48 protein-coding genes and 3 pseudogenes (1 of these 51 running past the window's edge) are annotated in these 57,671 nt (G+C 62.6%); 29 read left to right on the top strand and 22 right to left on the bottom strand.

Annotated elements, in window-relative coordinates; translation table 11 throughout:
* Positions 1–299 carry the 5' portion of a carboxymuconolactone decarboxylase family protein gene (locus PFU01S_RS05915; protein WP_023535132.1) on the bottom strand. It extends 265 nt beyond the left edge of the window, so 299 of the gene's 564 nt are visible here — the first part of the coding sequence; its start codon is at positions 297–299; its stop codon lies beyond the left edge, outside the window.
* A gap of 102 nt (positions 300–401) precedes the next feature.
* Between PFU01S_RS05915 and PFU01S_RS05910 the strand changes: the two genes are divergently transcribed.
* Together PFU01S_RS05910 and PFU01S_RS05905 are read left to right on the top strand one after the other, a co-directional pair.
* A complete protein-coding gene (locus PFU01S_RS05910) occupies positions 402–1,313 on the top strand; it encodes an AraC family transcriptional regulator (protein ID WP_027914832.1) in 912 nt (303 codons plus the stop codon).
* 211 nt (positions 1,314–1,524) lie between these two features.
* Positions 1,525–3,150: a methyl-accepting chemotaxis protein gene (locus PFU01S_RS05905; protein ID WP_028686369.1), complete on the top strand. Its 1,626-nt coding sequence runs from the start codon at positions 1,525–1,527 to the stop codon at positions 3,148–3,150.
* A 48-nt stretch (positions 3,151–3,198) separates the two neighbouring features.
* On the opposite strand, the gene PFU01S_RS05900 is transcribed toward PFU01S_RS05905, so the two are convergent.
* Entirely contained in the window at positions 3,199–4,605 is a 1,407-nt protein-coding gene (locus tag PFU01S_RS05900; RefSeq protein WP_027914830.1) for a purine-cytosine permease family protein, read from the bottom strand.
* Between the two features lie 316 nt (positions 4,606–4,921).
* Between PFU01S_RS05900 and PFU01S_RS05895 the strand changes: the two genes are divergently transcribed.
* The 10 genes from PFU01S_RS05895 (at position 4,922) to PFU01S_RS05850 (ending at position 14,044) form a co-directional block, all read left to right on the top strand.
* A complete protein-coding gene (locus PFU01S_RS05895) occupies positions 4,922–5,407 on the top strand; it encodes a flavin reductase family protein (protein ID WP_023535123.1) in 486 nt (161 codons plus the stop codon).
* Positions 5,408–5,506: 99 nt separating this feature from the next.
* Positions 5,507–6,547, top strand: coding sequence for an LLM class flavin-dependent oxidoreductase (locus tag PFU01S_RS05890; protein ID WP_027914828.1), 1,041 nt, complete (start codon positions 5,507–5,509; stop codon positions 6,545–6,547).
* A gap of 247 nt (positions 6,548–6,794) precedes the next feature.
* The gene (locus PFU01S_RS05885) at positions 6,795–7,391 is read left to right on the top strand and encodes an amino acid synthesis family protein (protein ID WP_028686370.1); all 597 of its coding nucleotides are present in this window, start codon (positions 6,795–6,797) and stop codon (positions 7,389–7,391) included.
* Positions 7,392–7,458: 67 nt separating this feature from the next.
* A complete protein-coding gene (locus PFU01S_RS05880; protein WP_027914827.1) occupies positions 7,459–8,292 on the top strand; it encodes an alpha/beta fold hydrolase in 834 nt (277 codons plus the stop codon).
* The gene (locus tag PFU01S_RS05875) at positions 8,289–9,770 is read left to right on the top strand and encodes an aldehyde dehydrogenase (RefSeq protein ID WP_028686371.1); all 1,482 of its coding nucleotides are present in this window, start codon (positions 8,289–8,291) and stop codon (positions 9,768–9,770) included. The genes PFU01S_RS05880 and PFU01S_RS05875 overlap by 4 nt, the downstream gene beginning before the upstream one ends.
* Positions 9,771–9,782: 12 nt before the next feature.
* Positions 9,783–10,268, top strand: coding sequence for a flavin reductase family protein (locus PFU01S_RS05870; RefSeq protein WP_027914825.1), 486 nt, complete (start codon positions 9,783–9,785; stop codon positions 10,266–10,268).
* Between the two features lie 75 nt (positions 10,269–10,343).
* Entirely contained in the window at positions 10,344–10,733 is a 390-nt protein-coding gene (locus PFU01S_RS05865) for a carboxymuconolactone decarboxylase family protein (RefSeq protein WP_028686372.1), read from the top strand.
* A gap of 91 nt (positions 10,734–10,824) precedes the next feature.
* Positions 10,825–11,577, top strand: a complete 753-nt coding sequence (locus PFU01S_RS05860; protein ID WP_023535134.1) for a GntR family transcriptional regulator — start codon at positions 10,825–10,827, stop codon at positions 11,575–11,577.
* Between the two features lie 2 nt (positions 11,578–11,579).
* Complete coding sequence (locus PFU01S_RS05855; protein ID WP_028686373.1) at positions 11,580–12,143, top strand: NUDIX hydrolase; 564 nt, start codon at positions 11,580–11,582, stop codon at positions 12,141–12,143.
* Between the two features lie 83 nt (positions 12,144–12,226).
* Positions 12,227–14,044: an ATP-binding protein gene (locus PFU01S_RS05850; protein ID WP_028686374.1), complete on the top strand. Its 1,818-nt coding sequence runs from the start codon at positions 12,227–12,229 to the stop codon at positions 14,042–14,044.
* 10 nt (positions 14,045–14,054) lie between these two features.
* Here PFU01S_RS05850 and PFU01S_RS05845 read toward each other — a convergent pair whose 3' ends face one another.
* Positions 14,055–16,238, bottom strand: coding sequence for a response regulator (locus PFU01S_RS05845; RefSeq protein ID WP_028686375.1), 2,184 nt, complete (start codon positions 16,236–16,238; stop codon positions 14,055–14,057).
* A gap of 136 nt (positions 16,239–16,374) precedes the next feature.
* The gene (locus PFU01S_RS05840) at positions 16,375–17,079 is read right to left on the bottom strand and encodes an NUDIX hydrolase (RefSeq protein WP_027914821.1); all 705 of its coding nucleotides are present in this window, start codon (positions 17,077–17,079) and stop codon (positions 16,375–16,377) included.
* A 138-nt stretch (positions 17,080–17,217) separates the two neighbouring features.
* Between PFU01S_RS05840 and PFU01S_RS05835 the strand changes: the two genes are divergently transcribed.
* The 3 genes from PFU01S_RS05835 (at position 17,218) to trbK (ending at position 19,409) form a co-directional block, all read left to right on the top strand.
* A complete protein-coding gene (locus PFU01S_RS05835) occupies positions 17,218–17,868 on the top strand; it encodes an isochorismatase family protein (RefSeq protein WP_027914820.1) in 651 nt (216 codons plus the stop codon).
* On the top strand, positions 17,865–19,067 hold the full coding sequence (gene pncB / locus PFU01S_RS05830; protein WP_028686376.1) for a nicotinate phosphoribosyltransferase: 1,203 nt from the start codon (positions 17,865–17,867) through the stop codon (positions 19,065–19,067). The genes PFU01S_RS05835 and pncB overlap by 4 nt, the downstream gene beginning before the upstream one ends.
* Before the next feature lie 96 nt (positions 19,068–19,163).
* The gene (gene trbK / locus PFU01S_RS05825; RefSeq protein WP_023535077.1) at positions 19,164–19,409 is read left to right on the top strand and encodes an entry exclusion lipoprotein TrbK; all 246 of its coding nucleotides are present in this window, start codon (positions 19,164–19,166) and stop codon (positions 19,407–19,409) included.
* Between the two features lie 152 nt (positions 19,410–19,561).
* Here the strand turns inward: trbK and PFU01S_RS05820 are convergent, their stop codons facing one another.
* Entirely contained in the window at positions 19,562–20,452 is an 891-nt protein-coding gene (locus tag PFU01S_RS05820) for a LysR family transcriptional regulator (RefSeq protein ID WP_027914818.1), read from the bottom strand.
* Positions 20,453–20,562: 110 nt separating this feature from the next.
* Here PFU01S_RS05820 and PFU01S_RS05815 point away from each other — a divergent pair, with 110 nt between their 5' ends.
* Together PFU01S_RS05815 and ppnN are read left to right on the top strand one after the other, a co-directional pair.
* Positions 20,563–21,624 (top strand): YeiH family protein, encoded by a 1,062-nt coding sequence (locus tag PFU01S_RS05815; protein WP_027914817.1) that lies wholly within the window; start codon positions 20,563–20,565, stop codon positions 21,622–21,624.
* Positions 21,625–21,756: 132 nt separating this feature from the next.
* The gene (gene ppnN / locus PFU01S_RS05810) at positions 21,757–23,130 is read left to right on the top strand and encodes a nucleotide 5'-monophosphate nucleosidase PpnN (protein WP_023535126.1); all 1,374 of its coding nucleotides are present in this window, start codon (positions 21,757–21,759) and stop codon (positions 23,128–23,130) included.
* A 151-nt stretch (positions 23,131–23,281) separates the two neighbouring features.
* Here ppnN and PFU01S_RS05805 read toward each other — a convergent pair whose 3' ends face one another.
* From PFU01S_RS05805 to pssA, 3 genes are all read right to left on the bottom strand, one after another.
* Positions 23,282–24,430 carry a GGDEF domain-containing protein gene (locus PFU01S_RS05805; RefSeq protein WP_028686377.1) on the bottom strand — a complete coding sequence of 383 codons (1,149 nt, stop codon included), beginning with the start codon at positions 24,428–24,430 and terminating at the stop codon, positions 23,282–23,284.
* A gap of 195 nt (positions 24,431–24,625) precedes the next feature.
* The gene (locus PFU01S_RS05800) at positions 24,626–27,172 is read right to left on the bottom strand and encodes a bifunctional diguanylate cyclase/phosphodiesterase (protein WP_028686378.1); all 2,547 of its coding nucleotides are present in this window, start codon (positions 27,170–27,172) and stop codon (positions 24,626–24,628) included.
* 101 nt (positions 27,173–27,273) lie between these two features.
* Positions 27,274–28,599, bottom strand: a complete 1,326-nt coding sequence (pssA, locus tag PFU01S_RS05795) for a CDP-diacylglycerol--serine O-phosphatidyltransferase (protein ID WP_028686379.1) — start codon at positions 28,597–28,599, stop codon at positions 27,274–27,276.
* Positions 28,600–28,651: 52 nt separating this feature from the next.
* On the opposite strand from pssA, the gene cahR reads away from it, so the two are divergent.
* Positions 28,652–29,644: a transcriptional regulator CahA gene (cahR, locus tag PFU01S_RS05790; protein ID WP_028686380.1), complete on the top strand. Its 993-nt coding sequence runs from the start codon at positions 28,652–28,654 to the stop codon at positions 29,642–29,644.
* 15 nt (positions 29,645–29,659) lie between these two features.
* Here the strand turns inward: cahR and PFU01S_RS05785 are convergent, their stop codons facing one another.
* From PFU01S_RS05785 to PFU01S_RS05755, 7 genes are all read right to left on the bottom strand, one after another.
* Complete coding sequence (locus PFU01S_RS05785) at positions 29,660–30,871, bottom strand: M24 family metallopeptidase (RefSeq protein ID WP_028686381.1); 1,212 nt, start codon at positions 30,869–30,871, stop codon at positions 29,660–29,662.
* Between the two features lie 149 nt (positions 30,872–31,020).
* Complete coding sequence (locus PFU01S_RS05780; protein ID WP_023535082.1) at positions 31,021–31,899, bottom strand: DMT family transporter; 879 nt, start codon at positions 31,897–31,899, stop codon at positions 31,021–31,023.
* Positions 31,900–32,066: 167 nt separating this feature from the next.
* A complete protein-coding gene (locus PFU01S_RS05775) occupies positions 32,067–33,479 on the bottom strand; it encodes a DOPA decarboxylase (RefSeq protein ID WP_028686382.1) in 1,413 nt (470 codons plus the stop codon).
* 119 nt (positions 33,480–33,598) lie between these two features.
* Positions 33,599–34,543: a LysR family transcriptional regulator gene (locus PFU01S_RS05770; RefSeq protein WP_028686383.1), complete on the bottom strand. Its 945-nt coding sequence runs from the start codon at positions 34,541–34,543 to the stop codon at positions 33,599–33,601.
* A 99-nt stretch (positions 34,544–34,642) separates the two neighbouring features.
* Positions 34,643–35,353, bottom strand: a complete 711-nt coding sequence (locus tag PFU01S_RS05765) for a YebC/PmpR family DNA-binding transcriptional regulator (RefSeq protein WP_028686384.1) — start codon at positions 35,351–35,353, stop codon at positions 34,643–34,645.
* A 123-nt stretch (positions 35,354–35,476) separates the two neighbouring features.
* Positions 35,477–36,253, bottom strand: coding sequence for a trans-aconitate 2-methyltransferase (tam, locus tag PFU01S_RS05760; protein ID WP_027914809.1), 777 nt, complete (start codon positions 36,251–36,253; stop codon positions 35,477–35,479).
* 110 nt (positions 36,254–36,363) lie between these two features.
* A complete protein-coding gene (locus PFU01S_RS05755) occupies positions 36,364–37,773 on the bottom strand; it encodes an amino acid permease (protein WP_028686385.1) in 1,410 nt (469 codons plus the stop codon).
* A 323-nt stretch (positions 37,774–38,096) separates the two neighbouring features.
* Here PFU01S_RS05755 and PFU01S_RS05750 point away from each other — a divergent pair, with 323 nt between their 5' ends.
* Positions 38,097–39,521 carry an aminotransferase-like domain-containing protein gene (locus PFU01S_RS05750; protein WP_027914807.1) on the top strand — a complete coding sequence of 475 codons (1,425 nt, stop codon included), beginning with the start codon at positions 38,097–38,099 and terminating at the stop codon, positions 39,519–39,521.
* A 182-nt stretch (positions 39,522–39,703) separates the two neighbouring features.
* Here PFU01S_RS05750 and PFU01S_RS05745 read toward each other — a convergent pair whose 3' ends face one another.
* A complete protein-coding gene (locus tag PFU01S_RS05745) occupies positions 39,704–40,681 on the bottom strand; it encodes a polyprenyl synthetase family protein (RefSeq protein WP_050437964.1) in 978 nt (325 codons plus the stop codon).
* Between the two features lie 186 nt (positions 40,682–40,867).
* Between PFU01S_RS05745 and fni the strand changes: the two genes are divergently transcribed.
* The 5 genes and pseudogenes from fni to PFU01S_RS05720 form a co-directional block, all read left to right on the top strand.
* Positions 40,868–41,914, top strand: coding sequence for a type 2 isopentenyl-diphosphate Delta-isomerase (gene fni / locus PFU01S_RS05740; protein WP_027914806.1), 1,047 nt, complete (start codon positions 40,868–40,870; stop codon positions 41,912–41,914).
* Positions 41,911–43,188 (top strand): glycosyltransferase, encoded by a 1,278-nt coding sequence (locus PFU01S_RS05735; RefSeq protein WP_028686610.1) that lies wholly within the window; start codon positions 41,911–41,913, stop codon positions 43,186–43,188. The genes fni and PFU01S_RS05735 overlap by 4 nt, the downstream gene beginning before the upstream one ends.
* Complete coding sequence (gene crtY, locus PFU01S_RS05730) at positions 43,173–44,339, top strand: lycopene beta-cyclase CrtY (protein ID WP_028686386.1); 1,167 nt, start codon at positions 43,173–43,175, stop codon at positions 44,337–44,339. Before PFU01S_RS05735 ends, crtY begins: the two co-directional genes overlap by 16 nt.
* Positions 44,336–45,826 (top strand): phytoene desaturase, encoded by a 1,491-nt coding sequence (locus tag PFU01S_RS05725; RefSeq protein WP_028686387.1) that lies wholly within the window; start codon positions 44,336–44,338, stop codon positions 45,824–45,826. The genes crtY and PFU01S_RS05725 overlap by 4 nt, the downstream gene beginning before the upstream one ends.
* A pseudogene (locus PFU01S_RS05720) lies at positions 45,823–46,755 on the top strand (phytoene/squalene synthase family protein); the annotation flags it as partial. The gene PFU01S_RS05725 and the pseudogene PFU01S_RS05720, both read left to right, overlap by 4 nt.
* Here the strand turns inward: PFU01S_RS05720 and PFU01S_RS21655 are convergent.
* Positions 46,679–47,230: a sterol desaturase family protein gene (locus tag PFU01S_RS21655; RefSeq protein WP_080992844.1), complete on the bottom strand. Its 552-nt coding sequence runs from the start codon at positions 47,228–47,230 to the stop codon at positions 46,679–46,681. The pseudogene PFU01S_RS05720 and the gene PFU01S_RS21655 overlap by 77 nt on opposite strands.
* A gap of 237 nt (positions 47,231–47,467) precedes the next feature.
* Here PFU01S_RS21655 and PFU01S_RS05715 point away from each other — a divergent pair, with 237 nt between their 5' ends.
* The gene (locus PFU01S_RS05715) at positions 47,468–48,403 is read left to right on the top strand and encodes a LysR family transcriptional regulator (protein WP_027914800.1); all 936 of its coding nucleotides are present in this window, start codon (positions 47,468–47,470) and stop codon (positions 48,401–48,403) included.
* Here the strand turns inward: PFU01S_RS05715 and PFU01S_RS05710 are convergent.
* Positions 48,373–49,584, bottom strand: coding sequence for an MFS transporter (locus PFU01S_RS05710; protein ID WP_028686390.1), 1,212 nt, complete (start codon positions 49,582–49,584; stop codon positions 48,373–48,375). The two genes, PFU01S_RS05715 and PFU01S_RS05710, sit on opposite strands and share 31 nt — an antisense overlap.
* Positions 49,585–49,776: 192 nt before the next feature.
* On the opposite strand from PFU01S_RS05710, the gene PFU01S_RS05705 reads away from it, so the two are divergent.
* Positions 49,777–51,147 carry an 8-oxoguanine deaminase gene (locus PFU01S_RS05705; protein WP_028686391.1) on the top strand — a complete coding sequence of 457 codons (1,371 nt, stop codon included), beginning with the start codon at positions 49,777–49,779 and terminating at the stop codon, positions 51,145–51,147.
* Positions 51,148–51,270: 123 nt separating this feature from the next.
* Here the strand turns inward: PFU01S_RS05705 and PFU01S_RS05700 are convergent.
* A pseudogene (locus PFU01S_RS05700) lies at positions 51,271–51,763 on the bottom strand (GNAT family N-acetyltransferase).
* A gap of 119 nt (positions 51,764–51,882) precedes the next feature.
* Between PFU01S_RS05700 and PFU01S_RS05695 the strand changes: the two are divergent.
* The 3 genes from PFU01S_RS05695 (at position 51,883) to PFU01S_RS05685 (ending at position 53,678) form a co-directional block, all read left to right on the top strand.
* A complete protein-coding gene (locus PFU01S_RS05695; RefSeq protein ID WP_028686392.1) occupies positions 51,883–52,503 on the top strand; it encodes a biliverdin-producing heme oxygenase in 621 nt (206 codons plus the stop codon).
* Between the two features lie 148 nt (positions 52,504–52,651).
* Positions 52,652–53,038: a VOC family protein gene (locus tag PFU01S_RS05690; protein WP_027914795.1), complete on the top strand. Its 387-nt coding sequence runs from the start codon at positions 52,652–52,654 to the stop codon at positions 53,036–53,038.
* Positions 53,039–53,108: 70 nt separating this feature from the next.
* Positions 53,109–53,678: a hypothetical protein gene (locus PFU01S_RS05685; RefSeq protein ID WP_027914794.1), complete on the top strand. Its 570-nt coding sequence runs from the start codon at positions 53,109–53,111 to the stop codon at positions 53,676–53,678.
* A gap of 41 nt (positions 53,679–53,719) precedes the next feature.
* Here the strand turns inward: PFU01S_RS05685 and PFU01S_RS05680 are convergent, their stop codons facing one another.
* The 3 genes and pseudogenes from PFU01S_RS05680 to PFU01S_RS22470 form a co-directional block, all read right to left on the bottom strand.
* On the bottom strand, positions 53,720–54,646 hold the full coding sequence (locus tag PFU01S_RS05680) for an alpha/beta fold hydrolase (RefSeq protein ID WP_027914793.1): 927 nt from the start codon (positions 54,644–54,646) through the stop codon (positions 53,720–53,722).
* A 176-nt stretch (positions 54,647–54,822) separates the two neighbouring features.
* Complete coding sequence (locus PFU01S_RS05675) at positions 54,823–57,375, bottom strand: UvrD-helicase domain-containing protein (RefSeq protein WP_104926295.1); 2,553 nt, start codon at positions 57,373–57,375, stop codon at positions 54,823–54,825.
* Positions 57,317–57,671: pseudogene (locus tag PFU01S_RS22470) on the bottom strand (hypothetical protein); the annotation flags it as partial. The gene PFU01S_RS05675 and the pseudogene PFU01S_RS22470, both read right to left, overlap by 59 nt.

The raw sequence follows: 57,671 nt of genomic DNA, 5'->3' as shown, positions 1-57,671 counted from the left end.
ACCACTTCATGGGGCAGCTTGGCTTTATTCAGGGCCACTGCGGTATGGCCCGCCACGCAGAAGTCGCAACCGTGCTGGGTGGCGGCGATCAACTGCACCACTTCGCGCTCGGCCAAGGTCAGCTCCGACTTACCGTTCAACGCCGAAACGGTGACATAGGTCTCCAGCGCTGCTGGCGCATTGGCCAAGACACGCAGCAGGTTGGGGATGAAGCCCGAGTTCTTCTGGGCGTTTTCAAGAAACGGCTTGGCCGCCTCTGGTGCGGTCTGCAGGTCGTGTAGGGTAATGCGCGAGGACATGGGGTAATCTCCTTTGCCGTGTATCAGTACAGTCTGTTGGTTATAAGAAGTACGCTCCATATTCATCAGTCGTTTTTACTTGCTTCTGAGTGTTTGCCTTAGATGATTTCGTCCAGCCATCTCGTCGAGCGGTTATTAGAAAACCTCGAGCTAGACGCCAGCCTGTTCCATGTCGGCCGTTACTGCGGGGGTTGGCACGCCAGCACTCACGGCATGGGTCACGCCAGTTTTCACCTGGTCGTGCAAGGCGGCTGCTGGCTGCACGCCGATACCCTCGAACAGCCAGTGCGCCTTGAGCGCGGCGACGCCGTGTTCCTGCTGCGTGACGTAAGTTATCGGCTTGCCAGCGAAGCCGATGCAGCGCAGGCCTGCGCCCAACCACGCCAAACCATGCAGCCCCTGGATACCCAAGCCAGCGATGGGGTGGGCCTGGTCTGTGGATTCTTCCATTTCAGCAGCGGCCTCTCGGCACTGATCATCGACGCAATGGCCGACCTGATCATCCTGCGCGCCGAGGATCCCGCTGGCAGCGCTGCACGGGCGTTGTTCGATCTGATCCTGGAAGAATGCCGGCGCGCCAACGGGCCGTCTCAAGTCTTGCTGGAGCGGCTGACGCACCTGCTGTTCCTTTATGCCTTGCGCCAACAGGTGCATGGCGCTCAGCCGCTGGGAGGGCTGATCGCCCTTGCCCGCCAGCCGGCGTTTGCCGACTTGCTCGAACAGCTGATCAAGGCCCCTGGGGCCATCTGGACGCTGGAGCGCATGGCGGCGTGCACGGGCTTGTCGCGCTCGGCGTTCTTCAAGCGTTTCAGCGAGCTGGCCGGGCAGTCACCCGGCCAAGTGCTTTTGGCACTGCGCATGCGCCATGCCAGCCAGCTGCTGCGCGCTGGCCATACGGTCGAGCAGGTTGGCGTCCAGGCGGGGTATCAATCTGTGGCGGCGTTCACGCGTGCCTTCGCCAAGGCAGTGGGTGTTCAGCCGGGGGCGTATCGGCGTCAGCAAGGGCGAAGGTGAAGCCGCTTCCAGCGCCTGCGTGCAGGGCATTGGCGCTAGCATCTCGTTACATTGCATGACTGCCCTACAATAATGGCTTTATGTCATCATCCGCGCGTTTAAGTTCATCGCACTCCCCCTCCCGCCCCATAGCCTCTCCAGAGCCTGGCGCCGTCCCGAACGGCTTGCGCCAACGCGCCTCGCCCCTGCACGCCTTTCCTAGGAGCCTTCAATGCATTTCAGGAACATGAAGATCGGCATTCGCGCAGCCTGCGTGTTTGCCTTGTTGGGCATGCTGATCCTGACCATGGGGCTGGTCGCCCTGTATGAAACACAGCAGATGGATGAGTCCACGGATGAGATTCGCCTGACCTGGATGCCCACCGTCATGTCGCTCAGTGCAATCAACAGCAACCTGGGCCGTACGCGCGCCCTCACCCTGCGCGGTGCATTGGAAGAAGACGCCAGCGAGCGCACCCGCTACCTGAATACGATCCAGAACATCGAACGCGAATTGGATGAAGGCTTCGAGGCCTACGTGGCTACCATCGTGTCCAGTGAAGACCGCGCGCTTTTCGAAACGGCCCGCAGCGCCTACCAGCACTACCACGAGCTTCAGGAGACGGTCTTGGCCGAGCTTGCGGCCGGGCGCATGGACACTGCTCGCCAGCTGATCAACGGCCCGCTGACGGCGCGTGCCGAAACGATGATGCAAGCCATGTCCACGCTCATCGCCTTCAACGCCAAAGGCGCAGAAGCTGCCTCCCAGCTGAGCAGCGACGTGGCTGATGAGGCATTCGTGGCCATTATCACGGCATTGGTGGTGATTCTGCTGGCACTGGTGATGATCGCCTACCTGCTCACACGCAGCATCATCGTGCCGCTGGCCGAAGCCGTCACCGCCGCAGAACGTGTGGCCGCCAGTGACCTGACCCAACCGATCAAGGCCGAGGGCTGCGATGAGCCCGCCTTGCTGCTGCAAGCCCTGGCCCGCATGCAAGCCAACCTGCGCCAGACCATTGCCCGCATCGCAGCCTCCTCGGATCAACTGGCGTCGGCGTCCGAAGAGCTGCACACCGTGACGGAAGACACCAGCCGCGGCCTGCACCAGCAAAGCGCCGAAATCGACCAGGCGGCCACGGCTGTCAACCAGATGACCGTCGCCGTGGAAGAGGTCGCCAGCAATGCCGTGAGCACGGCCGACGCGTCCAAAGGCGCAGACCGCACGACCCGCGACGGCCGCGACCAGGTCAACCAGGCATTGCAATCCATCGAGCAGTTGGTCGCCGACGTCACCGGCACGTCGGCGCAGGTGCAGCAGCTGGCCAGCAGCGCCAATGAAATCACCCGGGTGCTGGACGTGATTGGCGCTATCGCCGGGCAGACCAACCTCCTGGCTCTCAACGCCGCCATCGAAGCGGCGCGTGCAGGTGAAGCAGGCCGAGGGTTTGCTGTAGTGGCCGACGAGGTGCGCGCCCTCGCCCACCGCACTCAACAATCGACTGCGGAAATCGAACACATGATCGCGGGCATCCAGAACGGCACCGAACGCGCCGTGACGGCGATGTCCAGCAGTCAGGGTCGGGCGGCCGGTACGTTGGAGGTAGCGCAAGGTGCAGGGCGGGCGCTTGAGGTCATCGCCCAAGCCATCGCCTCGATCAACCAGCGTAACCTGGTGATCGCAAGCGCCTCGGAGGAGCAGGCTCAGGTAGCCAGAGAAGTGGATCGCAACCTGGTCAACATCCGTGATCTGTCCATGCAGACTTCGGCCGGGGCCAACCAGACCAGCGCAGCAGCGCAGGATCTGTCACGCCTGGCGGTAGACCTCAATGCCATGGTTGCGCAATTCAAGGTGTAATCCTCAGAAAGGGGCCGTCCAGCGGCCCCTCCACGTGGAGCCCTAGGCTCACTTGCTGACGCTGACCACGCGCCCCACGTTCTGCGCTGCCTTGCCACGGGTCGCCAGGCAGTAGTACAGCGGCACCGTCACGAGCAAACCGAACAGCCACGACAGGTCGGCCCCTTCGACGATGTTCGAGTAGGGGCCGACATACAGCGCAGTGTTGGCGAATGGCAACTGCACCAGAATGCCGCAGGCGTAGGCAATGATCGCGTGGTGGTTGAAGCGGCCATAGATGCCACCGTCGGCGCTGAAGATCGAGGCGATGTCGTACTGGCCTTTCTTGATCAGGTAGAAGTCGACCAGGTTGATCGATGCCCAGGGCACCAGCACCAGCAGAAGCGCCAGGATCAGACCGATGAACTGGCCGATGAAGTCGGCCGATGCATTGAGCGCGACCAGTGCGCAGGCCACCAGGATGACGCTGGCCAGGGCCACACGCACCTTGATGCTCGGCGTCCACTGGGCGAAGAACGTCTGAATTGCCGTCACGATCGAAAGCACGGCGCCGTACAGGTTCAGGGCGTTATGGCTGATGATGTTGAGCAGAAACAGCACCATCAGGATCGGCCCGAGCCAGCCGGTCGCCTGCTTGACGGCATCCATTGCATCGGTGCCTTCGGGCACGCATAGCACGGCGACTGCACCGAAGCTGAAGCACAGGATGGTGCCCAGGGTGGCGCCGAAGTAGGTCGCCCAGAATGGACGCGCGATGCCCACTTCACGCGGCAGATAGCGCGAATAGTCGGAGGTGTACGGCGAGAAGCTGATCTGCCAGATCGTGCCCAGTGACACGGTGGCGATGAACCCGGACAGGTTGAAGGCGCCACGGCTGAAGAAGTCGCCCGGCAGTACCTGCGTGAACATCATGATGAAACCAGCCAGCAACGCCGAGCCCATGACCCAGGTGCCGATACGGTTCAGGATGTGGATGAAGCGATAGCCAACGATGCCAATGGCGGTGGCACTCAAGGCGCCGATCACGATCGCGCCGGGCATAGGGACCATGGGTGCGATGCCGTGGATCGTCTTGCCTGCCAGTACGATGTTGGAGATGAAGAAGCCCACGTAGATCAGCGCGGTGAAGAAAACGATCAGCAGCGCGCCGTAGCGTCCGAACTGCCCCCGGCTCTGCACCATCTGCGGGATGCCCAACTGCGGCCCTTGTGCAGAGGCCAGGGCAATCACCACGCCTCCGAGCAAGTGCCCCAGGACGATAGCGATCAGTCCCCATAGCAGGTTCAGGTTGAACACCTGGATCACCATGGCGCCGGTGACGATGGGCAGTGGCGCAATGTTGGTGCTGAACCAGAGGGTAAACAGGTCGCGCGCCTTCCCATGGCGCTCGGCAGGTGGAACGTAATCGACCGTGTGATTCTCGACAAACTGATGTTGCGACGACGGTTGGGACATGATTTTTAGCTCGAAAGGTCGTTTTTATCGTTGTAAGGAAACCGCATCTAGGCGGCCTCTCAGCTGAAGACCATATTATGGTATTCCAAGGTTTTGACAATACTGATCCGTATTTCAAATTGTCAGCTGATACGATTTAGCGAGTACCGCAATTCGTTCGTTTATGCGTATACCCCTTGAACTGCGCGGCTTTGAACCATTCATCGCAGTGTTAGCCAAGCCGAAAAATGTGCTTGCAAAAAAGGTATTACGGTATACCATCAGACACATCAACGATAAAAACCGCGGCCCACCGCAGCTTTAAGAGGTACATCAGATGATCGACGCAACCGTCTACAAGAACGTCCTGGGTTCTTTCCCTTCTGGCGTTACCGTCATCACCACCCTGGACGACGACGGCTCGGTTGTTGGCTTGACCGCCAGCGCCTTCTCATCCCTGTCGATGGACCCTCCCCTGGTGCTGTTCTGCCCCAATTACACGTCCGACTCCTACCCGGTGCTGATCAAGCACAAGCGCTTTGCCATTCATTTGTTGTCCGGTAACCAGCAGGCCGAAGCCTATGCTTTCGCCAAGAAGGGCAAGGACAAGGCGGCCGGCATCGAGTGGTCGTTGAGCGCGCTGGGCAACCCCATCCTCGCCGGCGCTACCGCCGTGATCGAATGCGAGCTTTGGCGCGAGTACGAAGGGGGTGACCACGCGATCATGGTCGGCAAGGTCCACAACCTGATCGTGCCGGAGCAAGCGCCGCTGCCGATGGTGTACTGCCGCGGAAAAATGGCCAGTTTGCCCGCGCTCGCCTGATCTCTGCACCGCTGAACGCACTTGGCGGGAAGCAATGTTCTGCTCGCCGCGATACCCGGCTTTACGCCGGGTGACACAACCAGTCCGAGGAATGCCCCCATGAAATTTTCGTTGTTCGTGCACATGGAACGTTGGGATGAACAGGTCAGCCACCGCCAGTTGTTCGAAGACCTCACCGAACTGACCTTGATGGCCGAAGACGGCGGTTTCAGCACCGTGTGGATCGGCGAACACCACGCCATGGAATACACCATTTCGCCAAGCCCCATGCCATTGCTGGCTTATCTGGCGGCGCGTACCGAGAAGATCCGCCTGGGCGCCGGCACCATCATCGCCCCGTTCTGGAACCCGATCCGCGTCGCCGGCGAATGCGCTTTGCTCGATGTGATCAGCAACGGGCGCATGGAAGTGGGCCTGGCCCGGGGTGCCTATCAATTCGAATTCGATCGCATGGCCAATGGCATGCCAGCCACCGATGGCGGCAAGGCACTGCGCGAGATGGTCCCGGTGGTACGCAAACTGTGGGAGGGTGACTACGCCCATGAAGGCGAGGTGTACAAGTTCCCGACCTCCACCAGCGTACCCAAGCCGTTCAATGCTACGCCGCCCATGTGGATCGCGGCCCGCGACCCTGACTCGCATAACTTCGCCGTGGCCAATGGCTGCAACGTGATGGTCACGCCGCTGATGAAGGGCGACGAGGAAGTGCTGGACCTTCGCAACAAGTTCCAGGCCGCCCTGGACAATAACCCCGACGTGCCTCGCCCACAATTGATGGTGCTGCGCCACACCCACGTGCACAGCCCGGCAGAGCCGGACGGCTGGAAGGTAGGGGCCAGCGCGATCTCTCGTTTCTACCGCACCTTCGACGCCTGGTTCGGCAACAAGACCACGCCGGTCAATGGGTTCCTGGAGCCCAGCCCGGAAGCGAAGTTCGCCGAAGTCCCTGCCTTCGAGCTTGAGAACATCCGCAAGAACACCATGATCGGCACACCGGAAGAAATCATCGCGCGCATCAAGTACTACCAGGAGCTGGGCGTCGACGAATTCAGCTTCTGGTGTGACAACAGCCTGCCCCACGCTGAGAAGAAAAAATCGCTGGAGCTGTTCATCAAGGAAGTGATCCCGGCGTTCACCTGAATCCCATTACCTGATTTCTTGCGGGACATGCCCGCTCGCGTGGGCCAATTGGCACCGCGCGAGCGGGTTTTTTTCAGCCCAACGTTAAGTGCTGCGCCGCTTGCTTGATACAGATGCGATGCAGACCTGCACATCAGCTCACCTTTCGTCCCGGCTGGATGAGAAAACACCACGCAGTGCTTGCAGAACAAATATTATGGTATACCATCAGACAACAAGATCTGATCACACCGTACAGGAGCCCCCCATGAGTTTTGAAATTCGCAAGATCGTCACCTACTCCGAAGAGACGCGTATCGAAGGTGGCAAGGCCACTGACAAGCCGGTCACCATGGTGGGCCTGGCGGTGGTCATCAAAAACCCTTGGGCTGGCCGTGGCTTCGTCGACGACCTTAAGCCCGAAATCCGCGAGCATTGCTCGGAATTGGGCGCGCTGATGGTCGAGCGTCTGACCGCCGCCATCGGTGGTGCCGACAAGATCGAGGCCTACGGCAAGGCTGCAGTGGTGGGCGCCGACGGTGAAATCGAACACGCTTCGGCCGTCATCCATACCCTGCGCTTCGGCAATCACTATCGCGAAGCCGTGCAGGCCAAAAGCTACCTGAGCTTCACCAACAAGCGTGGTGGCCCTGGCACGTCGATCCAGATTCCGATGATGCAAAAAGACGACGAAGGCCTGCGCTCGCACTACATCACCCTGGAAATGCAGATCGAGGACGCACCTCGCGCCGATGAAATCGTGGTAGTTCTTGGCGCTGCCGATGGCGGCCGCCTGCACCCGCGCATTGGCAACCGCTACATCGACCTGGAAGAACTGGCGGCCGAAAAGGCCAACGCTCAATAACAACAATCAAGCCGGGCCTGGGCGTGGCGATTCTTCCACCACGCCCGACCTCAAAGGAGCGCCCTCCATGATTCAGCCCGTCGCTGAACATACCCCCGCCGGCACCAGTTACCTGTCCGTCGGTCAGGGTCAACCCGTGGTACTCATTCACGGCGTGGGCCTGAACAAGGAAATGTGGGGCGGTCAGATCGTTGGCCTGGCCAACGACTACCGCGTCATCGCCTATGACATGCTCGGCCACGGCCAGAGCGCCTTGCCCCCGGCCGACGTCGGCCTCGAAGGTTATGCCGCCCAGTTGGCCGAGGTGCTCGATCACCTGCAACTGAGCCAAGCCATCGTCATCGGTTTCTCCATGGGCGGCCTGGTCGCACGTGCCTTCGCCCTGCACTACCCCCAGCGCATCGCTGCCCTGGTGGTGCTCAACAGCGTTTTCAACCGCAGCCCCGAACAGAGCGCCGGGGTCATCGCCCGTGCCGCTCAGGCAGCAGAGCTGGGCCCGGACGCCAATGTCGAGGCGGCACTGGACCGCTGGTTCAGCCGCGAGTACAAGGCGGCCAACCCGGCCCAGGTCGCTGCCATCCGTCAGGTGCTGGCCAGCAACGACCCACAGGGTTATCACACCACCTATTCGCTGTTTGCCACCCAGGACATGTACCGCGCAGGTGATCTGGGCAGCATTCAGGTGCCGACGCTGATCGCCACAGGTGAGCTCGATACCGGCTCTACGCCGGCCATGGCCCGCCAGCTTGCCGCCCGTATCCCGGGTGCGCACAGTGTGGTGCTGACCGAGCAGCGGCATATGATGCCGGTGGAGGCGCCGCGCGAAGTGAACAAGATGCTGCTGGACTTTCTCGCCAAAGCCCGCAGCCTGACCGAATCAGCCAAGGGGATTGTGGCATGACCCTCGTTCGTTTTCAGATGTGCATCGACGGCCAGTGGTGCGATGCACAAAGCGCCAAGACTTTCGACAGCCTGAACCCGGCCACCGCACAGCCCTGGGCACAGCTGCCGGACGCAGGCGAAGCCGATGTGGAGCTGGCGGTACAAGCCGCCCAGCGGGCATTCGAAAGCCAGGCCTGGCGGGCCATCACTGCCACGGCCCGTGGCAAGCTACTGCGCCGTCTCGGTGACCTGATCGCCGAGAACAAGGAACACCTGGCCCAGCTGGAAAGCCGTGACAACGGTAAGCTGATCCGCGAGACCCGTGGGCAGGTAGGTTACTTGCCAGAGTTCTTCCATTACACCGCAGGCCTGGCCGACAAGCTCGAAGGCGGCACGCTGCCGTTGGACAAGCCGGACCTGTTCGCCTACACCGTGCACGAGCCTATCGGTGTGGTTGCCGGGATCATCCCGTGGAACAGCCCGCTGTACCTGACGGCGATCAAACTGGCGCCGGCACTGGCCGCGGGCAATACCATCGTACTCAAGCCCTCCGAGCATGCCTCGGCGACGATTCTGGAGCTGGCGCGCCTGGCGTTGGAAGCCGGGTTTCCGGCTGGCGTTGTCAACGTGGTCACCGGCTACGGCCCGAGCACCGGCGCGGCGCTTACCCGTCACCCGCTGGTGCGCAAGATCGCCTTCACAGGCGGTGCGGCCACCGCTCGCCACGTGGTGCGCAGCAGCGCCGAGAACTTCGCCAAGCTGTCGCTGGAGCTGGGCGGCAAGTCGCCGAACATCATTTTTGCAGACGCCGACTTGGACAGCGCCATCAATGGTGCCGTGGCGGGGATCTATGCCGCGTCTGGACAGAGCTGCGTGGCCGGCTCGCGCCTGCTGGTGCAGGACGAAATCTTCGATGAATTCGTCAAGCGTCTGATCGAGCGTGCCCAGCGCATTCGCATTGGCAATCCCCAGGACGATGCCAGCGAGATGGGCCCTATGGCCACCGCTCAGCAATTGGCCGTGGTCGAGCAGCTGGTCGCCGCGGCCAAGGCCGAAGGCGCCAAGCTGCACCTGGGCGGTAAACGGGCCGAGGTCGATGGCGGTGGCTGGTTCTACGAGCCGACGCTGTTCGAATGCGACAGCAATTCGATGAGCATCATGCAGGAAGAGGTGTTTGGCCCGGTGGCGGCTGTCATCCGTTTCAAGACCGAGCAAGAGGCGCTGGCGATTGCCAACGATTCACAGTTCGGCCTGGCCGCTGGTATCTGGACCCGCGACCTGGGACGTGCCCACCGCCTGGCGCGCGACGTGCGCTCGGGGATCATCTGGGTCAATACCTACCGCGCCGTGTCTGCCATGGCGCCCATCGGTGGGTTCAAGAACAGCGGCTACGGACGCGAAAGTGGCATCGACTCCGTGCTGGCCTACACCGAACTGAAAACCGTGTGGATCAACCTGTCCACCGCCCCCATGCCCGACCCCTTCGTGATGCGCTAGGAGGTAATACCGATGATCGAACCCGGCATCTACAAAGACGTGATGGGCTCCTTCCCCTCCGGAGTGACGGTCGTCACCACCCTGGACGCCGAGGGTGGCATTGTCGGCATCACCGCCAGTGCCTTCAGCGCACTGTCGATCGACCCGGCGCTGGTGCTGTTCTGCCCTAACTACGCCTCCGACACCTACCCGATCCTGCGCGACAGCAAGCAGTTCGCCATTCACCTGCTGTCGGCAGGCCAGACGGCTGAAGCTTATGCCTTCGCGGGTAAAGGCAAGGACAAGGCCAAGGGCGTACAGTGGCACCTGAGCGCCTTGGGCAACCCGCTGCTGGACAATGCCACGGCGATCATTGAGTGCGAGCTGTGGCGAGAGTACGACGGCGGCGACCATGCCATCATTGTCGGTGCCGTGAAAAACCTGGTACTGCCCGCCGAGCCGATGACGCCCATGGTGTACCACAAAGGCAAGCTGGGCGCCCTGCCCCCATTGGGCTAAGGCCCGCCTCTTCCAGGGGCCGCGCTGGCGTCTCACCCTCGTTTGCGCCCCCTGTTCTATTTCGGAGTAGCGTGCATGAACAATGAAAAGTACGAAAAAGGCCTGCAGATACGCACCCAGGTCCTAGGCGAAGACTATGTGAACCGGTCAATCCAGAATGCCGACGCATTCACCCAGCCGTTGCAGGAACTGGTGACCGAGTACTGCTGGGGCCATGTCTGGGGCCGCGAAGGCTTGTCGCTCAAGGAGCGCAGCATGATAAACTTGGCCATGATTTCGGCACTCAACCGGCCACACGAGCTCAAGCTGCACATCCGCGGCGCCTTGCGCAACGGCCTGAGCCGCGAGCAAATACGCGAGATTCTGCTCCAGGTCGGCATTTATTGCGGCGTCCCGGCGGCGGTGGACAGTTTCCGCCTGGCCCGGGAAGCGTTCGCCGAGGCCGACGCGGAGTCCACCCGTTAACACCGGGCTGTTCGTACCCACGCAAGGAGCACCCAGGGCCGTGGTGCCCCGTTTCGGTCGTGGCCGGGCAGCCTTATTCAGAGCGCACTCGATGAAACGCCAGCCACTGGACGACAGCTTCAAGGTCAATCGCAACCCCGTTACCCTGCGCGAAATCGTGCTCGACAAACTGCGCGGCGCGATCATGAACTTCCACCTGCTCCCAGGCGATCGCCTGGTCGAGCGCGACCTGTGCGACCGCCTCGGCGTCAGCCGCACGTCCGTGCGTGAAGCCCTGCGCCACCTGGAATCCGAGGGCCTGGTGGAGTTCGCCGATGCCAAGGGCCCGCGTGTTGCGATCATCACCCTTGAAGATGCGCGCGACATCTATGAGTTGCGCTGCGTACTCGAGGGCCTGATCGTGCAGCTGTTCACGCTCAATGCCAAGGCCAAGGACATCCGCGCGCTGGAACGAGCCCTGGCCGTCAACCGTGAGGCGTTGGAGGAAGGTGAGCTGCAGCAGGTGCTCGAGTCGGTGCAAGGATTCTATGACGTGCTGCTGGAAGGTTCAGGCAACCAGGTTGCGGCGCAGCAGCTTCGTCAGTTGCAGGCGCGCATCAGTTACCTGCGTGCCACATCGGTATCCCAGGCCAACCGCCGCGGAGCCAGCAACCTGGAAATGGAAAAGATGGTCGAGGCCATCAAGAGCGGCGACCCGCTGGTAGCCCACCAGGCCTCGGTGGATCACGTGCGTGCCGCGGCCAAGGTTGCCCTGGATTACCTGCGCCAGAAACAAGACGACAATGCCAAGGTTCGCGATATCGTCGCCCCCCTGGCCCTCAAGGAACCTCGCATAGGCCGCTGATCATGCCCAGTGCTCCCCGCTACTGCCCCCATTGCACCACGACGCTGGCCCAGGGCACGCCTGCGGGAGACACCCATGAGCGGCTGCACTGCGCCAGCTGCGGCTACATCCATTACATCAACCCCAAGATCATTGCCGGTTGTATCATCGAGCGCGACGGTAAATACCTGCTGTGCCAGCGCGCCATCCCCCCTCGCCCCGGCACCTGGACGCTGCCGGCAGGCTTCATGGAAGCGGGCGAAACCACCGAGCAGGCGGCGCTGCGCGAGGTCTGGGAAGAAAGCGGCGTACGGGCAGAAATCGTCTGCCCCTACTCCATTTTCAGCGTGCCGAAGATCAGCGAGGTCTACATCATCTTCCGCGCCTTCGTCACCGAGGAAACGGGCCAGTTTGGCCCGGAAACCCTGGCCTATCGGTTTTTCGAGCCAGAGCAGATCCCGTGGGATGACATCTATTACCCCGCTATCCGGCAGATTCTCGAGCGATACATTCTCGAGCGTCAGGCCGGTGTCTACGGGATCTACACGGGCAACGATGACGTCGGCAAGGTGCATTTCATTCGCTGACTGGCCAAGCGCCATAAAACGCTCGCCAATCTTGCCTCAAGGGTGCACCCTAGAGCCCCCTGTTTCAATGATCGGCAGAGTAGATGGCGAAGTGGCTAGCAGGCGGCGGCGCGATGGCCGACCGTATTCTTGGGCATGACTGGGCGTGCACCTCGTTAGGTCCGCTGGAAAACTGGCCCGATACCCTCAAGACCACCTTGGCGCTGTGCCTGGGCTCGCACTTTCCACAGGCTGTGCTGTGGGGGCCCGATCTGCTGACCTTTCACAACGATGCCTTTCTTCCGATTCTAGGGCGCAAGCCGGTGGCGCTGGGAGTGCCGTTTGCAGAGGTCTGGCAGGAGGCATGGGACGATATCCGCTGCATGGCCGACAGGGCCTTCAAGGGCGAAGCGGTCTACATCCAAGACTTCCCCCTGGTCATCGACCGTAATAGCGGACCGGAGCGTGCCTACTTTACGTTCTGCTACAGCCCTATCCGTGACTTGCAGGGCAATGTGCTTGGAATGCTCGATACCGTTACCGAAACCACGGCGACCGTGCTCGCCAACCAACGGTTGGCGTTTCTGGACGAGCTCGGCCGGGCAGTGGCCCAAGCGGTTGATCCTCAGGAGATCATGGCGACGACCACCCGCCTGCTCGCCAATCACCTGGGGCTATCAGGTTGTACTTACGCGGTCATGCAATCCGACGATGATACCTTTACGGTCTGTGGCGAAGCGCTGACCGACGCAAGTCCCTCATTGATCGGAGAGCATCGCCTGCGAGATTTCGGCAAGCAGGCGAATGAACGACTGCGCAGCGGTCTGGCATTGACGCTCGATGATTGCAGGCAGGAACTTCCCGATTCTGAGGCGGCTGTGTTTGCAGCCCTCGGGATCGCCGCCACGTGCTGTGTGCCGCTGATAAAAGGCGGGCGGCTTACCGCCTTGATGGCGCTCAACAGCACGTCGGCGCACGCGTGGACCGAATATGAGCGGGCGTTGCTCGGTGATGTGACCGAACGCAGTTGGGCACATATCCAGCATGCCCAATCCACGGGCGAAACGCAGGCCGCCCTGCTGGCGCTCGAGGCGCTCAATACGAGCCTGGAGCAACACGTACGGACCCGCACTACGCAACTGCTGCACACCGAAGCGGAGCTGCGCCAGGCCCAGAAGCTTGAGGCCATCGGCCAGCTTACAGGTGGTGTGGCGCACGATTTCAACAACATATTGACCATCATTCATGCCTCGCTGCACTTCTTGCAGCGTCCAGGCCTGGACGACGACCGACGCATGCGCTATCTACGCACCATGGTCGAGACGGTCGAGCGCGGCTCCAAACTGACCGGCCAGCTGCTGGCATTTGCACGGCGCCAGGCCTTGAACCCGCAGGTGTTCGACGCAGTGGCGCGGCTGGCAGCCATGGCCGACCTGTTCGACACCGCAGCAGGCGCCAGCATTGACGTCGAGCTGGACTTGCCCGCTTCGCCGTGCCATGTGCGCGCCGACGTTAGCCAATTGGAAACGGCGGTCATCAACCTGATGCTCAACGCCCGCGATGCCATGGCTGCGGTGGGCGTCGTGCGCATACGTCTCGAAGCCCACCAGCACTTACCGGTAGGCCGCGATGAGGTCCCCGATCCGTGCGCGTATGCTGCCATTTCTGTAACCGACACGGGCGTTGGCATCAGTACGGAGCTCTTCGAGCGTATATTCGACCCCTTTTTCACCACCAAGCCTGCCGGGCAAGGCACTGGTCTGGGCTTGTCCCAGGTATTCGGTTTCGCTAAACAGTCCGGCGGGGATATCAAGGTCAACAGTGTTCAGGGCCAGGGGACTACCTTCACCCTCTACCTGCCGCAACAGTCGCCCGCCGCCTTGCTGGAGCAAGAGCAGATGTGCAGCCTGCAAAAAGGCTGATGCTGGCGTGTCAGCGTCGACTGAGGGAAGCCCCCGCCAGCAGGCGCGCCACACTCTGAGCGAGTTCGGCGCGTCGATAAGGCTTGCGCAGTACTTCGAAACCGCTTAGCTGGCGCGGCGTCAGGTTCGCATAGCCCGTAATGATCAGCACCGGCAGCTCGCTGTGATGCTGGCGCATTTGCTGGGCAAAGCGTACGCCAGTCATCTCGGGCATGACATGGTCGGTCACCAATACATCAGGCAGCCACCCCTTTTCCACCAGGCGCAGGGCGGCCACTGCACTTGGCGCCTCGGTCACCTCGTAGCCCAGGTCGCGCAATTGCAAGGCCGTTGCGTGACGCACGATTTCTTCGTCGTCCACCAGCAGTATCCGGCTCGGACGCTCGGCCACAGGCCCGTCGCAGGGCTCGATGTCACGGTGGGTGGGCAATGCGTCGCTGGCCGGCAACCATAGCGTCGCCTGAGTCCCTTGGCCTGGTATGGAATGAATCTCGAACCCACCGCCGGATTGAACCGCCAATCCTTGGACCATTGGTAAGCCCAAGCCAGTCCCCTTGCCCACCTCCTTGGTAGAAAAGAAAGGTTCGATGCACCGCCTGAGTTGTTCATCGTCCATGCCGCAGCCGTTGTCCCTGACCTGAATCCATACCAAACGTTTGCCCGCAAGGTCCTCGGGCGGCGCCAGGCAGTGGGTGTCATCACCGGCGATGATTTGCAGCTGGCCGGCGCCGCCGATGGCGTCGCGGGCATTGACCGCCAGATTCAATAGGGCCAACTCCAGTTGGTGCGGGTCGACCACGACGCAGGGTAATGACGGATTGATATTCACGTGCACGGCAATGGTGGGCCCGAGCGAGCGCGCCATCAACTCGTGCATGTCCTCGACCAGGGCTGCCAAGGACACAGGTTGCGGTTTGAGTGTCTGGCGGCGTGCGAAGCTGAGCAGGCGAGCGACCAGGTTGCGCGCACGTTCAGCTGCCTGCAGGCCACCGTCGATCAGCCGGGGCGCGCGATCGGTCTGCGGATGGCGGCGCAACAGCTCGAACGACCCAATGATCGGCGTGAGCATGTTATTCAGGTCGTGGGCGATACCACCGGTCAATTGCCCGATCATTTCCATCTTGTGGGCTTCGTGCAGTTGCATCATCACCGACTCGCGCTGGGCCAGCGCCGTGGCAACTCGCTCCTCAAGGCTCTGGTTGAGCAGATGCAACGCCTGTTCGGCGCGGGCGTGCAGGATTGCAGCCCACACTTGCTTGGCGGTCTCTTCCACAAGCTGGCAGTCCTCCTCGAAGCACCCTCGCGCATCACTGAAATGAACGGCCAACAAGGCCTCGAGTCGCCCCCCGCGCAGCACAGGGGCATGCAAGGTGGTGCTTATGCCCGCCAGACAAGGCTCGGGCTGTTCATAGCTATGTTGAACGGTCCTGCCGTCGCTCAATTGCTCATACAAGTCGGTACCGAACGTCAGGTACGAATGCGTGCCCACCAACGACGTCACGCCCTCGGTCCAGTCGTGACTGACCTTGAAGCCGACACCGTCGCCTTTGTCTTCACCGAAGCAGACCCTGGCCGCCCCCAACTCCTGCGCCAGGCGTTGAACCGCATAGGACTCGATGCGCGCAGCATCACCCAGCCCAGGCAATGTGCGGCTCAATTCCAGAAGAAACGCCTGGCGCTGGTGGAAGCGCACGCGGTCAGTGGTCTCTGTGACCAGGCACAAGACACCGCCAACGCTTGCATCAGCCTCGCGCACGGCAGAATACGACACATCGAAATACACCGTCTCACCGTGCCCACGGCGCTCGATATAAAAAGCGCGGTCCTTGGCCGAAAACGTCTGCCCGGTGTCACGCACACCGCGCAGCAACGGTTCGAGGTCATCCCACAGCTCGGCCCAATTCTCACGCGCCGGGCGCCCGAGGGCTTGCGGGTGCTTGTTGCCGATGGTGGGCGCATAGGCATCGTTGTACAGCGCGACATAGTCCGGGCCCCAGAACAGCACGACCTGGGTCTGCGCTGGCAGGAGCGTGGCCATCGCGGCCTGAAGGTGCGGGGACCAGCCATGTGGCGTCCCAAGTGGAGAATCCTGCCAGTTCATCGTTTGAAGCAGACGGCCGATCTCACCGCCATTGAGCAGGAAGCTCAGCGGTGTGGAGGTGTCATCGATCAGAGAGGTTTGGAGCGATCTCATGTCAGGGGAATCCGCGGCACAGGCCATCCATCTCTGGATAAGAGGCATTGACTCGCGGTTCGTTCCACTGAGATTGATCAGTCGTTCAATGTCGGCACTGGCCCTACCTCGCGCGGCCAGTCTGCCGGGTCGATGCTCAACTGCCCTCCGGCAGCAAGCTACGGTCGAACATGAACGGCCCCTGCCCTTGCGCGGTGTACTGGTACAGTTGCTGCGGGCGCCCCATGGGTGGTTGATTCTTTTCGCCTGTGTCCTTGACCCAGCCCAGCACGCGCAAGCGCTCCAGGCGCTTGCGCAGCGATGTCGCGTTCACAGGCTGGCCCAGGCAGGCTTGCATGGCCCCCAGCGCATCGAGGACGGTGAACCGGGTGTCGAGCAGGTACAACGGCAAACTGCTGTAGACGGACTTGGCCGCGAGCCGCTCATGGGCTCGGCGCGCCAGCAGGTTGTGATCGAATGGCAGCAGCACCCTGCGTTCCACCACGTCGGCGAGGTCGAAAAAGGCCAGCTGCTCATTCTCGACTTCCTGGCAGGCGGGCAACAGCGCCAGGTAACAGGTGCTCAACGACCAGCCCCGTGGATCGCGAAAGGCATTGCCTTCGGTAACGACTTGCTCCAGATAGTGCGGCTGGACGCGCGCTTTCTCGCTCAAGGCGCGGTGGGCAGCGCTCTCAAGGCTGGTATCAGGGGTGCGCCCATTGATGATCACACCGGGTAGTGCCCATTGACCATGGTGCGGTTCTCGCTCACGGCGATGCAGAAGCACCTGCAGGTGCTCACTGCCAGGCGGCAGGCGCAGCGCGACGATGTCGACGCTTGCCAGGACTTCAGCTGTACTCACTCGTAACTCCTTGACTGAAGCTTTTTATAGTTCACTAGAGCGAATAAGTAAATCGGCATCATGCACCCTATTGACGGACACTTGACATACATAGTTCACCAGATGGATTATGTAGCCATTCCAGCGAGGAGAGCCACCATGAAAATCGCCAGCTTCGATGTCGACGCACAACTAGGCTTCACGTGCCATGCGCCTCAGGAACTCCCAGTCCCCGACGGTCACGAAATCGCACCCGACCTCAACGCCATGGCACAGCGGGCCGACCTGCGGCTGGGCAGCAAGGACGCGCATCCCGCCAATGCCGCATGGGTGGTGGCCGACGCCACGCAGATGCTGCAGCCGCTGACACTTGCCAATGCGGACCTCACCTGGGTCAGCCACTGCATCCCTGGTACCCCCGGTTTCGAGCTGCTGCCGGGCCTCCCTGCCCCCATCGAGTACGACTACTTTGTGTGGAAAGGCGTGGAGCCCGACCTGCATCCCTATGGCGCCTGCTATCACGACCTGGCCGAACGCCGCTCCACGGGTGTTATCGAATACCTCAAGGTGCATCAGGTGGGTGCCGTGATCGTAGGCGGCCTGGCGCTCGACTACTGCGTGCGCACCACTGCCCGGCAACTGCGTCAGGCCGGGTTCGAGGTGCTGCTGTACCTACCGGCTTGCCGTGCCCTGACCCAGGCCGGCGCGATAGAGGCCTGCGGCGCCCTGGCTGGCGAAGGTGTGAAGCTGTGCGGCGACGAGTCGGCCCTCGACCATCAACTGGCCCTGATCAAGGAGCAAGCAGCATGAGTGACAGCGTATTTGGCCCACGGATCGTTCAGAACCTGCTGGACACCGACTTCTACAAGATCACCATGATGCAGGCGGTGCTGCACAACTATCCCAATGCGGAGGTGGAGTGGGAGTTTCGCTGCCGCAACGGTGAGAACCTGGCCCCGTATCTTGCAGAAATCCGCTACCAGGTCGAGCAACTCGCCGAAGTCACGGTCACCCAGGACCAGCTTGCTTACCTTGAGAAGATCGCCTTCATCAAGCCTGACTTCATCCGCTTCCTGAGCCTGTTCCGCTTCAACCTGCGCTACGTGCATGTTGGCCTCGACGACGCCGGCCAGTTGGCGATACGCGTGCGCGGCCCCTGGCTGCACGTCATTCTGTACGAAATCCCGTTGCTGGCGATCATCAGCGAGGTTCGCAACCGCTACCGCTACCGTGAAGTGGTGATCGAACAGGTACGCGAACAGTTGTACCGCAACCTCGACTGGCTCAGGGCCGAGGCCAGCAGTGAAGAATTGGCAGGCTTTCAGCTAGCGGATTTCGGCACTCGCCGACGCTTCTCCTACCGGGTGCAGGAAGAGGTGGTGCACATCCTCAAGCGCGACTTCCCAGGCCGCTTCGTCGGCACCAGCAACGTGCACCTGGCGCGGGAGTACGAGCTGCGGCCGATTGGTACCATGGCGCACGAGTGGTTCATGGCCCACCAGCAGCTGGGCCCTCGCCTCGTGGACAGCCAGGCGGCAGCCCTGGAGTGCTGGGTGCGCGAGTACCGCGGCCTGCTGGGTATCGCCCTTACCGACTGCATCACCATGGATGCCTTCCTTGGCGACTTCGACCTCTATTTCGCCAAGCTCTTCGATGGCCTGCGCCATGACTCGGGCGACCCGCTTGCCTGGGCGGAGAAAGCCATCGCGCACTACCACCGGCTGGGCATCGACCCTAAGACCAAGACCCTGATCTTCTCCGACGGCCTGGACATGCCGAAAGCGCTTGAGCTTTACCGCGCATTGCATGAGCGCATCAACGTGAGCTTTGGCATCGGGACGCGCCTGACCTGCGACATCCCAGGGGTCGAGCCGATGAACATGGTGATCAAGATGACAGCCTGCAACGGTGCGCCGGTAGCCAAGATTTCGGACAGCCCTGGGAAAACACAGTGCCGGGATGAAAATTTCGTGGCCTATTTGAAGCATGTGTTCAACGTAGGCGCGTGACTTTCTGCAGGTGGCATTGCAAGGCCTGGGTCCGTATCATGCCTTCCGGTTCAACACTCAACTCCACTTTCAGCGCACCAGGAGAACGATCGCGATATGGACATCAAATTGGCAAAGCTGGTCACGGCAATGGGCTTGGCAGCCTTGCTCGCAGGCTGCAGCGAGGAAACGGTGCCCGAGCCTACCGCTGACAACTGTACCCCGCAGATGCAGGAGAAAATTCTGGCGGATTTGTCCAAAGAGGCCAATCGCAATACCTTTACCGCCAACTGCAACAGCTTTCTCCAAGCGCGCAAGCACACCGACTGGACCTTCAAGAAGAGCCCGAAAGACGATTTCTGATGAAGTACTGGCGGCCCTGGCAGCACACGTGCGGCGTGGCCGCCGGGCCGCTGGCCCTGATCACCGGCGAGTTATTGCCTGGCTTCGCTCTACGCCAGCGAGCACGGTCAGCCTCAGTTCAACGGCCAGTATCGTCGTAACTCGCCGCGTCGCTAGGCCGAAGCGCCGAGGAAAGCCACACACAGATCGTGAAAGCGGGCAGCCGCTCGAGAGGGTGAGCCTGCGTGGGGCAGCACTATCGAGAACCGACGAGTCAGTGAACGCGGCCCCACCCGGACCTTGCGCAAGACCGTATTTTCATGACGAATCGACAGGGCGGACACGAAGCCTACGCCCATACCTGCGCGCACTGCTTCCTTCACCCCCTCTACGCCAGCAATCTCCAGGCCGATCTTCATCGGCAGTTGATTGTTGGCAAATGCTTGCTCGACGACCTGGCGCACGCCCGAACCCTGCTCACGGAGCACTAATGGGAAGCCTGCCACGTCCTTCAAGGAGCGAGGTTCGGCGCCAGCCAAGGGGTGTGCGACCGGGACGATGGCGACGATTTCGTCCTCAAGCCACTCCGTCACGCCAGTGCCCACGGGCAGGTCTCGCCCCGGTGGCCCTTCTATCAACGCCAAATCCACGCTACCCAGAGCACCGACGATTTCGGCGGTGTTGCCCTGTACGGTGGTAATCGCTACCTGCGGGTAGAGTGTCTTGAACTGGGCGATCAGGTACGGGAGCAGGTAGCTTGCAGGCGTAGTGCTGGCACCGATCCGCAATGTGCCTCGTTGAAGGCCGCGCATTGCTTCGCGAAGTAACCGGGCCTGATCGAATGTATCGCGCAGCCGAGTCGCATGCGCCAGGAGCTGTTCGCCTGCTGCCGTGAGGCGCACCCCGCGCCCGGCCCGATGATAAAGAGGCTCACCGAACGCTTCCTGCAGGAGTTTGAGCTGGCCAGACACCGCCGGCTGCGACAGATGCAGGGCCACTGCTGCATGGCTGATGTTGCCATGTTCGGCGACGACGGCGAAGGTTATAAGCTGTTCAGGGGTCATTCCGCAAAACTATCAGCTAAATGGATACTCTGCATTCCAGATTACGATTTTTCATAAGCTTATAACCAAATTATTGTGGTGCTCATTGATTCCGCTCGCTGGAGAATCCCATGACACCCGCCCCTAGTACGCCCCCTGACGCACCTGTCGCGCACCGCTGCGCAGTGCTCAAGGGCGTGATTTTCGTTACGGTTCTCGCCCTTGGCGTCAGCCAGGTGGCTGCCCTGCCCCTTTTTGTCCAACTTGGCCTCAGCCCGTTGATCCTTGGCATTATTGCCGGGGCGTTCTGCGGCAATGTGCTGGAAGATCGCCTGCCGGCCGGCTATGGCCCGGGCATACACTTCTGCGCCCGGGCCCTGCTCCGTGTAGCCGTGGCCTTGTTCGGCCTGCGGATCAGCCTGCAGGAAATTGCACACGTTGGCTGGCCTGGCTTGGTGATCTCGCTGCTGGTGATCAGCAGCACATTGGCGATAGGCGTGTGGTGCGGCATGAAACTGCTCGGGCTTGACCGGGAGACGGCCCTGCTTACGGCTGCGGGCAGCGCCATCTGCGGGGCTGCGGCCGTTTTGGCTTTTGAATCGACGCTGCGCAGCGCGCCGCATAAAAGTGCGGTGGCCGTGGGCAGCGTGGTGCTGTTCGGCACGGCGTCGATGTTTTTCTATCCCTTTTTGATTCAGGCCGGCTGGCTGCACCTGGATGCCCAGACCGCTGGGCTTTGGCTGGGTGGCACGCTCCATGAAGTGGCTCAAGTAGTAGGCGCCGCCAGTACCCTTGGCCCTGACGCCAGCCATGTAGCAACCATCGTGAAAATGACGCGCGTGATGCTGCTGGTGCCCGTCCTGTTACTGGTTGGCTTGTGGATCAGCCGTACCCCACGGGCTGGCGTGGTGCCCGGCAAGGGTCGGCTCTCGGTGCCTTGGTTTGCTTTTGGGTTTCTGGCACTGGTGGCGATCAATTCCCTTCAGATTCTACCTTCCAACCTGCGCGAGGCCGTCAACGGCCTGGACACCTTCGCATTGACCATGGCCATGACGGCACTGGGCATGGAAACTCGGTTCGAGCAGATACGCCATGCTGGGCCTCGCGTGCTGGCGACTGGGGCGATTCTGAACATGTGGTTATTTGGGGGTGGCTTGGCCATTACCCTCGCCGTGCAACGGCTGGTGGGCTGATTGTTTGCCAATGCGCGCAGCTGGAGCGGCCATGAAGTACCGGGCTTTTTTTGCAGGCCTCTCGTTGCCGCTTCCATTTCTCGGTATGGTGTGGTGAAAGAAGGATGTTTTACCCGCACAGGAAAGACTTAGATGCCCCAACGCCATGTCATCAATGCATCCGTCAGCCCCAAGGGCAGCCTAGAAACGCTGTCCCAACGTGAAGTACAGCAACTGAGCGAAGCCGGCTCCGGCAGTCTCTACACCCTATTCCGCCAGTGCGCCCTGGCCATCCTCAACACCGGCGCCCATGTCGACAATGCCAAGACCATCCTCGAGGCCTATCAGGATTTCGAAGTACGCATCCATCAGCAGGACCGAGGCGTTCGCCTTGAACTGCTCAATGCCCCAGCGGACGCCTTCGTCGATGGCGAAATGATCGCCAGCACCCGGGAGATGCTGTTCAGCGCCTTGCGCGATATCGTGTATACCGAAAGCGAGCTGGCCAGCCAGCGCATCGACCTGGAAAGCTCTCAAGGCATCACCGACTACGTGTTCCACTTGCTGCGCAACGCCCGCACCTTGCGCCCTGGCGTCGAGCCGAAGATGGTGGTGTGCTGGGGCGGTCACTCGATCAGCACCGAGGAATACCAGTACACCAAGAAGGTGGGCCATGAACTGGGCCTGCGTAAACTGGACGTGTGCACCGGTTGCGGCCCGGGCGTCATGAAAGGCCCGATGAAAGGTGCAACCATTGCCCATGCCAAACAGCGCATGCAAGGCAGCCGCTACCTGGGCCTGACGGAGCCAGGCATCATCGCTGCCGAGGCGCCCAACCCGATCGTCAACGAACTGGTGATCCTCCCAGACATCGAGAAGCGCCTGGAGGCGTTCGTGCGGGTCGGCCACGGCATCATCATCTTCCCGGGTGGTGCAGGCACGGCAGAAGAGTTTCTGTACCTGCTGGGGATCCTGATGCATCCGGATAACCAGGATGTGCCCTTCCCGGTCGTGCTGACGGGCCCGCGCAGTGCAGAGCCCTACTTGCAGCAGTTGCATGCATTCGTCGGCGCGACGCTCGGCGAGGCAGCGCATCGGTTGTACGAGATCATCATTGACGACCCGGCTGAAGTGGCGCGCCACATGGTCGAGGGGCTCAAACAGGTCAAGCAGTTCCGTCGCGAGCGCAACGATGCGTTTCATTTCAACTGGTTGCTGCGGATCGAAGAGAGCTTCCAGCGCCCCTTCGACCCCACTCACCAGGCCATGGCTGACCTGGATTTGCGTCGCGAGTTGCCACCCCATGAGCTGGCAGCCAATTTGCGCCGGGCGTTTTCCGGCATTGTGGCGGGTAACGTGAAGGACAAGGGCATCCGCCTGATCGAAGAGCATGGGCCCTATCAGATTCGCGGTGACAGTGCTGTGTTGGATCCGCTGGGGCGTTTGTTGCAAGCCTTCGTTGACCAGCATCGGATGAAGTTGCCGGGCGGGGCGGCTTATGTGCCTTGCTATCAGGTGGTGACGTGACCCACGGTTCGCAGCGAGGCACCTAGCGGCCTCCGTTGAGCGGCCTTGCCGGGGCCGCTCTGCGGCCCATCACGCGGGCAGCGAGACCTACAGGGCTGTACCGGTACGCCCACGGCGCACTTAGTTCAGGCCGGCAACGCTAATACGTCACTCAAGAAAACCCACCACTGGCGACCTGCCGTTCTACGAATCGAATGCTATTCCGCCCTGCGCGCTTGGACGCGTACAGCGCCGCATCCCCTTGCTCGATCAACGCCGCCAGACTCGCTGGCGCCTGGTCAAACACATTCACCCCAATGCTCAACGTCACCGCTGCAGGTGTCGGTACCGCCCCACCGGCGTAGGCCTGAAACTGCTCCCGCAAACCCTTGGCCAACACCAGGACGCCTTCACGGCTCGCCCCACTGAGCAAAATCACGAACTCATCCCCGCCTAACCGCGCGGCCAAAGAGCGCTCTGGTAACACCGTACGAATCATTTCACTCAACGCCACCAGCAACCTGTCCCCTGCCGCATGCCCATGCAGGTCATTGACCAGCTTGAAGTTGTCGATATCGATCAACAACAACGCCGCAGGCCGTACATTGCTGACCTCCTTGAAGAAAGGCCCCGCACGCACTTCCAGGGCACGCCGGTTGTACAGCGCAGTCAGCGGATCCCGTGCTGCCAGCCGAGCGATACGTTCTTCGCGACGGTAACGAACCGTGCCTGTCATCGACAAGGCGATCATCATGATCGCCATGGCGCCTTCCACCAGGGACACCTGGATGATCAACCCTCCGAAACTGGCTAGGTCAATCAACGTGCCCGGCGCAATCGCAATGATCGCCTTGATCACGTAGAACAACCCGTGCACCAGAAGCACATACCGCAACTGGACTGCACCTACGCTCAGCGATTGCCCATGGGGCTGGAGCAGGCTACTGGCCTTGAGGGTCTGGGCGGCAACCAGCAGCGAGTTGGCCATCAGCATGACTTTCGACCACTCCGGGCCTGCAGGCAGCAATAACAGGGCGAACCAGATCAGCACGATCACCAGCCAGGCGCGCGAAATTCGGTCTTGGGTGAAGCGCAGCACGCCTAGCAGGAAAAGCCCATGGGCCACGACCAGCAGGCCATTCGCAAACCAGATGCCGATGAATAAAAGGCCAACGCCTCGCAGCAGCGCCAGCGTGCAACCGACGGTGATGGTCGCAAAACCGGCGCTCCAGTAAAGCAGCGATGACTCGCGGACACTGCGCCACTCTATCGCCAGGTAAAGCGCAGCCGCTGCCGCCAGGGCTATGGAAATGGTGAGCATGGTAGGTGGGTCTAGCGCCATGGCAGGTGTAGCCTATCGAAGTGGTTCGTAAAGGCGGCGATTGTATGCGCTCGCGCAGGATTTTCAGAGCAGTTGACGACCGCGTGCGCCAGACTTTCCTGCTGCTGTGACCGGGTGTGCATGAAACCGGAATCTTGCCGGTCCGGCGCCCCGGCAAGGCCCCTCCAGGCCTGTTCAATCCGAGGTATATGACGGAGTGGCCGCCGAGGTCATCAACTTGATCAGCGCATGATTGTTCACCGGCCGGCTCAAAAAGTATCCCTGGACCTCATGGCACTGGTCATCACCGAGCAAGGCGAGCTGCACTGCTGTTTCCACCCCCTCGGCCGTGACCGTCATGCCCATTGCGTTCCCCAGGCTGATGATCGCCTGCACCACGCTGCGGTCACTGCTGCTCTTGCCCAGCGACTGAACGAACCGACGATCGATCTTGATGCTGTCGAACGGGTAGGTACGCAGGTAGCCCAGTGATGAATAGCCTGTCCCGAAGTCGTCCATGTTCAAGCGCACGCCAAGTTCCTTCAACGCGTTCATCGTCTGCAGCGCGCCTTCGACATCGTTGAGCATCACGTTCTCGGTGATCTCCAACTCCAGCCGGTGTGCAGGTAGCCCGGTGGTGCGCAGAGCCTCGGCCACATCGCGCACCACGTCGCTACGGCTGAACTGGGCAGGCGACATGTTCACGGACACGATCACTTCGAGCGGCCAAGCGCCCGCCTCACTGCACGCTTGCTGCAGCACCCAATTGCCCAGCAACACGATCACATCGCTTTGTTCGGCCAAGCCGACAAAATCATCCGGCATCAACAACCCAAGGCGGGGGTGCTCCCAGCGCACCAGCGCTTCGGCGGAGGCGATCGTTACGCCATCCACCTTGAACCGCGGTTGGAAATGCAAACGTAATTCCCCACGGGGGATGCCCTCGCGCAGCTCCTGTTCGAGTACACGCTTCTCAAGCAGCGCAGCGCTCATCTGCGTGGAGAAATACCGCCATGTGTTCTTGCCCGATTGCTTGGCCCCGTATAGCGCCACGTCGGCATAACGGATCAGGTCGCTGGGGCCACCCGGGTAATCGTCGGACATGACCACACCCAGGCTGGCGCCTACCTGGACCTTATGGTGCTCCACCGCCATTGGCTGCTTGAGGGTGTCGATGAGCCGGGCGCAGAACCGGTCGAGTTCATCACGCGCGCCCGGTGCGATCAGGACAATCACGAACTCATCGCCACCCAGGCGCGCGACCAGATCGCTGGAACGGGTCATTTGACCGAGCCGCATCGCCACCTCCATCAACACCGCATCACCGGCCGGATGGCCGAGGCTGTCATTGATCGGCTTGAAGTTGTCCAGGTCGAGCATCAGCACGGCCCGCGACACCTTGGCGCTGTCCTCGAGGAAGCGGAACAGCTTGTTGCGGTTGGGCAGCCCGGTCAGGGCATCATGTTGGGACAAGTGCTGAATTCGGGCATGGGCTGCCACCTCATCGGTGATGTCGGTACAGGTTCCGCGGAATCCCTTGCAGATGTTGTGCTCGATGATGGCTCTGGCCGCAATTCGGCATTCGCGTCGCTGCCCGGCCTTGTCCAGGTACTGGCAGCGCAGCGTGCCGGTAGACTCGCTGGCGCCCAGGCCGTGCAGCCAGGTTTCGACATGACCGGTTTCACAATCGAACAAGGTGCAGATCGGCTGATTCAGCCAGTTCTGGGCGTCGTGCCCGGTCAATTCGGCAAAGCGTGGTGAAAGATAGATCAGCTGCTGCTGCGCATCGGTCTCCCAGATCCAGTCGGAGGCCGCCTCGGCCACGGCTTTGAAGCGCGTTTCGCTGGCCTCCAGTGCCCGCTTGGAAATAGCCAGCTGATGGTAGCTGCGGTCAATGTCGGCGCTGGTGCGCATGGCATAGCGTGCGAGCAGTACCATCAGCGCCAGGATGATGAGCAGCGCCACAGCCAGCGGTGCGAACACCGCTTGCAGCAAATCGCTACCGGGCTGGTCCATGCGCCAGGTCAAACGATAGGGAACCTCCTGAAGTGGCAAATGCCCCATGTCTTGCGCAGCATAGTCGCTCGCGGTGATAGCCAGGTCCGTGAGGCCGGCCGTCTTACCCATCTGACTCAGCAAGTCGGCTTCGATCATCCGAATGAAGACCATCACCGAGTTATGCTCCGCCAGGCTGTCGGCGAGCGCAGGAGGACGTATCACGGCAGAGGTGAAGACCGCAGGCTGGCCAGCAAACATGACGTAGCCCGATGCCGGTTGTTGTTGCGCCATGGCCTGGCGGGCCTGTTGCAGGACGCGATGGCCTTCGGGGCTGAAGTGATCGAAACCCAGGTCGGTCAAACGCCCTTGCACGACCGCATAGAGCGTACCCTGATCGTCAAGGACGAACACGCCTGCATAGCCATCATCGCTGTAGAGCGTGGCACCCACGTTACCTTCATCGAACGCCCATTGCCGGTCTGCTGGACGCGCCAGATGATCGTAGGCAGCCTGCCAGGAAGCATGGGTCCACAGGTAGCTGCGCTCGGTCTTGTGCAACTGTGCCAGGGCCGCGCCCGCATGAAATCGGCTTTGTTCCAGCTCCCGCTCATCGAGCGAAACGGCGATGCGGTACAGCGACACCAGCCCCAGCGTCATCGCCAACAAAAGCAGGCTCGAAAAGGCAAATACAAGATGGCGCATCACACGGCTGCGCGGCGAATCAGTGCCAAAAGCTGCTTCCATTCCTTGAGCGCCTATTGTCTGGGATGCACTGGGTGGACCAACAGCGTGCCTGGCCGATCAACGCAATCGACCATCGAGCAGGCCAACTACCCGTCCCTGCCCTACAACACCCGCTTGATCAACGGTTCCAACCGACTATAGCGTAGCCTGCGCAGCAGCTTGCGCACGGGCTTGGGGTGTTCGGCCTTGACGCCCAATGCGCGGGCAGAATCGACAGCCGGGGCGTGCTCACGCAATGCGCTGAGTTCCTTCTCGCACGGCCCCCGCCATTGCCCAAGGGGGTCATCGATAAGCAGGCCGTTTTCCAGGTCCAGGTTGAAGCCGCGTGGGTTCAGGTTGTTGCCGGTCAGCAGGCAATAACGCTCATCGACCCACACGCCTTTGGCGTGAAAGGTGTGTCCTGGGTCGTTCCACAGCCTGATCTTCAGCTGACCGCTGGCCAGCAAAGGCTCGCGACGCCGCGCAAAGGCCCGCAGGTTGTCCTCGTACAGATAAGGCAATGCCCCGCTGGCATGGAATGGCTCTCCCGGAGGGACGTAGAAGTCATTGGCGGTACGATGGCCGACGATGAACTCTACCCGCACGCCTCGTGCCAACGCATCGTCAATCTCGCGCATCACGACGCGAGGCGGATTGAAATACGGTGTGCTGATGACGATACGTTCCCGGGCCACGGCCAGTAGCGCGCACACGGTCTTGTTCAAGGCATTGCGCCTGCCAACGCCGATCAGCGGAATGACCCGCAGGTGCCCCGGCTCGGTTGCAGGGCCCGGTGCGTACGTAAGCCGGCGCATCCGTGCCCGCAGGCGGCGGATGTCACTGCGAAGATCGGCGGTGGAAGGCGCTGGAAGGTCCAGGCGCGGCGTGGCCTGCGGGTGGAGCAGCCGCTGCACCAGGTCGACCATGCAGTCGGCCAGGGCCTTGCTGTGGAACAGGTGGTAGCGATCAAGCCGGTAACGGTCGAACCGATGAAGGTAGACGTTGTTAAGGCTGGCGCCGGTGTAGATGACGCAGTCATCGATGATGCTGCCCTTGAGGTGCAGCACTCCGAAGAGCTCGCGGGTCTGCACAGGCACGCCATGGATCGCAATGTCCAATTGGCGGCTCTGGCGTTCGGCCTGGTACCAGGCTGCATTGCCAGGCTGCCTGCCCGCCCCCAGCAGGCCACGCCGGGCCCGGAACCAGTCCACCACGACAGTTATTTCAAGCGCTGGACGCGCCGCCTTGGCCTGATAGAGTGCGTCCAGCACCTCCTGGCCGGCCTCGTCATGTTGCAGGTAAAGCGCCACGATGACGATACGCCGGGTGGCTGCGCCGATACGCTCGAGCAAGCAGGCCCGGTAGGCCTGGGCATCCGGAAGCACTTCGATCGCATCGGCAGCCAACGGGTAGCCGGGCAACTGGGCCAACAGGTTTTCTGGGTTCACTTGCAGCCACCTTCTGGGCAAACTATGCCCCAGCTTGCACAGGAATCGCCCAATGGTCCACCCCGCTTCGGTAAATCCGCAGTCCGGCACGGTCAAGACATTCGGTTTTCTGATCATGCCCAACTTCACCACCATCGGCCTGGCGTCGGCGGTCGAAACCCTGCGCATGGCCAACCTGGCGGCATGCCGGCCTGTTTTTCGCAGCGTACTGATCGCGGCACAAGGGGCGCCGGTCACCGCCAGCAACGGCATGCGCGTGCTGCCCGATTGCACGCTCGATGACGCGCCAGCGCTGGACGTACTGTTGGTAGTGGGCCCTAATCCCATCGAGCGCGGCCCTGCCACCGGGGCTTACCTGCGCTGGCTGCGCGAACGGGCCAACCAACGCCTGCCGATTGGGGGCATCTGCACCGGCAGTTACCTGCTCGCCAAGGCGGGGTTGCTCGACGGCTACCGCTGTACCATTCATTGGGAGGACCTGCCAACGCTGCGAGCACGCTTCCCGAACATCATATGCTCGCAGCAGCTGTTCGAACTGGACCGCGACCGTTACACCTGCTCAGGCGGTGTCGCCGCCATCGACATGATGCTGCAACTGGTGGCTCGCGAGCCGGGCGGCCAGGGCATTGCCGCCAAGGCCGCCGAGCTGCTGCTGTGCGACCGTGTGCGTAGCGAGCGCGAACGCCAGCGCGTTTCGCTAAGGACCTTGCTGGGCACTGCGCAACCGCGGCTCAGCCAAGTCGTTGCAATCATGGAAGCCAACCTTGAGGAGCCTTTGGTGCCCAGCGAGCTGGCCAACCTGAACGGCATCACCGTGCGCCAGCTCGAGCGCCTGTTCAAGCACCAGCTGCAACGCACGCCCACACGCTATTACCAGGAACTGCGGTTGTCCCACGCCAGGCAGTTGCTGCTGCAAGGCGACGCGCCAGTTGGCGACGTCGCGCTGGCCTGCGGCTTCGGCTCGGCGGCGCACTTTTCCAAGGCGTACAGCCGACTGTTCGGTGTTTCGCCTTCTGCGCAGCGCCGCCTGGCAGCTTTGCGATGACAGCGCGCTTGTCGCTTATTGGCAGATGACGTTGTGCTGCGGCCCACAGGGGAACTGGGTAATGTTGTCTGCCCCCTGCTCGGTCACCACCAGGATGTCATGCTCGCGATAGCCGCCTGCCCCTGGCAGGCCCTGGGGCAGCATGATCATGGGCTCGATCGACACCACCATGCCCGGCTCCAGTACGGTGTCGATGTCCTCGCGCAACTCCAAGCCGGCCTCATGCCCGTAGTAGTGGCAAAGCACGCCGAAGGAATGGCCGTAGCCGAAGGTGCGGTATTGAAGCAGGTCGTGCTGGCGGTAGATTTCATTGAGCTCAGCGGCAATGTCGCAACAACGTACGCCTGGACGGACGAGGCTTTGGCCTGCCTCGTGCACCTGGACGTTCACCTGCCACAGGCGCAGGTACTCGTCCGGGCAATGATCGAGGAAAAGTGTGCGTTCCAATGCGGTGTAGTAGCCGCTGATCATGGGGAAGCAGTTGAGGCTGAGGATTTCACCCTTGCTCACACGACGGCTGGTCACTGGGTTGTGGGCGCCATCGGTGTTAGGCCCGGATTGGAACAGCGTCCAGGTGTCCATCAACTGGCTGTCGGGAAAGCGCCTGGCAATGTCCCGGACCATGGCCTGGGTGGCATGCATGGCTACCTCGAACTCCGGCGCCTGGTCAGCCAGCGCCTCGATCACCGCCGCGCCGCCAACATTGGCGACCTGTGCCCCCTGGCGGATCAGGGCCTGCTCTTCAGCCGACTTGATCAGGCGCAAGCGCATGCAGGCGGTGCTGATATCGACCAGCTCGGCAAGCGGGTAGCACGCCGCGAGCGCGGCATGGGTGTGTAGCGTCAGGTGGTCGCCCTCCACGCCGATGCGTCCTGCCCGCGGTAGCGCCTGGCGCAGGGCGGTGAAAAAACTGCCCTGCCGCCAGTCGGTGTAGACGATGTTGTCGGTGCCGACCGACCGGCGCCACGGCTGACCGCCGTCGATGTTGGCGCTGATCAGGACGACCTGATCAGGGGTGATCACCACGGCATAGGCGCGTCCGAACGCGCAATAGAGGTAGTCACTGTAGTAGTTGACGTTGTGATAGGAGGTCAAGACGAGTGCTTCGAGCTGCTGAGCGCTCATCAGGGCGCGCACCTCGGCATGCCGGCGGGCATATTCTTGAGCCGAGAACGTCGCCACGGCCTTCTGGCCATTGCGAACTCTGAGGGTATCGGGCATGTGCATGAGCGTGATTCCTTGGGGTTGTGAGCACGCAAATCAGGCCGGCCGCCTGAAATCATTGCAGCACGCAACCGGCAAGCACGTTTGTACCCAAGCGACTTCGAATTGGCAGCAGCACTGCCTTTCACATCTGCAGTGTCACTGGCCAGTGGCTAACGCCGCCGTTGCATCCAGGCTGCCCCCAGCCCGCTAAGGCAGATCACGCAAATCCCGATCAGGCTGAGCGTATCGGGGGTCTGACCATAGAACACCAGGCCCAGCAGGCCCGCAAAGATGATCTGGCAGTAGCTGAAGGGCGCCAACAGCGCAGGCGCTGCCAAACGGAAGGCCTGGGTCAGCAGCAAATGAGCGGTCATGCCGAAACCACCCAGCGCCAGCATCAGCAAGGCATGGTCCCAGCGCGGCGTTTCCCAGAAAAACGGCACCAGCGCACTCATGGCCAGGGTGTTGCACAGCCCTGCATAGAAGTTGCTGGTGGTCGGGCTGTCGTGCGCCGCCAGAATGCGGGTCAGCAGTTGGTAGAAGGAAAAGCCCAGCGCCGAGCCGAACGGGTACAGGATGGCGGGCGTGAACAGGGCCCCGCCTGGGTGTACGACGATCAGCACCCCGAGAAAGCCCAATACCACTGCCACCCACTGCGCTACCGTGACCCGTTCCTTGAGCAGTGGCACGGACAAGGCAGTGACCAGTACAGGTGCAAGGAAGTTGACCGCAGTTGCTTCGGCCAATGGCAGGTACTGCAACCCAGACGTGAACAGCAGGCTGGTGCTGAGCAGGCTCAAAGCGCGCAAGGTTTGCAGCAGCGGGCGCCGGGTGCGCAACACGTTGAGGCCAGAGCGAGGCAGGAAAATGCCAGCCATCAACAGCGTGTGCACCACGTACCGCGCCCACACCACCATCACGATGGGGTACAGCCCCCCCAGGAACTTGGACAAAGCGTCGTGGCTGGCGAACATGAACGTGGCGCACACCACCAACACGATGCCACGAAGCGGTTGGTTGACGCCGGACAGCGGGGTACTGGAACTCATGGCTCTCTCGAAGTGGACGCAAAACCGCGCTGCGCCATTATGAAGCCGCGCGCACGCCCCGATTGGGCGTGGCAGCAGGATTCTAGAAGAGATACCGGGAGCGCGGAAGTTCAATCATCACCGCAGTCTCTTTTTTCTCGTGGCAACGGTTACCTGCGCCATCGTTGTCAGCCCTGCACCACGTGCTGCAGCCTGGCCCAGAGGCGTTGCACGTCCTCCCTCTCAGTGTCCAGGGCGCCGATCGACACACGTACCATCCAGCGCCCGTCTAGTACGGCGGGGGTTACATAGGCGTCACCTGATGCATTCAGGCGCTCGGCCCAGGCTCGGGTGTGAGCGTCCAGCGCCTGGCCGGCCATCCCTTCAGGGCAATGCCGAAGGCACAGCGTCTGCAACGGCACTGGGGCGAGCAACTGCCAGTCGCTGGCCGCGCGCACCTGCTCGGCCAGCCACCTGGCATTGTCCATGTCCCTGCGCAGCCGGGCTTGCAAGGCCTCGACACCTTCTGCGCGCAACATGAACCATAGTTTCAACGCGCGGAACCTGCGCCCCAAGGGTATGCCCCAGTCGCGCAGGTTCTTGACCTGCCCATCGACCGAAGACTGCAAGTAACTGGGGTTGGTGCTCATCACGCGCACAAGGTGCTGGGGATCGCGCACATAATAGACCGAGCAGTCGAACGCGACCCCTAGCCATTTGTGCGCATTGACGACGACCGAATCGGCGAGCTCTATCCCATCCCACATCCAGCGGCACTCGGGCACTATCATCGCCGAGCCGGCCATGGCCGAGTCCACATGCAGCCACAGGCCATGTTGCTGGGCCAGGGCGCCGATGGCGCGCAGCGGATCGAGGGCCGTCGTGGCGGTGGTGCCACAGGTGGCGACGACCGCACACGGCCGATTGCCAGCCGCCAGGTCCTGTTCGATGGCCTGCTCCAGCGCAGTCGGACACAGCGCATAGGCTTCATCGGTCGCGATCAGGCGGATATTGTCGCGACCGAAGCCTGCCAGCAACGCCGCCTTGTCCACCGAACTGTGGGCATGGGCGCTGACGTACACGATCAGGGGCTTGTCCTGGCCCTGAAGCCCGTGACGGACCAAGGCGTAATCACTCGAGCGCTCACGGGCACAGATGAGCGCGACCAGGGTGCTGGTCGAGGCGGTGTCCTGAATCACCCCGCTCCACTGCGGCGACAGGCCGAGCATCTGGCGCAGCCAGTCCAGGGTCGTTTCTTCCAGTTCGCTCAATGCTGGGCTCGATTGCCACGACAACCCCAGTACGCCAAGCCCGGTACTCAGGAAGTCCCCCAGCACGGAGGACAACGTCCCGTTCGAGGGAAAATAACCGTAGAAATCCGGGTGCTGCCAATGGGACAGGCCCGGCATGATCAACTCATCCACGTCCTTGATAATCGCGTCGAAGGGCTCGCCCTGTTGCGGCGCGGCCGGCGGCAGGGCCGCCTTCAGGTAACCGGGCTCGACCTGGGCCATGACCGGACGCTGATGCACGGTCTGGCGGTAATCGGCGACCAGGTCGATCAGTTGATGGCCATACTGGCGAAACTCTTCGGGGGTCATGCACGTGCTCCTGTGGTGGGCGCCTCACCGCCTGATGGCGGTCAATGCGCGCCGGCGGCTGGCCGAGAGCAGTGTAGAGCGCGTCGCCTGCGCGAAGAACCGCGCCTTGCGCATAGCTGCTATGGCAAATGCGCAAGGCCGCCCTGTACACCGAATTGCGATTGGCGCCACAGCTCGAACACCCGGTTTCGAAACCAGCGATGCTCGGCCGATGCCTGCAGGCGTTGGTGCCACACCACCCAATAACGCTGACTGTGCTCGACGAACCCCAACGGTCGCCAGGCCAGCGGATGCAGGCGGCACAATTGGCGGGCGATGTGTTCGGGTACGGTAGCCACTGCCTGGCTGGTGGCGACCACCTTTACCGTGGCGCAAAAAAACGGCACTTGCAGGCTGATGCGCCGTTGCAGGCCCTGTGCACGCAGGTGCTGGTCAATGAAGCTGTCCTTGTCCCCGCCGCCGGAGATCCGTACATGCCTGCACGCCAGGTAATCGCTTTGCGAAACCCACCCATGGACAGTCAAGGGGTGGTCTTGCGCCATCAGGCACACCGCCCGATCCTCGCCGAGCAGACGCCCGTGCACATTGGGCGGCGATTCATCGAACAGGGTGGTGGCAAGGTCGATCTCGCCACTGGCGAGCGAGTCATACTGCCCGGCTTGCCAGGTGCGGTACTCCAGGCTGATGCCTGGCGCTTCCTGCTCCAGCGTCGTCACCAGCAAAGGCAGCATATGCTCGGCGACATAATCGGAAGCAGCCAGGCAAAAGCGGCGTTGGCAGCGGGCAGGCTCGAATACCGCAGGCTGACGAAGTGCCTGCAGCTCGTCCAACACCTGGCGCAAGGGCTCGCGTAGCGTCTGGGCATGCTCGCTCAGTACGTAGCCCCGGCCTTGGCGGACCAGCAGCGGATCGTCGAAGGCCTCGCGAAGTTGAGCCAGTTGACGGCTCAAGGCCGACTGGCTCACGCCCAGGCGCTCAGCCGCCCGACTGAGGTTCTTCACCTGCAGCAGGTGGTCGAGCGCACGCAGGTGCGCAAGGCTGAGCGTGGCAAAGGCAGGATTCACGGCAGCTCCAGCTCGGGGCACGCCCCGGTGCAGCGCTGCCCAGCCATCACCTGTACAACACGCCTGGCAATGGGCAGCATCGGCAAAGGGGGCTCGAGCTTACTGCGTCAAGCCAACGTAGACGTTCTGGACGTCATCGTTTTCGTCGATGGCTTCGAGAAACGCCTCGACTTCGGCCAGGGCTTCGGCGCTCAGGCTCGAAGCGCTCACCGGGTTTTTCGGGGTGTAGCCGATCTTGGCCGACGTGACGGTGAAACCGTGCACCGGCAGGGCCTTCTGCACAGCGTCAAGGTCGGTGGTATCAGTGATGAACAGGGTAGCCCCCTCCTCTTCTCCTTCTTCGAAGTCCTGGGCCCCGGCTTCGATGGCAGCCATCTCAGGATCAGCGTCACCGTTGGGGGTGGCTTCGATCAGGCCGACATGATTGAAGTCCCAGGAGACCGAGCCGCTGGCCCCTAGCTGACCCTTGCGGAACAACACGCGAATTTGCGCCACTGTGCGGTTGACGTTGTCAGTCAGGCATTCAACGATCAGCGGAACCTGATGCGGGGCAAAGCCTTCGTAGCTGACAGCCGCATACTGCACGGCATCGCCATCCAGGCCGGCACCCTTGCGAATGGCTCGCTCCAGGGTTTCGCGAGTCATCGAGGCCTTCTTGGCCTGTTCGATGGCCAGGCGCAAGCGCGGGTTCATGTCCGGGTCGGCGCCGGATTTGGCGGCAATCTGGATTTCCTTGGACAGCTTGCCCATGACCTTGCCCTTGGCATTGGCCGCGGCTTCTTTATGTTTGGCTTTCCACTGTGCGCCCATGTCGACTCTCTTGTTTCAACGGCCGGTTCAGGAAGCGACCGGCACAAAAAGTGGGAGCAGTTTATACGCCTATGGGGAAGGATCGACAACCGTCTGCGCTGCACCGACACCTCACCCGACGACTTAACGGGTGGCAACCACGAACAAGCGCGGAAACGCCAGCAGCACCTTGCCGTCGGACGCTGGCGGGTAGGCGCTTTGCATGGCCTGCAGGTACATCTGCAGGAAGTCTTCCTGCTCCTGCGGCTGCAGCCGCGCCAGGTAAGGCCGCAAGGCCGAACCCTTGAACCACTGCACCACGCCCTCAGCGCCGTCGACCAACGGGTGGTGGTAGGTGGTGCGCCACACCTCGACGCGGGCGCACAGCGGGCTCAACAGGTCGTAGTAGAACGCCGCGCCATGGCGCGGCGGCAACGTGAAGTCGTCGAACTTGGCCGCCCACGGGCCCCGGCGGGCGATCTCGCGCAACGCGGTGTGCGCGGGCTCCTCCAGGTTATCGGGCGTCTGCACCGCAAGGCTCGCCCCTTCGCTGAGCTGACGCACCAGGTGCGGGTAGAGCTGCCCGTGGTCGGGCACCCACTGCAACGAGGCGTTGGCCAGGATCAGGTCCTGGGGCTCAGGGGCGGACCAGCCTGCGATGTCCGCCGTGACCATGTGCACGCGCGGGATGCACAGCCGCTTGCGCGCTCGGGCCTTCTCGATCATGTCTGGGTCGCTGTCCAGCGCGGTCACCTGCGCGTCGGGACAACGTTGCAGCAGGACCTCGGTGGAATTGCCCGGCCCGCAGCCCAGGTCGGTCGCGTGTCGCACCGGGCGCGGCGGCACGGCCCCCAGCAGATCGCGCACCGCCCGGGTGCGTTCGTCTTCGAACAAGGAATACTGGGTTGCAGACCAGGACATGGCGACGTTCTCCGATGAGCGATGCTCTGAAGCATATGCCATCTGTCGCCCAAAACGCGAAGCGGCCGGCCCCTTTGAGGGAGCCGGCCGCTTCGCAAAACCAATGAGCCTTAGTGTCGAGGCGCGCTGCGCATCTGGTGCACAACCCCCATCGCCACCACCAGCGCCGCCGCGATGCCGGTGGAGATCACCAGGATCTGGTAGTCAGGCATGAACGCCATGGTCACCAGGGCCGCCACGATGAAGGCGATCACCAGGTAGGTCAGCCACGGGAACAGCCACATCTTCAGGCGCACTTCCTTGCCTTCGGCAATCAGCTTGCGGCGCATGCGCAGCTGGGAGAACGCGATCACCAGGTACACCAGCAGGGCAATCATGCCCGTGGTGTTCATCAGCGTGTCGAGTACGTCCTTGGGGCGCAGGGTCTCGCTGAAGTTGATCAGCGCACACACCACCGCCACCGCGCACGAGCCCATGATCGCGTACACCGGCACGCCAGTGCCGGCACGGGTGATCTTGAAGAACGACGGCGCGTCGCCACGCTGAGCCAGGGAGAACAGCATGCGCGAGGCGGTGTAGTGGCCGGAGATCAGGCAACTGCTCACCGAGGTCAGCACCACGAAGTTCATCAGCAACTCGGCGTAAGGCACGCCCAGCAGCTCAAGGGTACGGCGATAGGCGCCGTAGCCGGAGACGCCCAGGTGCGGGTCATTCCACGGCACCAGGCAAACGATCAGGAAGATCGAGCCTACGTAGAACAGGCACACGCGCCATACCACCGAGTTGGTGGCCTTGACGATCTGCGCAGCCGGGTCCTTGGCCTCGGAGGCCGCAATGGTCACGATCTCGGCGCCAAGGAATGCGAACATCACCCCCAGCAAGGCTCCGATGACCGTGGTGATGCCATTGGGCATGAACCCTTCGGAGGTGAGGTGGGTAATGCCCCGCACCTCGCCGAATTGCCAGATGTTGAGCACCGCTGCGGTACAGACGATCAGGAAGCAGACGATCGCGATGACCTTGATCAGCGCGAACCAGAACTCGAACTCCCCGTAATGCTTGACGTTGAAGAAGTTGACCGTGATCAGCAGCAACGTCGTGGCCAGCACGAACACGTTGACACTGACGTCCGGGAAGAACCCGTGCAGGATCTTGCCGGCTACGTAGGCTTCCCAGGCCATGAGAATGACCCAGTACCACCAGTACAGCCAGCCGATGGTGAAGCCAGCCCAGCGCCCAATGGCGCGGTCGGCATAGGTGGAAAACGAGCCCGTGTCGGGTGAAGACGTTGCCATTTCGCCAAGCATGCGCATGATCAGCACCACGAGGATGCCGCCTGCCAGGTAGGCCAGCACCGCGGCCGGCCCGGCGCTGTGGATCACGCTGCCGGATCCTACGAACAAGGCGCCGCCGATGACCCCGGCGATGGACATCATCGTCAGGTGGCGCGACTTCAGCGAGGCACTGAGCTTGCTCTCGTGCCCGCCGTTCGCGGTGGTGGTTGTGGATGTTGCGTCCATCAGTTGTGTACCCCGTGCTTCTTTTTATCCAAGGAAAACCGTGAAACCCCGATGGCTGGCGGTTTCACCTGTACATCAGTGCTAATGCGCGCAGGAGGTGTGAACGAACACACGCAGGCCATCCATGGCGGCCTGCTGACGCGCCCCAGGGCTGAGGCCTGGAGCGAACTGAACATGCTTTGTGTGGCGATATCCGACACCTAATGTAAAAATGTCCATCGCAGAGAGCCATGCACAGTGGCATGAAACTCGCACTGCACTGTACAGGTCGCCAACCCTATACACCGGGCCAGCACCTGGCGTTACACACCTGAAGGTCCCCCATGCTGCAATTGAATCCAGACGCTTCCACACCGTTGGTCAACCAGATCATCGACGGCCTGCGCACCCTGATCGACACCCAGACGCTCAAGCCTGGCGCCAAGGTGCCGTCAATCCGCGCCTTCGCCGCCACCTACTCGGTCAGCACGTTCACCGTGGTGGAAGCCTACGATCGCCTGGTCGCCCAAGGGCTGCTGGTGAGCCGCGGCAACGCTGGCTTTTTCGTCAATCGGGCTGCCGCTGAGCTGTTGGACACGCACACGGCAGACCCTGACGCAAGCCGACCAACGTTCAACACCGAGTGGTACCTGCAGCAGATCTTCGAAACCCGGCAGTTGCCGTTCAAGCCAGGCTGCGGTTGGCTGCCCAACGACTGGATGTACGAAGACGGCTTGCGCCGAGGGCTGCGGCAGGTGGCTGGCAGCCCGCTGGAACTGTCCGGTTACGGCGATCCCATGGGGTTGCCAGAGCTGCGCGCGTTGACGGCGCAGAACCTGCAGCAGGATCTGTCGATCGTCGCCAATCCCGCTCAGCTGATGTTGACCCACGGCGCCAGCCAGGCCCTGGACCTGGCCGTGCGTACGCTGGTCCGCCCCGGTGACGTGGTGCTGGTGGACGACCCTGGCTACCCCAACCTGATGAGCATCCTGCGTACCCAAGGCGCAACGCTGCTGGGGGTGGCGCGCACGCCCAATGGCTACGACCTCAATCAGCTCGAGCAGTTGCTGGCGCAACACCGGCCCACGGCCTTCTTCACCCAGCCTCACCTGCACAGCCCAACGTGCTCGCGCACACCGCTGCCGCAGTTGCATCGCCTGCTGCAACTGGCCAGCCAGCATGGCTTGCGGCTGGTCGAAAACAACCTGTACGCCGACATGATCGCCGAACCGCAACCCTGCCTCGCCAGCCTTGACCACTTGCAGCAGGTGGTCTACGTGGGCAGTTACTCGAAAAGCATCTCACCCAATGTGCGGGTGGGCTACCTGCTGGCCAATCCGGAACTGGCGCAACAACTGGTACACCTGAAAATGCGCTCGGGCCTGACCACCTCGCAGGTCATGGAGCGGGTCGTCTACGCCGCCATCATCGACGGTCGCTGGCGCAAGCACCTCAAGCGCCTGCGTCAACGCCTGGCCGAGGCGCATCAACGGGTGGGTGCGCATCTGCACCGACTAGGCTTCGAGCTGTTCACGGAATCGGACGAGGGGATGTACATCTGGACCCGCCATCCCTCGATCCCCGACAGCGCGCTGTTGCTCGATGACGCGCTCGAAAAAGGCATCATGCTCGGCCCTGGTCAGCTGTTCATGGTGGACGCCAGGGCAACGGGCTGGATGCGTTTCAACGTGGCGTTCAGCCTTGACCCGGTCATGTGGGAACTGCTGGAAAAGGTATTTGCCAGGCATGCCAGGCGATTGGATCAGTGAGTTTGGAATTGCTGGGGCGCCCTAGGTTCGCCTCTGCAGGATCCGCGGCCCCGTGTAGGAGCGACGGCGCCGGGCCTCCGGCGAGCTGAAAAACTTGGGGCCGCTGCGCGGCCCATCGCGGCCGCTCCTACACGAGACCGCGTAGACCCTCGGATTCGCGCTGCGGCACGTCGTCCTGCGTCTTACACGTGATGCACGACTGCCCCACCCACCGCAAGCCCGCTCAGGCCTTGACGCCATACGGTGCTGCCGCCAGCCGGCACACCCTTCGAAGCGAACACCTTGCGCAAGACCCCGCCAATCGGTGAGGCCTGAAGGCCCAGGCTGGTCAGGCACTGTTCGACGCTCTGCAAATGGGCTTCCAACCGCTGGCGCACCTGCATCTCGCCACACATGGCCAGCAGGGTCGACTTGCCTTGGTCCAACCCCATGCTCTTGCCGCTTTCAGGGTCACGGTCATGCAAATCATCGTGCAATTGAAACGCTTGCCCCAATTCCCCCGCCAACTGCTGCAAGGTGCCCTGCTGGGTTTCGCCAGCCCCCGCCAACCGGCCGGCCATACCCAGCAAGGCCGAGAACAAGGCCCCGGTCTTGAGTTGATTGGTCTGGGCAATTTCAGCCGCCGTGCGCGGCCGTGCACCGTCGCGCAGATCCTGCAACTGCCCCTTGACCAGCCCATCGGCACCGATTGCCGAGGTGAGGGTCACGACCAGGTCGCTGCGCACATCCGGCCCGACCGTCTGCAACCCCGCCACAACCCCGAACGCACGGGAGAGCAGGGCAATGGCCGTCAACACTGCCACATCTTCCCCAAACGCCAGGTGCAAGGTAGGGCGACCGCGGCGCAAGGCGGCGTTGTCCATACAGGGGAGGTCGTCCAGTACAAGGGAGGCTGCATGCACCATCTCCACGGCGCAGCCGAGGTCGAGCGCGGCGTGTGGGCATGCGCCCAGGCCTTGTGCCGTGAACAGTAACAGCAGGGGCCGCAAGCGCTTGCCTGGCGCCAGGGTGCAGTCGCGCATGGCCGCAACCACTAGGTCACGCTCGTGACCTGCCGATGGCAGCAATGCCGCCAGCCGGGCTTCTACGGCCGCATGTGCGACGGCCAGTGGCTGATCGTGATCAGCGCCAGCGCTGTGCGGGGGGGCGATGGTCGTCATCCTTGCCTCTCGATGTGGGCGGCCCATTGACCGTAGATGAAAAAGGAACGACTGATAGGCGCCGTTGCCTGATGCTTTGCTTTTTATGAGCTTAGCTATACAAAACGGGTAGTGTTGTACAACTTGTCTGTCCTAAGCACACAGACCGCACGTACCTCAGGATGATTCCCTGGCAGTGGAGCCGGCATGAACAAAAGCCCGTTGAGTCAACGCAAGGATGATCACCTCGATATCGTTCTGGCCGCCGGCACCACCTCGCATGGGGTCGATGCTGGCTGGTCGGCGCTGCGTTTCGAACATTGTGCACTGCCTGAGATGGCCCTGGAAGACGTCAACCTGGGTACCGAGCTGTTCGGCATGGCACTGCGCGCACCGCTGCTGATCAGTTCGATGACCGGCGGTGCTGAGCGGGCACGGTTTATCAACCAGCACCTGGCCGAAGCTGCGCAGGCTTTGGGCCTGGCCATGGGCGTGGGTTCGCAGCGAGTTAGCTTGCGCAGCGGCCAGGACCAGGGGCTGACCACGGAGCTGAGAAGGCTCGCACCCGACGTCCCGCTCCTGGCAAACCTGGGCGCCGCCCAGTTACGCGAGGCTGATGGTGTAGACCTTGCCCGCCGTGCGGTCGATACACTCGATGCCAGCGCCCTGATCATTCATCTCAACCCCTTGCAGGAAGCCGTTCAGCCCGAGGGCGACCGCAACTGGAACGGGGTGCTCGCCTGCATCGAGCACGTCGCCGGGCAGCTTCACGCGCCCATCATCGTCAAGGAAGTAGGCGCCGGTATCTCCCCAGGCGTGGCCCGGCAATTGTACGACGCTGGCGTGTCCATGATCGATGTGGCCGGCGCCGGCGGCACGAGCTGGGCCGCTGTCGAGGCGGAACGCGCCAATGACCCTGCCGAGCGTGCGGTGGCAATGGCCTTCAGCGGCTGGGGCATTCCGACCGCCCAGAGCCTGCTTGCCGTGCGCCGAGCCGTGCCCACGGTTGGTTTGATCGCCTCGGGTGGGGTGCGCGATGGGGTGGACGCGGCCAAGGCCATCCGCCTGGGGGCGGACTTGGTGGGCCAGGCTGCCGGCGTGCTGACCTCTGCGATGACGTCTACCGAAGCGGTGGTCTCACATTTCGACGTGATCATCCGGCAACTGCGTATCGCCTGCTTCTGTACCGGCTCCGCCACGCTGGCGCACTTGCGCCGGGCCCGACTGGTCAATGCCCAGCTCGACCTCAAATGAGCCACTTCGCCCTGGTCGCCCCACCCTACCCCAGCCATTTTGCAGCCATGCAGGCGCTGGGCGGCGAGTTGGTCGAACGCGGCCATCAGGTCAGTTTCTTTCACCAGCCCGAAGCCGAACGCTGGCTGAGTGACTCGCGGCTGGGCTTCGTCGCCATTGGCCATGCCGAGTGCCCGCCGGGCAGCCTTGACCTCGCCATGCGTCGCGTGGCCGACCCCGCCGGGCCGCTGCGTCTGCGTCGCTTGATCAATCAGTTGGCGCACACCACCGGCATGCTGATCAGCAACCTGCCGCAGGCCCTTAGGGACCATCGGGTCGACGCGATGATCTGCGACCAGATGGAACCCGCAGGCGGCTTGGTGGCCGAGGCTTGCAACCTGCCGTTCTTTTCGGTGGCCTGCGCGTTGCCGATCAATCGCGAACCGGGCTTGCCATTGCCCGTGATGCCCTTCGGGCTCGGCTTGGATGCGCGCCTCTACGAAGGCAGTGCTAAAGTCCATGACTGGCTCATGCGCCCGCTGCACGACACCTTACTGCAGGCGTGTCATCGCCACGGGCTGCCACCGCGCAGCGGTGCCCATGAGTTTCTCTCGCCGCTGGCCCAGTTGAGCCAGACACCTCTGCATCTGGATTTCCCAAGAGCGGATCTACCCAAGCACTTTCACGCCGTCGGCCCTTTACGCAGCACGCCCTCCCAGGCGAGCCCCAACTGGTCTTTCGAATCCGGCAAGCCTTTGGTATTCGCAAGCCTGGGAACGCTGCAGGGCCACCGGTTCGATCTGTTTGCACGGATTGCCAAGGCTTGCCGGGGCCTGGATGCCCAGTTGCTGGTGGCTCACTGCGGCGGGTTGGACGCGCATCAGCAGGCACGGCTACGCCAGATCGGTGCTACCGTCGTGACCGACTTCGCCCCCCAGCACTGGGCTGTGCGACGAGCCAATGTGGTGATCAGCCATGGCGGCTTGAACACGGTGCTCGATACCGTGTGCGCCGGCACACCGCTGCTGGTCATGCCCATTGCATTCGATCAGCCCGGCGTGGCCGCACGGGTGCGCCATCACCGCTTGGGCCGGGTGCTCTCCAAACGTGCCAGTGCATCGGCCATTGGCCAAGCGTTGCGTCAGCTGCTTGATGAGGCTGCACCACGTGATGCGGCGCTTGAAGCCGAGCTTGCCACCTGCGGTGGCGTACAGCGCGCTGCCAGCCTCATCGAAGCCGCTCTGCGCAGTGGCCAGCCCAGCATTTCGGAGAATGTACCGTGCCCTATGACCTGATCCTGGTAGGTGGGGGGTTGGCCAACGGCCTGATCGCCTGGCGACTGCAGCAGCTGCGCCCGCAATGGCGCGTGTTGTGCCTGGAGCAAGGGCCGGTCCTGGGCGGCAACCATACGTGGTCCTTCCACGACGCCGACCTTACTGCCGAGCAACTGCGCTGGCTCGCCCCGCTGGTGGAGCAGCGCTGGCCTGCGTACCACGTGCACTTCCCGGCTTTTTCCAGGCGCATGGAAGGCGGCTATGCGAGCATTACCAGCGAGCGTTTCGCGCAGGTGATCACCCCAGCCCTCGGCCCGAGCTTGCGCACCGACTGCGCGGTCGTCGAAGTGGGTGCCAGCCATGTCACGCTCGCCAGTGGCGAAACCTTGCACGCCGCGGTGGTGATCGATGGCCGGGGCATGCAGCACAGCCCTCACCGGGTCCTCGGCCAGCAGGCGTTCCTCGGGCAGGTCGTACGTCTGACGGCCCCCCATGGCTTGGTCGCACCGATTCTGATGGACGCACGGGTACCTCAAGGCGAGGGCTATCGCTTCGTCTATGTCCTGCCGTTCACGGCTGACACCTTGCTGGTGGAGGACACCCATTACGTCGACAGCCAGGCGCCCGCCGCGCAGCAGCTGCGCCAGCACATCGAGTGCTACCTGCAGCAGCGCGGCTGGCACGTCGCCGAGTGCCTGCGTGAAGAACAGGGCGTATTGCCGATTACCCTGGTCGACGACTTTCCTGCCTGGTGGAACGAACAGCACGGGCCGCTCGCCGTTGGCCTGCGGGCCGGATTGTTTCACTGCACCACGGGTTATTCCCTGCCCGATGCCGTGCGCCTGGCCGACTGGTTGTCAACGCAAGCGCTGGAGGACACGGCGTCGCTCAAGCCCGCGCTGGGCGCCTACCTGCATCGACGCTGGCGTGAGCAAGGGTTCTATCGCCTGCTCAACCGAATGCTGTTTCTGGCCGGCCGGCCGAACCGTCGCTGGCAGGTGATGCAGCGCTTTTATCGATTGCCTGAGGGGCTGATCGCCCGTTTCTACGCAGGCCAGAGTACGCTGCGTGATCGCCTGCGGATCCTGTGCGGCAAACCGCCTGTGCCCGTCGGCGAGGCCATGAAGGCTGCCTTGCGACACTCCCCTGCCCATTTCAAGGATTATCCATGAGCAACGAACGATCCGCCCTGGTCATCGGCGCAGGCCTTGGCGGCCTGGCCCTGGCCATCCGCCTGCAGGCCGCGGGTATCCCCACGACCTTGCTCGAGGCGCGCGACAAACCAGGTGGCCGCGCTTACGTCTATCACGACCAAGGCTTTACCTTCGACGCAGGCCCCACGGTGATCACCGACCCGAGCGCCATCGAAGCCCTGTTCACCCTCGCCGGCCGGCCCATGCATGAGTATGTGGAATTGCTGCCGGTAACGCCTTTCTACCGCCTGTGCTGGGAGGATGGCCGGGCATTCGACTATGGCAATGACCAAGCCGACCTGGAGCGCCAGATCGAGGCCTTCGAGCCCAAGGACGTGGAAGGCTATCGACAGTTCCTGGCCTATTCCAAGGCCGTGTTGCAGGAAGGCTATATCAAGCTTGGCGCAGTGCCCTTCCTGTCTTTTCGCGACATGCTGCATGCCGGCCCGCAGTTGGCTCGCCTGCAAGCCTGGCGCAGCGTCTACAGCATGGTGGCGCGGTTCATCAAAGATGACCAACTGCGCCAGGCGTTCTCGTTCCACGCCTTGCTGGTCGGGGGTAATCCCTTCGCCACGTCCTCAATCTACACGCTGATCCATGCGCTGGAGCGCACCTGGGGTGTCTGGTTCCCCAAAGGCGGCACGGGCGCGCTGGTGCAGGGCATGGCCAAGTTGTTCACCGACCTGGGCGGCACCCTGGAGCTCAATGCCGAGGTGGCCGCGTTCGAAACCCAAGGCAGCCGCGTGACCGGCGTGCGCACCCAGGACGGGCGACGCTGGCGGGCAGACGCAGTCGCCTCGAATGCCGATGTGGTGCACACCTACTCCGACCTGCTGGCCGAACACCCTCGCGGTGAACAGGAAGGCAAGCGGCTCAAGGGCAAGCGCTTTAGCAACTCGCTGTTCGTGGTGCACTTCGGGCTCAAGCGCACGCAGCCGCAACTGCGTCATCACACGGTGTGCTTTGGCCCGCGCTACCGGGAGCTGATTGACGAAATCTTCAACGGTCACGAGCTTGCCGAAGACTTTTCACTCTACCTGCATACCCCCTGCGCCACCGACCCTAGCCTGGCCCCGGAAGGATGCTCGAGCCACTACGTATTGGCGCCCGTACCGCACATGGGCAACGCGGCCATCGACTGGGAAGTGGAAGGGCCACGGTTCCGGGACAAGATTCTCGACTACCTGGAACGTCACTACATTCCCGGCCTGCGCGAGGACTTGGTCACCTGCCGCACCTTCACGCCGCTGGACTTCCGCGAAGAACTTAATGCCCACCTGGGGTCGGCGTTCTCTCTGGAACCCATCCTGACCCAGAGCGCCTGGTTCCGCCCGCACAACCGTGACAGCGAAGTGAGCAATCTGTACCTGGTGGGGGCAGGCACGCACCCAGGGGCCGGTGTGCCAGGCGTGATCGCCTCGGCCAAGGCCACCGCAGGCCTGATGCTCGAGGACCTGGGCGCATGACCGCACCGAACCACGACCAGTTGCTTGCCCATGCCGAACACAGCATTGCCGTAGGTTCGAAAAGCTTTGCCGCAGCAGCCCGGCTGTTCGATGCCCACACCCGGCGCAGCGCTGTGCTGTTGTATGCCTGGTGCCGCCATTGCGATGACGTGATCGATGGTCAGCAAGCCGGGCATGATGCGGTGGTCATCAGCCAGGAAGAAGCGCAGGTGCGCCTGTTGGATCTGCAGCGTCAGACGGAGGCCGCCTGCGCGGACTTGCCCGTGAACCAGCCGGCCTTCGCCGCACTGCGCGAAGTGGCCAGGCGCCACGGCATTCCCCGCGCCGAAGCCTTCGACTTGCTCGAAGGCTTCGCCCAGGACGTGTCCGCCTGCCGCTACCAGACCCTGGATGAGGTCATGGTCTACTGCTATCACGTAGCAGGTGTGGTGGGCCTGATGATGGCCAGGGTCATGGGTGTTCAAGATGCCCGCGTGCTGGACCGGGCCTGCGACCTGGGCCTGGCCATGCAGCTGACTAACATCGCCCGGGACATCGTCGATGATGCCAAGGTCGGGCGCTGCTACTTGCCTCAGGCTTGGCTGTCGGAATTCGACCTCAGTGCAGACGACCTGGCCGATGTGCGTCATCGCGCAGCCGTCGCTACCCTGGCCAGGCGCCTGGTCGCCCAGGCCGAACCCTACTACGCCAGCGCCCAGGCCGGGCTGCAGGCCTTGCCGCTTCGCTCGGCGTGGGCAGTGGCCACGGCAGGCCAGGTTTACCGGCGCATCGGCCTGAAGGTCGACAGCGCCGGGGTCGACGCCTGGGACGGCCGGCTGTCTACGTCAAAACTCGAAAAGGTCGGTGCCTTGGTCACGGGGTTTTGGCAGGCGCTGAGCTGTCGGCTGCATCGCCACCCTCAGCGCCCAGCTCGCCTGTGGCAGCGCCCTTCGCCCGCAGCGGCCCCCCATGCAGCGCCCGAAGTTGCCGACGCAGCCGTTCGATAGTGGGTACGTACAGAAAACCGAACGACACACAGCCTTCGCGCCCCTGCACGGCATGATGAAGCCGATGTGCCTGGTACAGGCGCTTGAAGTAACCTTTGCGCGGGACCACTTTGAAAGGCCAGCGCCGGTGGACCAGGCCGTCGTGGGCAACGAAATACAGGACACCGTAGGCCGTCATGCCTGCGCCTACCCATTGCAACGGGTACCAGCCGGCATTGCCCAGGGCGATGAGAATGATCGCCAGCACGGCGAACACCGCGGCGTAGAGATCGTTCTTCTCGAAGATCCCGGTGCGTGGCTCATGGTGCGAGCGGTGCCAGCCCCAGCCGAAGCCGTGCATGATGTACTTGTGAGCAAACCAGGCCACGCCTTCCATGGCGGCCAGGGTGCCGAAAAAGGTGAGTAACGTCAGGGTCATGCGCAGGCTATCCAGGCAAGAGGGAACATGGGGGCAGTCCTTTGGTGCGTCGGGGCCGGGTGGGTACAGCATGATCTACCCAAGGCGCTGGCGCAAAGCCTATGAGTGTGCAAGATGGGCTGGTGTTCCGTTGGCAACGCGCTATCCAGCCCTGCCCGATGCTTTAACCCTGAAACGCCATCTCAGGATCCCTTATGCTGCCGGGGTCTGCACCACGAACCCATGTAAAGGCCGGCCATGCACTCCTCAGAACGACTCAAAGGGATCGACGTCTTCGTCGCGGTCGCCGACCTTGGCAGCTTCACGGCAGCGGCCGGGCGACTGAGCCTTACCAGCTCGGCGGTCAGCAAAAGTATTGCGCGCCTTGAGGCGCGCATGGGCGTTCGCCTGTTCGAGCGCACCACACGCCGGTTGTCGCTGAGCGAGGCCGGCGTGGTTTTCTACCGCACCTGCACGTCGGTGCTGGCCGATCTGGAAGAAGTCGAACACACCCTCGCCACGACGGGTAATGAACCTCACGGACGGGTACGCATTGACCTGCCCGCCTCCTACGGTCGCCTGCATGTGCTGCCGCTGATCCTGGCGTTCACCCGGCAGCATCCGCTGTTACAGCCGCACGTATCGTTTTCCGACCGTTTCGTCGATCCGGTGCAGGAAGGCATCGACATCGTGGTACGCATCGGCGGCCCCGATACATGGCCCGCCGCCCTGGGCCATCAGTACTTTGGCGCCCAGCGCCTGATGTTCTGTGCAGCCCCCGACTACCTCGACACCTATGGTACGCCGCAAAGCGAGGAGGACCTGGAGCACCACCACTGCGTGGGCTATGGGCACACCGACGGTTTGGTCAGCCCGTGGTTCTTCAAAGGGCGCCAGCCTGGCGAGATGGAGCGTCGCACGGTACAGCCGCGCATCGCCGTAGGTGATGGCGAAGGCGAGGTCGCGGCGGTGCTGGCCGGCCACGGTATAGGGCAGCTACCCACCTGGTTGACCCAGCAGCACCTCGATCAAGGACGGATGATCGAGGTGCTGCCGGAGCTGGCGACCGATGGCCTGCCGATGAACCTGGTCTGGCTCAAGCGTCGCGAGCACCTACCCAAGGTGCGTGCCTTGCTCGATTACCTGTTGCCCAGGCTCGCGCCTCACGGCACGCGTGCCGCCGAACCCGTCTGAGGTGCCAGCCTGGCTACCACGGGCACTGCCAGCAGCGCCAGCACCGCGACTGCGGCGGCCACATAACCGAGGTAGGCAATCCCCAGACCGTCGATGGTCATGCCACCGAGCACCGCACCCAGGCCGATGCCGGCGTTGGCAGCCGACACGTTGGCAGTACCAGCCAGTGCCTTGGCGTGGCTCACCGACGCCATGACGCGCACCTGGCAAACCGGGTAGAGCGCCGTGTTGGCGACACCCCACAAGGCCAGCGCCAGGCAGAAAACCAGGCCTGCATGGGCCAAGGGCACCAGCGCGGCCATGCCGATCGCCAGCAGCACCAGAAAGCCCGCGGTAGCCTTGAGAACGGAGTGGTCGACGGCACGCCCCCCGATCCAGTTACCCAGCAGGCCAACGGCACCGAAGCCCATCAGCCACCAACCGGTGTGAGCCGGGGCCACACCCGCCACACGCTCGAGCAGGTCGGCCAAGTAGGTGTAGCCGGTGAACATCGCGGTGAACACCAGAATCGACAGCAGCACGTTCGCCACGAAGAAGCGTTCGGTGAAGATCCGCGCCTGGCGGGCAAAATCCACCTTGGCGGTACGGGCCACGTGGGGCATCCAGACGCTCATCGCCACGGCCATCACCAGCGAAAGCACCGCCAGCGCCCAGAACGCGCCACGCCAGCCCAACGCGTCAGCGGCCAACGTGCCCAGCGGGATGCCCAACAGCATGGCGGCAGAGATGCCGAGGTAAACCTTAGACACCGCGCGCCCTGCATGCTCGGGCCCCGCGAGGTGCCCTGCTGTCTCGCTGGCGGTCCCCCAGAACACCGGTAATGCCAATGCCGGTATGACACGTGCAACGGCCAGTACCCAGAAATTGTCGGCCACGGCCGCCAGGGCATTGGCCGCGGCAAAGACCAGCAAGATGGTGATGAACAGCCGTTTACGGTCCAGGTGCGCCAGCATGGCCGTGAGGAACGGCCCTGCCAACATGACCGTGAAGGCGAACAGCGTTACCAGTTGTCCCGCCATGGAGATGGACACCCCCAGGTCGCGACTCAGGGCAGGCAAAAGGCCCACAATGAGAAACTCGGTGGTGACGATCAGGAAAGCGGAAAACGCAAGGATGGCAATACTGATGGCTGCCCGTGGAGCTTCGTCGACGGGTGAAGCGGTGGAAGATACGGCAGGCATGGAAAAACTCTCAAAACGTTGGCCGCCAGTCTATTCGATCGCGCAGGTCTTATTTTTGGCCGATTTTCACATATGGGATGACGCAAATTCACCAATCAGCTCAATGTATACAACTTCCCCGTTTCCTGATTACATAGCCGCGTCGCCTACGACGCTGGCCATCGCCGGCGCGTATTGCAACAGGCATCAACCATGTCATCTGCACGCACTTCAAGAACGCTACTGATCAAAAATGCCCAACTGCTCGTCACCATGGATGGCGAGCGTCGCGAAATCCGCGGCGGTGGGCTGTACATCGAAGACAACCTGATCAAGCAGGTTGGCCCCAGCGAAACCCTTCCCCAGCAGGCGGACGAGGTGCTGGACATGTCCGGCAAGGTGGTCATCCCTGGGCTGGTCAACACGCACCACCACATGTACCAGAGCCTGACCCGGGTAGTGCCAGCCGCCCAGGACGGCGAACTGTTCAACTGGCTCACCCAGCTGTACCCGATCTGGGCACGGCTCACGCCCGAGATGATTTCAGTTTCGACCCAGACGGCCATGGCTGAGCTGATCCTTTCCGGTTGCACCACCTCGAGCGATCACCTGTACATCTACCCCAACGGATGCAAGCTCGACGACAGCATCCATGCGGCTGCCGAAATTGGCATGCGTTTTCATGCTGCTCGCGGCAGCATGAGCGTGGGTCAGAGCCAGGGCGGGCTGCCGCCGGACTCGGTGGTGGAAAAGGAAGCGGATATCCTCAAGGAGTCCCAGCGCCTGATCGAGGACTACCACGATGCCAGCCATGGCTCGATGCGCCGGATCGTGGTCGCGCCCTGCTCGCCCTTCTCGGTCAGCCGCGACCTGATGCGCGAAGCGGCTGTTCTGGCTCGCCAACATGGTGTATCGCTGCACACGCACCTGGCCGAAAACGTCAATGACATTGCCTACAGCCGGGAAAAATTCGGCATGACTCCTGCCGAGTACGCCGAGGACCTGGGGTGGGTCGGGCCCGACGTGTGGCACGCTCACTGCGTGCAACTGGACCAGCATGGCATCGAACTGTTCGCCCGCACCGGTACCGGGGTCGCCCATTGCCCATGCTCGAACATGCGTCTGGCTTCCGGTATCGCTCCGGTGCGCGCCATGCGCGATCATGGCGTTCCGGTCGGGCTCGGGGTGGACGGTTCGGCCTCCAACGACGGTGCCAGCATGATCGGCGAGGTTCGCCAGGCCCTGCTGCTGCAACGCGTAGGGTTTGGCCCGGACGCGATGACGGCCCGTGAAGCACTGGAAATCGCTACCTTGGGCGGTGCCAAGGTGCTCAACCGCGATGACATCGGCGCATTGGCACCGGGCATGGTCGCCGATTTCGTCGCCTTCGACCTGGGCCATGTAGCCTACGCCGGCGGCCATCATGACCCGCTTGCAGCGCTGGTGTTCTGCACCCCGACCCAGGTGCATACCAGCGTCATCAACGGCAAGGTGGTGGTCAGGGAAGGTCAGTTGGTGACTGTCGACCTGCCACGGGTACTCGAGCGCCACAACCGCCTGGCCTATCAGTTGGTCGCGGGCTGATAGAGGCGGTGCCTTAAGGTGCTGGCTGCCAAGTGCCTGCGGGGCTGCATCGCAGCCCATTGCCGGCAAGCCAGCCCCCGTCTGACGGCAAGCTCACCCTGTAGGCACCGCACGGCAACAGGCTTACAGCACCATCACCATCTCGTGCCACGCCATGCCGCCGTGGTCGGAAGGTGACGGCTGGACGTACTTGTAGCCCAGCTTGCGGTACAGCGGCACGTGCTGTTCCTTGCACATCAAGTGGATGGTCTGCTTAGCGCAGGCTTTCATCCGCAGAATGAACGCTTCCATCAACCGCTTTGCATGACCTTGGCCCTGGTAAGCCGGGTCGACCACCACCGACATGATCACCACGTTGGGGGCATCGGGGTCATGCCCGACCAGCTCCTTGAACGCTTCGTCCGACATCACGACCTGATGGGCGCAACCACTGTTGATGAAGCCCACGATGGCCCCGTCGCTTTCAAGCACTAGAAAACCTTGTGGATACTGACTGATGCGCGTCTGGATCTTTTCCAGCGTGGCCGCTTCGTGCTCCCTCGTAAGCACCGATCTCGATGGCGTGGCAGCGGCTGGCGTCCTCCAGGGACGGCGTACGGAACTGAAGCGAAGGCATGACCGGCTTTTCCTTTGGGTCTGAACGATACGGCGACCATGATAACCGTGCCTGACGCTTGCTGCGATGCTCACCGCCACGCATCATGGAGGCCTTTCTGCCCGCGACGGACTCACCGAATGATCGCAGTACCCGTGCCACCCCTGGAGACGAGCCGTTGCAAACGCCTCAAAGCGGCCACCCACCGCGAACATGACGGTGTCGATCAGTTGGTCATGGCCGCCCACCCTTTTCAGGACAGGGCGCGCTATGCGCGCTTCCTGCTGGTACAGCATCATTTTCACGGCAGCCTCTTGGGACTTTACGAAGACCCCCACCTCAATACGTGGCTGCCGGGCCTCTCGTCGCTGTCGCGGTTTGCAGCGGTCGAGCAGGACATTCGCGACGTGGGACAACTGCCACCTGCCTTGCCGACGAGCGTGAAGGTAGACCCGGCCCATGCACTGGGCTGGCTGTATTGCAGCGAAGGATCGAACCTGGGCGCCGCTTTCTTGTTCAAGCACACCCAGCGCCTTGGCCTGGACGAAGGCCTGGGTGCGCGGCACCTGGCAGCGCACCCGCAAGGACGGGCGCTGCATTGGAAGGCGTTCGTGAGCGCAATCGACGGCCTTGAACTCGACAAACAACAGGAAGCTGGCGTGATCGCCGGCGCCATCGCAGCCTTTGAAGCCTATCGGACGAAGGTCACCGAGGTATTCGCCGCTGACCTGCAAGCCGCTGCGCACACCTGCGAAGGCTGAACGCTTGTGCTGCATTGGCCAGTCGCCAGCTTGCGGCCCGGATACGCCGATGGCATGAACAAAATAGCGATTTGATGCTGGGCTGGATTGCCAAACGCCATGGGCCGTCTTTACTGGTACTTAACGACCCCGGCATAGGTGTGCGCCCATGAAGATCATGCTCACCCGTATTCTTGTCGACGACCAGGCCAAAGCGCTTGCCTTCTATCATTACGTATTGGGCTTCGAACCCAAACAAGACCTCGCCATGGGCCAGCACCGCTGGCTGACCCTGACCTCGCCCAACGACCCCAACGGCGTGCAATTGCAACTGGAGCCAGAGGTGCATCCCGCGGCGAAAGCGTACAAGGCTGCGCTCAAGGAAGACGGTACCCCCACCGCGATCTTCGCGGTGCGTGACATTCAAGGCGAATATGCCCGGCTATCCGCTGCCGGTGTCAAGTTCCACCAGGCTCCCGCCGAGGTCGATAACGTCTTGACTGCAATCTTCGACGACACCTGCGGCAACCTCATCCAGATTACCCAGTTACACTGACCGCCCCTTGCAAACCGCCTGCGCCAGTTCAACTGGCGCGGCCCTACCGATCGTTGCCCAAGGACATGCGATGCGTCATGAGTTCGACGAAGTGCTCAACGACCTGGTCGACTACTTTCTGCTAGGTGACATTCAACTGCTTGAGCGCTTCAAGCAGGAGCATGGCCTGCCTGACGACCTGGCCCACGAATTCACCCATCATGACAGCGGCGACATGGCCGTGCGCGACGGCGTGGTGCTGCCTGTGGCCGGCGTCGACAACCTCCCCTATCACGTGGTGTTCACGCTCGATGGGCAAATGCCCAAATTGCGCGAGCCGGGCAGCCGGCTCAAGCACCAGCGCGGTGGTTATTCGCTGAACGTCGAGCATGGCGCTGTGATGCTGTACACCTGGCGCATCCTCCAGTACTTCACCCCCAAGACACTGGGCGACTTGATGGCGCGCTACCGTGAGCCCGGCCGCCCGGTGATCGAACTGGACAACGGTTGGTATGAGGTCGAAGTCCTGGCCGGTGCGTGCGTGCGCGATGGGCTGTACGAGCCCACCTTCGAGTTCGTCCTGAGCAAGCGTAGCGGGCGTGTGGCGAACACCACCGCGGACACGGGGTACAGCTTCAGCCTGCGAGGCTACTTTGACTAAAGCCAGTGTGTCTGAACGAATGGCGCAACCTTACCTGGGCGCTACTCGTTGACCAGCCGCTGCAACACGGCGCCTTCATGGCGCGCGAGGATACGTAGCAGTTGATCAACCAAGGCACGGTCCGGCGCATCGAGGTGGAAATGGTGGCCGCCTGGGTGCCAGGACACTTTCGCCTGGGGCGGCAATGCCGCTTCACGGCGGTCGAAAGCCTCGCCAGTGAAAGCGCCCTGCCGGCCGAACATCAGGTACAGCGGGCAGCGAATCTGGCTGAGCAGCGCGCAAGCTTCAGGCTCGGTGAGCGGCATGGGCTCTGGGAGCACCAACCGCGGGTCGTGTCGCCAGCAATAACCGTCGTTGAGCTGGAGCAAGTCGCGCAGCGCTAGTAACCTTGCCGCTTCTTGGGACAGGTCGGTGTCGAGCCGTTCGCGGCGCTGCGCCAGCGCGCTGTCCAGATCGTCGAAGCGTTGCACGTCCCGCTCGTTGAAGCCCTGCATCTGCGTACGCTGGACCATGCGCTTGAGGCGATAGGCCCGTGCCAGGTGCTGCACGCGGTCATGCTCGGCTACGGTGAATGGTGCTCCCATACCGTCGAGGAAGGTCATGCTCGCGATCCCGCTGGTCATGGCGGCCAGCAGCGAAGCCACACCGGTGCCCATGCCGTGCGCCAGCACATGGAATTGCCGCATGCCAAGGCTTTCGGTGACCGACAGCATGTCCTCGGCGTGCTCCCACAAGTAGTAGCCGCTGTCATGACGACGATGGTCGGAACGTCCGTGGCCGACCAGGTCGGGGGCTACCACGAAACAGCCATCGAGCAGGGGTGCCAGGCGCTCGAACGAGGCGGCGTTGTCCAACCAGCCATGCAAGGCCAGTACGGGAATGCCATCCTCCGGGCCCCAGCAGCGCACCGCCACTTCGATGCCATTGATGTCCAGCGGGTGATCCTTGGGTGTGGTGGTTGATCGCATGGGTATGCTTCCTGATCGGCAGCCTGATGCACGTACACCAGACCGAACACGCCACCGCATTCCACGACGCCTGTCGTCTGCGGCAACCCTTGCGCCGGAGCGCGCATGGCGCCGACAGGTCACCTTGGCGCAAGCCAGTGGCCACCACTGGCCCCTTACCGACGGTGACTTAACCGTCACCGACCCCGGCAGTCTTCGAAACAGTCCTGGCGGCCATCGACGCGGCTGGAAGCGCGAGCGGCCACGGCGGCGTCGCCATTGGCCGGTTCCACGTGCCAGTAGCAATGCTGAACTGCTCGGGTCACGGCCACATAGGCCAAGCGCTGCACCTCCTCTTTCTGGGCGGTGTCGAACGGCTGCGGGTCGCCCGCCTTGCCCAGGCCCGCCTGGCGATACACCTGGTTCTTGTAGGGCGAGCTGGTCAGGTACTGGCAGTCGCCCAGCATGAACACCGCATCGGCCTGCAAGCCCTTGGCGCTGTGGTAGGTGAGTTGGCGAAGACGCCGCTGCTCGGCGGGCAGTGCTGCCTCGGCCTGAAGCACAGGTTCCAGGTGTTCGCTCATCGCTGCCCGGTCATTGCCCTTGCGGTAGAGCATCAGCACCGACTCGCCGCGCTGGTAATGCTCGATGAGGGTCTGGCCCAGGGCGGCCTCGTCACGCTCGAAGACCTTGACCGGTGAACCGGCAAGTTCAGCGGCAGGGCCAGCGGCTCGGGCCTTCTTGCCGGCGATGGTGGGTGTGCCCTTGACCAGGTGCTCAGCGGCATCGATGACCTGCTGCTGGCAGCGATAGTTTTCCACCATCATCACTCGAGTGCTGGCGGGCGTTGGAAACGCCTTGGTGAATTCGGTGAAGTACTTGGGCGAGCTGCCTCGCCAGCCATAGATCGACTGCCAGTCATCGCCCACGCACAACAGCGACGAGTGCTGAGCATGGCGGCCGACATTCATCCCGGGCCCGCGCCTGCGGATTTCGCGCAGGGAAGCCCGCAGCCAGCTGACGATTTGCGGCGAGACGTCCTGGAATTCATCGATCATCAGATGCGCCAGCGGCCGTAGCAGCGGGTCGGGCAACAGCTGCAGGTTTTCCGGGTTGTTTTCCCCGAACAGCGCGAACATGCGGTTGTAGCTCATGACCGGAGGGACCTGATCAAGCAGATGCGCTTCGAACGCCTTCCAGTAAAGGGCTAACGCTTCGAAGAACAGCGCGTCGCTGTCGCCTGGCACGAAGCGCATGTCGGCAATCGCCGTGTTCACTTCGAGCCCGAGGTTTTCGATAAAGCCCGCGGCACTGACGAATGCGTCGAGCAGCGGCGCGGCGGACAGCTCGCCCTTGACCTTGTATTCAAACCCCGGCCCCGTCACGGCGTCGCCCGCCAGCGAAGCGGCCAGGCGCCGGGCCATGGCGTAGTTGTCCAGCCAGATCAACGGCTGGTCGCAGAATGCCTGCAACAGGGTTCGTTTGACTGCCCACTCCCCGCGTACGGCCAGCTTGGCGCCGGGTCGTTGGTACTGGGCACTCTCGGAGGGGTCGAAGCCCAATACCACCAAGGGCCCTGTGGCACCCAACCGGCCGTGTACATGAAAACGGCATCCACGGATCTCCACGGTGTCGCGCGTCGGCTCAATGCCCTGGATCGGCCAAGCGCCTGCTGCGAACCACAGATCCTCGATCACATCGCACAGCTCTTCGTCGCGTTGCGCAGCCAGCTGCGTCACCTGGGCGCGTTTCTGCACCTCGGGGTTATCCGGATCCACTGGCTTGAGTTGCAAGGCTTCGTTGCGCAAGTGGCCGATCAGCTCGGCAAAGCGCGGGCTGTCCGCCAGCAGGGTGCTGTAGCAATGATTGAGCTGTTGGCGCTGGGCATCGTTCAGGCGCAGGTCGAACGGGTTGCTGTCGGCCTCGGCCTCGCGCCCGGCGGGCATCTCGTTGCCCAGGGTCTCGAATGCGCGCACGTGCTCGAACCCAGGCAGGCTGCGCACCAGGGGCAGGATGCGGGAGTGGAAGGTGCGAACCAGTTCGCGCGCCTGTGCCGGTTGCAGGTGAACATCCCACAGCGCGAACACCTGCACCAAGCGCTTGATGAAGTCCTTGCGCGACTCGCGGGTGAAGGTGACGACCGTCATCGCGTCGAGTTCGTAGCCCAGGTAGTGACGCAGCAGCAAGATTCGCAGCACCAGGGAGGTGGATTTGCCCGCCCCTGCCCCGGCCACCACGCAGGTGGAGGGTGTGTCGCTGAAGATCAGTTTCCATTGCGCGGCGCTGGGTTGCGCGTGGCTGGGCAGGCGCTGGGCGACGTCGGCCTTGAAGCGTTTCTTCAGGTCGGCGGTCAAGGCCAGTCGCCAATCCTCGAACAGGTGATCGTCCTGGCCGGGCACGGCCGGGGTGTCGGGGCGATGGTCACGGATGACCAGCACTTGCTGGCCTGCCTCGTACCCTTGCGCATGGCCACGTTCGTACCCTGCGCGCTGGCCTTCGTCACGGCCCTGGTGCTGGCCATCGGCATGGCCCAGCCACCAGGAATGAGGGTGTTGCGCCTGAATGCGGGTCAGGCCACGCCCAAGGCACTGGGCGATGAGCCGTTTAAGCCAGGGTAGCCGTGTGGGTGGGGTCAGTTCGGCGAGGGCCTTGGGTTGCTCGTTGGCCACAGTCACTCCGTTGGCAGCAAAATCAGCCGGCAATGTTCGCCGCAATGGCGCAAAAGCGCCAGCGAATGCGTGGGAAAACATCGGGGGTCACGGCTGGGGCAAGGGGGAGTAGGCTTGCGCGGTCTTGACCGAGGGTGACGTACGCTGGGTTAGCGGCCCATCGCGCTCGGTTCGGCGCCCGGCAAGGCCGCTTCCGCAGGGGAAAGAGTGTATCGTTGAGCCATATGCGAGGCTCAAGCCATTCAATCAAGTCAAGTTTGAAACTTTTAATTCCAATATCGTAGTTAAGACTATTGCTATTATTGCTGTTACTGCTGTTACTGCTGTTACTGCTGTTGCAGTTGATCTTGATCTTGATCTTGATCTTGATCTTGATC

It is taken from the genome of Pseudomonas fulva NBRC 16637 = DSM 17717 (genome assembly GCF_000730565.1).
Lineage (GTDB): Bacteria > Pseudomonadota > Gammaproteobacteria > Pseudomonadales > Pseudomonadaceae > Aquipseudomonas > Aquipseudomonas fulva.
The sequence above is the reverse complement of the archived record's forward strand: the minus strand, read 5'-3'. Positions and strand labels throughout refer to the sequence as shown.

Excerpts from the sequence above, each read along its gene's own strand:
- PFU01S_RS05910 (WP_027914832.1), top strand. The coding sequence starts at position 402 with ATGATTTCGTCCAGCCATCTCGTCGAGCGGTTATTAGAAAACCTCGAG.
- PFU01S_RS05905 (WP_028686369.1), top strand. The coding sequence starts at position 1,525 with ATGCATTTCAGGAACATGAAGATCGGCATTCGCGCAGCCTGCGTGTTT.
- PFU01S_RS05900 (WP_027914830.1), bottom strand. The coding sequence starts at position 4,605 with ATGTCCCAACCGTCGTCGCAACATCAGTTTGTCGAGAATCACACGGTC.
- PFU01S_RS05895 (WP_023535123.1), top strand. The coding sequence starts at position 4,922 with ATGATCGACGCAACCGTCTACAAGAACGTCCTGGGTTCTTTCCCTTCT.
- PFU01S_RS05890 (WP_027914828.1), top strand. The coding sequence starts at position 5,507 with ATGAAATTTTCGTTGTTCGTGCACATGGAACGTTGGGATGAACAGGTC.
- PFU01S_RS05885 (WP_028686370.1), top strand. The coding sequence starts at position 6,795 with ATGAGTTTTGAAATTCGCAAGATCGTCACCTACTCCGAAGAGACGCGT.
- PFU01S_RS05880 (WP_027914827.1), top strand. The coding sequence starts at position 7,459 with ATGATTCAGCCCGTCGCTGAACATACCCCCGCCGGCACCAGTTACCTG.
- PFU01S_RS05875 (WP_028686371.1), top strand. The coding sequence starts at position 8,289 with ATGACCCTCGTTCGTTTTCAGATGTGCATCGACGGCCAGTGGTGCGAT.
- PFU01S_RS05870 (WP_027914825.1), top strand. The coding sequence starts at position 9,783 with ATGATCGAACCCGGCATCTACAAAGACGTGATGGGCTCCTTCCCCTCC.
- PFU01S_RS05865 (WP_028686372.1), top strand. The coding sequence starts at position 10,344 with ATGAACAATGAAAAGTACGAAAAAGGCCTGCAGATACGCACCCAGGTC.
- PFU01S_RS05860 (WP_023535134.1), top strand. The coding sequence starts at position 10,825 with ATGAAACGCCAGCCACTGGACGACAGCTTCAAGGTCAATCGCAACCCC.
- PFU01S_RS05855 (WP_028686373.1), top strand. The coding sequence starts at position 11,580 with ATGCCCAGTGCTCCCCGCTACTGCCCCCATTGCACCACGACGCTGGCC.
- PFU01S_RS05850 (WP_028686374.1), top strand. The coding sequence starts at position 12,227 with ATGGCGAAGTGGCTAGCAGGCGGCGGCGCGATGGCCGACCGTATTCTT.
- PFU01S_RS05845 (WP_028686375.1), bottom strand. The coding sequence starts at position 16,238 with ATGAGATCGCTCCAAACCTCTCTGATCGATGACACCTCCACACCGCTG.
- PFU01S_RS05835 (WP_027914820.1), top strand. The coding sequence starts at position 17,218 with ATGAAAATCGCCAGCTTCGATGTCGACGCACAACTAGGCTTCACGTGC.
- pncB (WP_028686376.1), top strand. The coding sequence starts at position 17,865 with ATGAGTGACAGCGTATTTGGCCCACGGATCGTTCAGAACCTGCTGGAC.
- trbK (WP_023535077.1), top strand. The coding sequence starts at position 19,164 with ATGGACATCAAATTGGCAAAGCTGGTCACGGCAATGGGCTTGGCAGCC.
- PFU01S_RS05820 (WP_027914818.1), bottom strand. The coding sequence starts at position 20,452 with ATGACCCCTGAACAGCTTATAACCTTCGCCGTCGTCGCCGAACATGGC.
- PFU01S_RS05815 (WP_027914817.1), top strand. The coding sequence starts at position 20,563 with ATGACACCCGCCCCTAGTACGCCCCCTGACGCACCTGTCGCGCACCGC.
- ppnN (WP_023535126.1), top strand. The coding sequence starts at position 21,757 with ATGCCCCAACGCCATGTCATCAATGCATCCGTCAGCCCCAAGGGCAGC.
- PFU01S_RS05805 (WP_028686377.1), bottom strand. The coding sequence starts at position 24,430 with ATGCTCACCATTTCCATAGCCCTGGCGGCAGCGGCTGCGCTTTACCTG.
- PFU01S_RS05800 (WP_028686378.1), bottom strand. The coding sequence starts at position 27,172 with ATGGAAGCAGCTTTTGGCACTGATTCGCCGCGCAGCCGTGTGATGCGC.
- cahR (WP_028686380.1), top strand. The coding sequence starts at position 28,652 with ATGGTCCACCCCGCTTCGGTAAATCCGCAGTCCGGCACGGTCAAGACA.
- PFU01S_RS05785 (WP_028686381.1), bottom strand. The coding sequence starts at position 30,871 with ATGCACATGCCCGATACCCTCAGAGTTCGCAATGGCCAGAAGGCCGTG.
- PFU01S_RS05780 (WP_023535082.1), bottom strand. The coding sequence starts at position 31,899 with ATGAGTTCCAGTACCCCGCTGTCCGGCGTCAACCAACCGCTTCGTGGC.
- PFU01S_RS05775 (WP_028686382.1), bottom strand. The coding sequence starts at position 33,479 with ATGACCCCCGAAGAGTTTCGCCAGTATGGCCATCAACTGATCGACCTG.
- PFU01S_RS05765 (WP_028686384.1), bottom strand. The coding sequence starts at position 35,353 with ATGGGCGCACAGTGGAAAGCCAAACATAAAGAAGCCGCGGCCAATGCC.
- tam (WP_027914809.1), bottom strand. The coding sequence starts at position 36,253 with ATGTCCTGGTCTGCAACCCAGTATTCCTTGTTCGAAGACGAACGCACC.
- PFU01S_RS05755 (WP_028686385.1), bottom strand. The coding sequence starts at position 37,773 with ATGGACGCAACATCCACAACCACCACCGCGAACGGCGGGCACGAGAGC.
- PFU01S_RS05750 (WP_027914807.1), top strand. The coding sequence starts at position 38,097 with ATGCTGCAATTGAATCCAGACGCTTCCACACCGTTGGTCAACCAGATC.
- PFU01S_RS05745 (WP_050437964.1), bottom strand. The coding sequence starts at position 40,681 with ATGACGACCATCGCCCCCCCGCACAGCGCTGGCGCTGATCACGATCAG.
- fni (WP_027914806.1), top strand. The coding sequence starts at position 40,868 with ATGAACAAAAGCCCGTTGAGTCAACGCAAGGATGATCACCTCGATATC.
- PFU01S_RS05735 (WP_028686610.1), top strand. The coding sequence starts at position 41,911 with ATGAGCCACTTCGCCCTGGTCGCCCCACCCTACCCCAGCCATTTTGCA.
- PFU01S_RS05725 (WP_028686387.1), top strand. The coding sequence starts at position 44,336 with ATGAGCAACGAACGATCCGCCCTGGTCATCGGCGCAGGCCTTGGCGGC.
- PFU01S_RS21655 (WP_080992844.1), bottom strand. The coding sequence starts at position 47,230 with ATGACCCTGACGTTACTCACCTTTTTCGGCACCCTGGCCGCCATGGAA.
- PFU01S_RS05715 (WP_027914800.1), top strand. The coding sequence starts at position 47,468 with ATGCACTCCTCAGAACGACTCAAAGGGATCGACGTCTTCGTCGCGGTC.
- PFU01S_RS05710 (WP_028686390.1), bottom strand. The coding sequence starts at position 49,584 with ATGCCTGCCGTATCTTCCACCGCTTCACCCGTCGACGAAGCTCCACGG.
- PFU01S_RS05705 (WP_028686391.1), top strand. The coding sequence starts at position 49,777 with ATGTCATCTGCACGCACTTCAAGAACGCTACTGATCAAAAATGCCCAA.
- PFU01S_RS05695 (WP_028686392.1), top strand. The coding sequence starts at position 51,883 with ATGATCGCAGTACCCGTGCCACCCCTGGAGACGAGCCGTTGCAAACGC.
- PFU01S_RS05690 (WP_027914795.1), top strand. The coding sequence starts at position 52,652 with ATGAAGATCATGCTCACCCGTATTCTTGTCGACGACCAGGCCAAAGCG.
- PFU01S_RS05685 (WP_027914794.1), top strand. The coding sequence starts at position 53,109 with ATGCGTCATGAGTTCGACGAAGTGCTCAACGACCTGGTCGACTACTTT.
- PFU01S_RS05680 (WP_027914793.1), bottom strand. The coding sequence starts at position 54,646 with ATGCGATCAACCACCACACCCAAGGATCACCCGCTGGACATCAATGGC.
- PFU01S_RS05675 (WP_104926295.1), bottom strand. The coding sequence starts at position 57,375 with ATGTTTTCCCACGCATTCGCTGGCGCTTTTGCGCCATTGCGGCGAACA.